Origin of the sequence: Citrobacter sp. TBCS-15, assembly GCF_005280815.1 — a bacterium.
Lineage (GTDB): Bacteria > Pseudomonadota > Gammaproteobacteria > Enterobacterales > Enterobacteriaceae > Citrobacter > Citrobacter werkmanii.
On record NZ_SZWK01000289.1, the window covers coordinates 115151 to 171899 of the forward strand.

General features: G+C 51.6%; 60 protein-coding genes, 2 tRNA genes and 3 pseudogenes (2 of these 65 cut by a window edge). 38 read left to right on the plus strand and 27 right to left on the minus strand.

Going from position 1 to position 56749, the window contains the following annotated elements; translation table 11 throughout:
• The 8 genes from tcyN to FDW96_RS16320 all read right to left on the minus strand — a co-directional run.
• Positions 1-185 carry the start of an L-cystine ABC transporter ATP-binding protein TcyN gene (gene tcyN, locus FDW96_RS16285; RefSeq protein ID WP_003030477.1) on the minus strand. The gene continues 568 nt to the left of window position 1, outside the view, so only the first 185 of its 753 coding nucleotides appear in the window; its start codon is at positions 183-185; its stop codon lies beyond the left edge, outside the window.
• Positions 182-850 (minus strand): cystine ABC transporter permease, encoded by a 669-nt coding sequence (tcyL, locus tag FDW96_RS16290; RefSeq protein WP_006684074.1) that lies wholly within the window; start codon positions 848-850, stop codon positions 182-184. Before tcyL ends, tcyN begins: the two co-directional genes overlap by 4 nt.
• A gap of 21 nt (positions 851-871) precedes the next feature.
• A complete protein-coding gene (gene dcyD / locus FDW96_RS16295; RefSeq protein ID WP_042307711.1) occupies positions 872-1858 on the minus strand; it encodes a D-cysteine desulfhydrase in 987 nt (328 codons plus the stop codon).
• 107 nt (positions 1859-1965) lie between these two features.
• A complete protein-coding gene (gene tcyJ, locus FDW96_RS16300) occupies positions 1966-2766 on the minus strand; it encodes a cystine ABC transporter substrate-binding protein (protein WP_032939603.1) in 801 nt (266 codons plus the stop codon).
• Between the two features lie 100 nt (positions 2767-2866).
• Entirely contained in the window at positions 2867-3418 is a 552-nt protein-coding gene (fliZ, locus tag FDW96_RS16305; RefSeq protein ID WP_069323574.1) for a flagella biosynthesis regulatory protein FliZ, read from the minus strand.
• 56 nt (positions 3419-3474) lie between these two features.
• Positions 3475-4194 (minus strand): RNA polymerase sigma factor FliA, encoded by a 720-nt coding sequence (fliA, locus tag FDW96_RS16310; RefSeq protein ID WP_038641545.1) that lies wholly within the window; start codon positions 4192-4194, stop codon positions 3475-3477.
• Positions 4195-4389: 195 nt separating this feature from the next.
• A complete protein-coding gene (fliB, locus tag FDW96_RS16315; RefSeq protein ID WP_137365951.1) occupies positions 4390-5586 on the minus strand; it encodes a flagellin lysine-N-methylase in 1197 nt (398 codons plus the stop codon).
• Between the two features lie 80 nt (positions 5587-5666).
• A complete protein-coding gene (locus FDW96_RS16320; protein ID WP_137365952.1) occupies positions 5667-6875 on the minus strand; it encodes a FliC/FljB family flagellin in 1209 nt (402 codons plus the stop codon).
• Between the two features lie 255 nt (positions 6876-7130).
• Here FDW96_RS16320 and fliD point away from each other — a divergent pair, with 255 nt between their 5' ends.
• From fliD to amyA, 4 genes are all read left to right on the plus strand, one after another.
• Positions 7131-8531, plus strand: coding sequence for a flagellar filament capping protein FliD (gene fliD, locus FDW96_RS16325; RefSeq protein ID WP_137365953.1), 1401 nt, complete (start codon positions 7131-7133; stop codon positions 8529-8531).
• Between the two features lie 15 nt (positions 8532-8546).
• The gene (gene fliS / locus FDW96_RS16330; protein WP_042307694.1) at positions 8547-8954 is read left to right on the plus strand and encodes a flagellar export chaperone FliS; all 408 of its coding nucleotides are present in this window, start codon (positions 8547-8549) and stop codon (positions 8952-8954) included.
• On the plus strand, positions 8954-9325 hold the full coding sequence (fliT, locus tag FDW96_RS16335) for a flagella biosynthesis regulatory protein FliT (RefSeq protein WP_042307692.1): 372 nt from the start codon (positions 8954-8956) through the stop codon (positions 9323-9325). Before fliS ends, fliT begins: the two co-directional genes overlap by 1 nt.
• Positions 9326-9393: 68 nt before the next feature.
• Positions 9394-10881 carry an alpha-amylase gene (amyA, locus tag FDW96_RS16340; protein ID WP_137365954.1) on the plus strand — a complete coding sequence of 496 codons (1488 nt, stop codon included), beginning with the start codon at positions 9394-9396 and terminating at the stop codon, positions 10879-10881.
• A gap of 40 nt (positions 10882-10921) precedes the next feature.
• Here amyA and yedD read toward each other — a convergent pair whose 3' ends face one another.
• Complete coding sequence (gene yedD / locus FDW96_RS16345) at positions 10922-11335, minus strand: lipoprotein YedD (RefSeq protein ID WP_042307689.1); 414 nt, start codon at positions 11333-11335, stop codon at positions 10922-10924.
• Between the two features lie 164 nt (positions 11336-11499).
• Here yedD and yedE point away from each other — a divergent pair, with 164 nt between their 5' ends.
• Positions 11500-12726 (plus strand): selenium metabolism membrane protein YedE/FdhT, encoded by a 1227-nt coding sequence (gene yedE, locus FDW96_RS16350; RefSeq protein ID WP_373562172.1) that lies wholly within the window; start codon positions 11500-11502, stop codon positions 12724-12726.
• Entirely contained in the window at positions 12723-12956 is a 234-nt protein-coding gene (yedF, locus tag FDW96_RS16355; RefSeq protein ID WP_137360889.1) for a sulfurtransferase-like selenium metabolism protein YedF, read from the plus strand. Before yedE ends, yedF begins: the two co-directional genes overlap by 4 nt.
• A 54-nt stretch (positions 12957-13010) precedes the next feature.
• On the opposite strand, the gene fliE is transcribed toward yedF, so the two are convergent.
• On the minus strand, positions 13011-13325 hold the full coding sequence (fliE, locus tag FDW96_RS16360; protein ID WP_016153486.1) for a flagellar hook-basal body complex protein FliE: 315 nt from the start codon (positions 13323-13325) through the stop codon (positions 13011-13013).
• A 216-nt stretch (positions 13326-13541) separates the two neighbouring features.
• On the opposite strand from fliE, the gene fliF reads away from it, so the two are divergent.
• The 14 genes from fliF to rcsA all read left to right on the plus strand — a co-directional run bounded on the left by fliF (position 13542) and on the right by rcsA (position 25041).
• Positions 13542-15215 carry a flagellar basal-body MS-ring/collar protein FliF gene (gene fliF / locus FDW96_RS16365; RefSeq protein ID WP_137349994.1) on the plus strand — a complete coding sequence of 558 codons (1674 nt, stop codon included), beginning with the start codon at positions 13542-13544 and terminating at the stop codon, positions 15213-15215.
• The gene (fliG, locus tag FDW96_RS16370; protein WP_003030443.1) at positions 15208-16206 is read left to right on the plus strand and encodes a flagellar motor switch protein FliG; all 999 of its coding nucleotides are present in this window, start codon (positions 15208-15210) and stop codon (positions 16204-16206) included. The genes fliF and fliG overlap by 8 nt, the downstream gene beginning before the upstream one ends.
• Positions 16199-16906, plus strand: coding sequence for a flagellar assembly protein FliH (gene fliH / locus FDW96_RS16375; protein WP_061382616.1), 708 nt, complete (start codon positions 16199-16201; stop codon positions 16904-16906). Before fliG ends, fliH begins: the two co-directional genes overlap by 8 nt.
• A complete protein-coding gene (gene fliI, locus FDW96_RS16380; RefSeq protein ID WP_042307679.1) occupies positions 16906-18276 on the plus strand; it encodes a flagellar protein export ATPase FliI in 1371 nt (456 codons plus the stop codon). Before fliH ends, fliI begins: the two co-directional genes overlap by 1 nt.
• 21 nt (positions 18277-18297) lie before the next feature.
• Positions 18298-18741 carry a flagellar export protein FliJ gene (fliJ, locus tag FDW96_RS16385; protein WP_038641574.1) on the plus strand — a complete coding sequence of 148 codons (444 nt, stop codon included), beginning with the start codon at positions 18298-18300 and terminating at the stop codon, positions 18739-18741.
• Positions 18738-19952 carry a flagellar hook length control protein FliK gene (gene fliK, locus FDW96_RS16390; RefSeq protein ID WP_137365956.1) on the plus strand — a complete coding sequence of 405 codons (1215 nt, stop codon included), beginning with the start codon at positions 18738-18740 and terminating at the stop codon, positions 19950-19952. Before fliJ ends, fliK begins: the two co-directional genes overlap by 4 nt.
• A 104-nt stretch (positions 19953-20056) precedes the next feature.
• Entirely contained in the window at positions 20057-20524 is a 468-nt protein-coding gene (gene fliL / locus FDW96_RS16395; protein ID WP_038641578.1) for a flagellar basal body-associated protein FliL, read from the plus strand.
• Positions 20525-20528: 4 nt separating this feature from the next.
• Positions 20529-21533, plus strand: a complete 1005-nt coding sequence (fliM, locus tag FDW96_RS16400; RefSeq protein ID WP_038641580.1) for a flagellar motor switch protein FliM — start codon at positions 20529-20531, stop codon at positions 21531-21533.
• On the plus strand, positions 21530-21943 hold the full coding sequence (fliN, locus tag FDW96_RS16405; RefSeq protein WP_005127761.1) for a flagellar motor switch protein FliN: 414 nt from the start codon (positions 21530-21532) through the stop codon (positions 21941-21943). Before fliM ends, fliN begins: the two co-directional genes overlap by 4 nt.
• On the plus strand, positions 21943-22320 hold the full coding sequence (gene fliO / locus FDW96_RS16410) for a flagellar biosynthetic protein FliO (RefSeq protein ID WP_094301050.1): 378 nt from the start codon (positions 21943-21945) through the stop codon (positions 22318-22320). Before fliN ends, fliO begins: the two co-directional genes overlap by 1 nt.
• Entirely contained in the window at positions 22320-23057 is a 738-nt protein-coding gene (gene fliP, locus FDW96_RS16415; RefSeq protein ID WP_137365957.1) for a flagellar type III secretion system pore protein FliP, read from the plus strand. The genes fliO and fliP overlap by 1 nt, the downstream gene beginning before the upstream one ends.
• 9 nt (positions 23058-23066) lie before the next feature.
• Positions 23067-23336: a flagellar biosynthesis protein FliQ gene (gene fliQ, locus FDW96_RS16420; RefSeq protein ID WP_032939600.1), complete on the plus strand. Its 270-nt coding sequence runs from the start codon at positions 23067-23069 to the stop codon at positions 23334-23336.
• Between the two features lie 8 nt (positions 23337-23344).
• Complete coding sequence (gene fliR, locus FDW96_RS16425; RefSeq protein ID WP_137365958.1) at positions 23345-24130, plus strand: flagellar biosynthetic protein FliR; 786 nt, start codon at positions 23345-23347, stop codon at positions 24128-24130.
• Between the two features lie 287 nt (positions 24131-24417).
• Positions 24418-25041, plus strand: coding sequence for a transcriptional regulator RcsA (rcsA, locus tag FDW96_RS16430; protein WP_137349992.1), 624 nt, complete (start codon positions 24418-24420; stop codon positions 25039-25041).
• Positions 25042-25095: 54 nt separating this feature from the next.
• Here rcsA and dsrB read toward each other — a convergent pair whose 3' ends face one another.
• Positions 25096-25284: a protein DsrB gene (dsrB, locus tag FDW96_RS16435; protein ID WP_038641589.1), complete on the minus strand. Its 189-nt coding sequence runs from the start codon at positions 25282-25284 to the stop codon at positions 25096-25098.
• A gap of 163 nt (positions 25285-25447) precedes the next feature.
• Between dsrB and yodD the strand changes: the two genes are divergently transcribed.
• The gene (gene yodD, locus FDW96_RS16440) at positions 25448-25675 is read left to right on the plus strand and encodes a YodD family peroxide/acid resistance protein (protein ID WP_042307665.1); all 228 of its coding nucleotides are present in this window, start codon (positions 25448-25450) and stop codon (positions 25673-25675) included.
• A 205-nt stretch (positions 25676-25880) separates the two neighbouring features.
• Here the strand turns inward: yodD and FDW96_RS16450 are convergent, their stop codons facing one another.
• Both FDW96_RS16450 and FDW96_RS16455 read right to left on the minus strand, forming a co-directional pair.
• Complete coding sequence (locus tag FDW96_RS16450) at positions 25881-26063, minus strand: YodC family protein (RefSeq protein WP_137365960.1); 183 nt, start codon at positions 26061-26063, stop codon at positions 25881-25883.
• Between the two features lie 77 nt (positions 26064-26140).
• The gene (locus FDW96_RS16455; RefSeq protein ID WP_170974727.1) at positions 26141-27055 is read right to left on the minus strand and encodes a DUF808 domain-containing protein; all 915 of its coding nucleotides are present in this window, start codon (positions 27053-27055) and stop codon (positions 26141-26143) included.
• Between the two features lie 175 nt (positions 27056-27230).
• Here FDW96_RS16455 and yedA point away from each other — a divergent pair, with 175 nt between their 5' ends.
• Positions 27231-28151, plus strand: a complete 921-nt coding sequence (gene yedA, locus FDW96_RS16460; protein ID WP_042307659.1) for a drug/metabolite exporter YedA — start codon at positions 27231-27233, stop codon at positions 28149-28151.
• On the opposite strand, the gene FDW96_RS16465 is transcribed toward yedA, so the two are convergent.
• The 3 genes from FDW96_RS16465 to FDW96_RS16475 form a co-directional block, all read right to left on the minus strand.
• Positions 28143-28610, minus strand: a complete 468-nt coding sequence (locus FDW96_RS16465; RefSeq protein ID WP_061382611.1) for a very short patch repair endonuclease — start codon at positions 28608-28610, stop codon at positions 28143-28145. The two genes, yedA and FDW96_RS16465, sit on opposite strands and share 9 nt — an antisense overlap.
• Positions 28591-30021, minus strand: a complete 1431-nt coding sequence (locus tag FDW96_RS16470; protein WP_061382610.1) for a DNA cytosine methyltransferase — start codon at positions 30019-30021, stop codon at positions 28591-28593. The genes FDW96_RS16465 and FDW96_RS16470 overlap by 20 nt, the downstream gene beginning before the upstream one ends.
• A 76-nt stretch (positions 30022-30097) precedes the next feature.
• Positions 30098-30790, minus strand: a complete 693-nt coding sequence (locus FDW96_RS16475) for a phosphohydrolase (protein WP_042307653.1) — start codon at positions 30788-30790, stop codon at positions 30098-30100.
• 439 nt (positions 30791-31229) lie between these two features.
• On the opposite strand from FDW96_RS16475, the gene ompC reads away from it, so the two are divergent.
• Complete coding sequence (ompC, locus tag FDW96_RS16480) at positions 31230-32411, plus strand: porin OmpC (protein WP_042307651.1); 1182 nt, start codon at positions 31230-31232, stop codon at positions 32409-32411.
• Between the two features lie 106 nt (positions 32412-32517).
• On the opposite strand, the gene FDW96_RS16485 is transcribed toward ompC, so the two are convergent.
• A complete protein-coding gene (locus FDW96_RS16485) occupies positions 32518-32850 on the minus strand; it encodes an EmrE family multidrug efflux SMR transporter (RefSeq protein ID WP_064507035.1) in 333 nt (110 codons plus the stop codon).
• 79 nt (positions 32851-32929) lie between these two features.
• The gene (locus FDW96_RS16490) at positions 32930-33289 is read right to left on the minus strand and encodes a hypothetical protein (RefSeq protein WP_137365962.1); all 360 of its coding nucleotides are present in this window, start codon (positions 33287-33289) and stop codon (positions 32930-32932) included.
• Between the two features lie 284 nt (positions 33290-33573).
• On the opposite strand from FDW96_RS16490, the gene FDW96_RS16495 reads away from it, so the two are divergent.
• Both FDW96_RS16495 and FDW96_RS25440 read left to right on the plus strand, forming a co-directional pair.
• Positions 33574-33960, plus strand: a complete 387-nt coding sequence (locus FDW96_RS16495; protein ID WP_042307648.1) for a VOC family protein — start codon at positions 33574-33576, stop codon at positions 33958-33960.
• A 12-nt stretch (positions 33961-33972) separates the two neighbouring features.
• A pseudogene (locus FDW96_RS25440) lies at positions 33973-34210 on the plus strand (hypothetical protein); the annotation flags it as partial.
• 27 nt (positions 34211-34237) lie between these two features.
• Here the strand turns inward: FDW96_RS25440 and FDW96_RS16505 are convergent.
• A tRNA-Ser gene (locus tag FDW96_RS16505) sits at positions 34238-34327 on the minus strand.
• 93 nt (positions 34328-34420) lie between these two features.
• On the opposite strand from FDW96_RS16505, the gene mtfA reads away from it, so the two are divergent.
• From mtfA to FDW96_RS16520, 3 genes are all read left to right on the plus strand, one after another.
• A complete protein-coding gene (gene mtfA, locus FDW96_RS16510) occupies positions 34421-35218 on the plus strand; it encodes a DgsA anti-repressor MtfA (protein WP_042307646.1) in 798 nt (265 codons plus the stop codon).
• Positions 35219-35317: 99 nt separating this feature from the next.
• Positions 35318-35393: transfer RNA gene (locus FDW96_RS16515), tRNA-Asn, on the plus strand.
• A 161-nt stretch (positions 35394-35554) separates the two neighbouring features.
• Entirely contained in the window at positions 35555-36817 is a 1263-nt protein-coding gene (locus FDW96_RS16520) for an integrase arm-type DNA-binding domain-containing protein (protein ID WP_042307644.1), read from the plus strand.
• A 541-nt stretch (positions 36818-37358) separates the two neighbouring features.
• Here the strand turns inward: FDW96_RS16520 and FDW96_RS16525 are convergent.
• A pseudogene (locus FDW96_RS16525) lies at positions 37359-38245 on the minus strand (integrase domain-containing protein).
• Positions 38246-39150: 905 nt separating this feature from the next.
• On the opposite strand from FDW96_RS16525, the gene FDW96_RS16530 reads away from it, so the two are divergent.
• The 4 genes from FDW96_RS16530 to FDW96_RS16545 all read left to right on the plus strand — a co-directional run bounded on the left by FDW96_RS16530 (position 39151) and on the right by FDW96_RS16545 (position 45823).
• Entirely contained in the window at positions 39151-40332 is a 1182-nt protein-coding gene (locus FDW96_RS16530) for a DUF2169 domain-containing protein (protein WP_079223649.1), read from the plus strand.
• On the plus strand, positions 40329-44915 hold the full coding sequence (locus tag FDW96_RS16535) for a PAAR-like domain-containing protein (protein WP_137365963.1): 4587 nt from the start codon (positions 40329-40331) through the stop codon (positions 44913-44915). Before FDW96_RS16530 ends, FDW96_RS16535 begins: the two co-directional genes overlap by 4 nt.
• Positions 44916-44917: 2 nt before the next feature.
• Entirely contained in the window at positions 44918-45238 is a 321-nt protein-coding gene (locus FDW96_RS16540) for a hypothetical protein (protein WP_137365964.1), read from the plus strand.
• A gap of 201 nt (positions 45239-45439) precedes the next feature.
• A complete protein-coding gene (locus tag FDW96_RS16545) occupies positions 45440-45823 on the plus strand; it encodes a hypothetical protein (RefSeq protein ID WP_212732922.1) in 384 nt (127 codons plus the stop codon).
• A gap of 293 nt (positions 45824-46116) precedes the next feature.
• On the opposite strand, the gene FDW96_RS16550 is transcribed toward FDW96_RS16545, so the two are convergent.
• Positions 46117-46335 (minus strand): SymE family type I addiction module toxin, encoded by a 219-nt coding sequence (locus FDW96_RS16550; protein WP_224759900.1) that lies wholly within the window; start codon positions 46333-46335, stop codon positions 46117-46119.
• A gap of 178 nt (positions 46336-46513) precedes the next feature.
• Here FDW96_RS16550 and FDW96_RS26285 point away from each other — a divergent pair.
• The 6 genes and pseudogenes from FDW96_RS26285 to FDW96_RS16580 all read left to right on the plus strand — a co-directional run.
• Positions 46514-46627: pseudogene (locus tag FDW96_RS26285) on the plus strand (RHS repeat-associated core domain-containing protein); the annotation flags it as partial.
• 391 nt (positions 46628-47018) lie between these two features.
• Positions 47019-47273 (plus strand): hypothetical protein, encoded by a 255-nt coding sequence (locus FDW96_RS16560; protein WP_042307639.1) that lies wholly within the window; start codon positions 47019-47021, stop codon positions 47271-47273.
• 216 nt (positions 47274-47489) lie between these two features.
• Positions 47490-47849 (plus strand): hypothetical protein, encoded by a 360-nt coding sequence (locus FDW96_RS16565; RefSeq protein ID WP_042307637.1) that lies wholly within the window; start codon positions 47490-47492, stop codon positions 47847-47849.
• Between the two features lie 356 nt (positions 47850-48205).
• The gene (locus tag FDW96_RS16570) at positions 48206-49243 is read left to right on the plus strand and encodes an extracellular solute-binding protein (protein ID WP_042307634.1); all 1038 of its coding nucleotides are present in this window, start codon (positions 48206-48208) and stop codon (positions 49241-49243) included.
• Entirely contained in the window at positions 49227-50915 is a 1689-nt protein-coding gene (locus FDW96_RS16575; RefSeq protein WP_137365965.1) for an iron ABC transporter permease, read from the plus strand. The genes FDW96_RS16570 and FDW96_RS16575 overlap by 17 nt, the downstream gene beginning before the upstream one ends.
• A 10-nt stretch (positions 50916-50925) precedes the next feature.
• Entirely contained in the window at positions 50926-51609 is a 684-nt protein-coding gene (locus FDW96_RS16580; protein WP_079223639.1) for an ABC transporter ATP-binding protein, read from the plus strand.
• A gap of 24 nt (positions 51610-51633) precedes the next feature.
• Here the strand turns inward: FDW96_RS16580 and ldtA are convergent, their stop codons facing one another.
• The 6 genes from ldtA to FDW96_RS16610 all read right to left on the minus strand — a co-directional run.
• Positions 51634-52563 carry a L,D-transpeptidase gene (gene ldtA / locus FDW96_RS16585; protein WP_137365966.1) on the minus strand — a complete coding sequence of 310 codons (930 nt, stop codon included), beginning with the start codon at positions 52561-52563 and terminating at the stop codon, positions 51634-51636.
• Positions 52564-52688: 125 nt separating this feature from the next.
• A complete protein-coding gene (gene cobT / locus FDW96_RS16590) occupies positions 52689-53753 on the minus strand; it encodes a nicotinate-nucleotide--dimethylbenzimidazole phosphoribosyltransferase (protein WP_061381965.1) in 1065 nt (354 codons plus the stop codon).
• 24 nt (positions 53754-53777) lie between these two features.
• Positions 53778-54521 carry an adenosylcobinamide-GDP ribazoletransferase gene (gene cobS, locus FDW96_RS16595; protein ID WP_042307624.1) on the minus strand — a complete coding sequence of 248 codons (744 nt, stop codon included), beginning with the start codon at positions 54519-54521 and terminating at the stop codon, positions 53778-53780.
• The gene (gene cobU / locus FDW96_RS16600; RefSeq protein ID WP_042307622.1) at positions 54518-55063 is read right to left on the minus strand and encodes a bifunctional adenosylcobinamide kinase/adenosylcobinamide-phosphate guanylyltransferase; all 546 of its coding nucleotides are present in this window, start codon (positions 55061-55063) and stop codon (positions 54518-54520) included. Before cobU ends, cobS begins: the two co-directional genes overlap by 4 nt.
• Positions 55060-56580, minus strand: coding sequence for a cobyric acid synthase (locus FDW96_RS16605; protein WP_137365967.1), 1521 nt, complete (start codon positions 56578-56580; stop codon positions 55060-55062). The genes cobU and FDW96_RS16605 overlap by 4 nt, the downstream gene beginning before the upstream one ends.
• On the minus strand, positions 56577-56749 hold the final stretch of the coding sequence (locus FDW96_RS16610; RefSeq protein WP_038641638.1) for an energy-coupling factor ABC transporter ATP-binding protein. The gene runs 643 nt beyond the window's last position; 173 of the gene's 816 nt are visible here — the last part of the coding sequence; the start codon falls outside the window, past its right edge; it ends in the stop codon at positions 56577-56579. Before FDW96_RS16610 ends, FDW96_RS16605 begins: the two co-directional genes overlap by 4 nt.

Genomic DNA, 56749 nt, shown 5'->3' on the forward strand with positions numbered 1-56749 from the left:
ACTTTAATGGTGCCCGCCTCCGGTTGCTCCAGCAAATTAATGCTCCGCAGCAGCGTGGTCTTGCCCGAACCGCTCGGTCCGATAATCGCCACAACTTCACCGGGTTTGACGTCGAGATCGATCCCATGCAGCACCGTTTGCCCATGGAATTTTTTGACCAGGTTTCTGACTTCAATAGCGCTCATTTCGGCTCTTTCTCCTGGCGGTTCAGTTGTTCTTCAAAATAGTTCTGCAGCGCAGAAAGCACTGTTGCCATTACCCAATAAATCAAGGAGGCCGCCAGATACATAGTGAACACTTCCAGTGTACGCGAGGTAATCAGCTGCGCCTGACGAAACAGTTCAGGAACCTGGATAGTCGCGGCCAGCGATGTATCCTTCACCAGGCTGATAAAGCTGTTGCTCAGCGGCGGTAGTGCAACGCGTGCCGCCTGCGGCAGGATCGCCCGGCGCATGGTCTGCCAGCGCGTCATGCCAATACTGGCCCCCGCTTCCCACTGACCTTTGTCGATGGAGGAGATTGCCGCCCGCAGCGTTTCCGCCGCGTAGGCCGCCGTATTCAGCGACAAGCCAATCATCGCCGCCGGGATGGGATCCAGCTCAATACCAAACTGCGGCAGACCGTAATAGATCATGAACAATTGGGCGATCAACGGCGTTCCGCGAAAGACCGAGATATAAAAGCGCGCCAGCCAACGTACAGGTAACAGCGGCGACAGGCGCATCAGCGCCAGGATAAACCCCAGCACGAGGCCAAAAAACATCCCACCGATACTCAGTTGCAGCGTAAAAACCGCGCCTTTAAGCAGATACGGCAGGGAATCGATCACCAGTTGGATACTTTCTTGCATTAGCGTTTTTCTACCTGATTGTTACACGTGAGGATGGTAGGCAAACAGTGCAGGCGCCCCACCGGTATGGATAAAGAGAATTGGCCCTTCATCTTTAAAGCGCTTCTGGCTGATACCGTCAATCAGACCCGCCATCGCTTTGCCGGTATAGACCGGATCCAACAAGATGCCTTCCAGCCGTGCCAGCAGTTTTACCGCTTCCATGCCCTCTTCGTTTGGCGTACCGTAGCCCGGCGCATAATAATCATCCCATAACAGGATATCCGCAGAGGCCGTCAGTTCCAGTTCACGGGCAATGTCCTGTTGTAGCGTAACAACTTTTGGCTTTTGATCGGCCACGCTGCGCGAGACGGTCACACCAATCAGCTCGACGTGTGGCATCAGCTGTTCCAGGCCAACGGCCAGTCCGGCATGCGTTCCCGCGCTGCCCGACGCCACAACCACGGAAGACAGCTCTACGGCCCCTTCACATTGTTGCGCAATTTCCAGCGCGCTTTCCACATAGCCCAGCGCGCCCAGAGCATTGGAACCCCCAACCGGGATCACATACGGACGGAACCCTTGCGCTTCAATCCGCGTCGCCAGTTCCTGAAGTTGCGCATTCGGATCGCTCAGCGCATCGCACATTTCAATCTGGGTATTAAACAGGTCCAGCAGCAGACGGTTGCCGTTGCTGAGATAGTTTTCCGCCGTGGTGCCAATCGGGTTTTCCAGCAGCGCCACGCAGTGCAGGCCAAGTTTAGCCGCTACCGCCGCCGTCTGGCGCACATGGTTAGACTGGATAGCACCCGCGGTTATCAACGTATCGGCCCCTTCACGCAGCGCATCCGCCGCCAGAAACTCCAGTTTACGCAGTTTATTGCCGCCCATGGCCATCGGCGTAACGTCATCGCGTTTGATGAAAATATCGCGCCCAAGGTAGTCGGAGAAGCGTGGAAGATATTCGAGCGGTGTTGGCGCGCCAATAAATTCCAGACGAGGAAAGCGCGTTAAGTTATGCAGCGGCATACAGCCTCCGGTATTCGTTGTTGTGATGTTCTTTTTATTATGCACGTTCAGGCGCAATGAAATAAAAAAAGGCGCTGTTAAAGGCGCCTTTTTTCATCGGATGACGATTATTTCGTCACATCCGCTCCAAACCATTTTTCAGACAGCGCTTTCAGCGTACCGTCTTTTTGCATTTCGGCAATGGCAGCATCAACCGCTTTCAGCAGATCTTCATTGCCTTTGCGCAGCGCCACGCCGGACTCCTGGCGGGAGAATGCTTCACCGGTGACGGCCAGCGTATCTTTGGTTTTTTTCACCAGGTCCAGCGCCGCCAGACGGTCAACCAGGATAGCGTCGATACGGCCTACGCGCAGATCCTGATATTTGGTCGGGTCATCATCATAGGTACGAATATCCACGCCCTGCACGTTCTGGCGCAGCCACTCTTCATAGTTGGTGCCCAGACCAACGCCGACTTTTTTACCTTTCAGATCGGCAGCTGTCTTGATAACACCTTCATTGCCTTTCTTCACCAGCGCCTGGATACCAGAGACTGTGTACGGGGTAGAGAAATCGTATTTTTTCTTACGTTCGTCAGAGATGGTCACCTGGTTGATAACCACGTCAATGCGTTTGGAATCAAGCGAGGCCAGCATGCCGTCCCACTTGGTCGGCTTCAACGTGGCTTTCACGCCAAGGTGCTTTGCCAGTGCTTCGGCGAACTCCACTTCGAAACCGGTCAGCTTGCCGTCATCGCCCTGAAAACTAAACGGGGGGTAGGTCCCTTCCAGGCCCACCAGCAGCGTACCGCGCTCTTTAACTTTATTTAACAGACCTTCATCTGCATAAGTCTTTACGCTCATTCCGGCGACAAGTGCAACAGCCATTACACCCATCAGAGCCTGACGTCCCAGAAGTGCTAATTTCATAGTTACCCCGAATATTGTCATTAGTGACTATCATTTATGACTACAGTGTAAAGCGTTTGCTGTGTTCCACAAACACGACTCTGTTACACCTTATTCGTTTTTAATATATATCAGAACTGGCTGTCCAGGAGGATTTCTGCATATGTCCCATATGGGTATGGGCTTTGAACTGCTCATACTTACGTAAGGCGATGCGGTAATTGTTGGTGCTGGTTTCCGGCAGCCACGGGGCAAGGTTTTCGTCCAGGAACCCTTCCTGCAGCAATTCGTGAGAGATATTTTGTTCGGTCAGATGATTGCCAAGACGGCGCAGGCGGACAACGTATTCGCGTACCGTACCGTGGCTCATTTCGGTTTGCTCAAACAAAAATTGTTTAAAACCGATAATGTCAAAAAAGTCGCTCTGCTCTTTGCAATGCAAATCACCGCAAAAACGACACAGCGCCACCCACTCTTTCTTCTCCTGTTCCCACTCAGCTTCATCCAGCAACGTGTCCAGGCGGGCGATGGCGATTTTATTAACAATTTGCCCGCGACGAACCAGCGTGATCCTGTCGAGCAACTTCAGGCAATGGGCACAATGCGTCTGGCTGTGTTTGAAATCTTTGAGGTAGCGGCTTAGAGGCCGTCTTTTTGATTGCTGCACCGTCATGAGAACTCCTGGTAGTCAATTCGTAATGCGGCATTGTTCAGGGGTAATGATTACCCCTATAGCTTACCCAGCTTGGTGCGTAGACGTTTGATGGCCTGACTGTGCAACTGGCTGACCCGTGACTCCCCGACCTCCAGTACCGCGCCGATCTCTTTCAGATTCAGCTCTTCCTGGTAGTACAGCGTTAACACCAGCTTTTCGCGCTCCGGCAACGCCTCGATCGCCTCCATCACGCGCTGGCGAAGGTTACCCTCCAGTAGCTGTTGTAACGGGTTTTCCTGCTGATGTTCTTCCGTCACCAGCTCAATACTATCGCCATGCTCTTCCCGCCACTCGTCATAGGAGAAGAGTTGGCTGTTATTGGTATCAAGCAACATCTGACGATACTCTTGCACAGGAATAGCCAGACGCTCCGCCACTTCGGTTTCCGTCGCGTTACGCCCTAACTCCTGCTCCAGTTGTCCCATCGCCTGTGCCACTTCGCGAGCATTGCGCCGAACGCTACGCGGCACCCAATCCCGGCTACGTAGTTCGTCCAGCATCGCTCCACGAATACGCTGCACTGCGTAAGTGGTAAATGCCGTTCCTTGCAAAGCGTCATATCGGTCAACTGCATTCAATAACCCGATGCCGCCCGCTTGTAGCAGGTCATCCAGTTCTACGCTCGCCGGCAAACGCACCTGAAGGCGCAATGCTTCGTGACGCACCAACGGTACATAACGCTGCCACAGCGAGTGTTTATCCATTACACCTTCAGCGGTATACAGTGAATTCACGATAAACAGCCCTGCGTTAAATGAGTTATCGGCATGATTATCCGTTTCTGCAGGGGGTTCTATCGGGGGAATAAGGCTATAAAAGAAGGGTTATTTGACTTTTGTAATGCTACAAACAGAAGAAATGAAACAAAAAACCTTTAAAATCAAAAAATTAAATCGTGAAGCATCTGTGAGATACCTCACGATAATATGCTATACCAGTAAAGAGACCAGAGACAAATCATCTCCCATTCTCACATTCTCAATGTAGCGATAAAAGTCCTCTGTCACCGACTTGTTATGTTGGCTTGAAGAGTGGAAACTGTAAATCACATTGATCAGATCATCCAGATTCGCTGTTCCCGTTTCTTTTGCATGGGCCGACATCAATAGTTTAATAAAATAATATTCCGCCACAATCATATACAGGCCACGCAGCGGTGATCCCGAGGTCATATCAGGAAAATCATTTTGCCAGAATTTGTAAAGTATATAGTTTTTAAGCGCAAACGGTGTTTTCCCTAATTTGGGAAGAAAAATATTTCTCCACACCTGTTCAATATCGGCAATTTTTTCTTCAAGCGTTAGCGTATTGTCTACCGCCAGTACTCGCAATAAAGAATCAATATATTGTGTTAATACTTTTCCCCCACGAGACAGAGACCTCATACGGAAATAATTTTGCATCAGTACGGTTATCGACGCTTTAACATGATAATCGCCAGTAATATCGCCCATTATCTCGCCGTTTTGCAGTTGTTGTATCAGTTGCGCATGAACGGATTCAATCTGCCCAATCGTTGATTCATCTACAGTTTCAATTTTTTCGAGGAACATCAGGAACTTCACCACGGCAAAAAGCGCGGGTTCAACCTCAATATCAGTCCGTTCAATTAGATCCAGACAAAACAGACTCAGTACCTTGTGCACCACCGAAAGCGGTTTCGCGGCATTGGATTTTTGTTGCAACACAATCCGCTCATTAAATTTCATCGCATCAGGTTCGCTAAGCAATAACCTGACTACTTCCGGACATGAAATATTCAGTGAATGATGTATATCATTTTTATAGGTACGATAAGAGCGAGGGTAAATAGCGCAGGTTTTACTCAGCGCTTGCCCCCCCAAACGCTTATGTACCATGCACAATTTGTCATCACCAAAATATGGACAGTTGCCTGATTCAGGTGAGAATATAATCTTCCCCCAGTTGAGTGAGTCCTTTTTAACCAGCTGGACACTTTCTTTCGCAATGGTCTGGATTAATAGATCTTTATTCGTCAGATATTTTTTTACCGTTGGCTTATCAACTGCGATTTCCCACTCTTTACAGCAATGGTCGCGACACTCGCTACCCACACAATTGAACGCCCCTACAAAGGTAGGTTCAGTAATTATAATTTCTTTCATTACGTTTGCTCCGGTAAAAAAAATCAAGGTGACTTTCGCCACCTTGATTGTACTGACTTATTTGTAAAACTATCGTCAGATTAACGTAGTAAAGAGAGCACGTTTTGCGTGGTCTGGTTAGCCTGGGCCAGAACGGAGGTACCTGCCTGTTGCAGAATTTGCGCACGAGACATGTTAGACACTTCAGTCGCGTAGTCAGAATCTTCGATACGGCTACGGGCGGCAGACAGGTTATTGACTGTATTACCCAGGTTGGTGATCGCAGATTCAAAACGGTTTTGCACCGCACCCAGTGAGCTACGCTGTTTGTCAACTTCGGCCAACGCATCATCAATTGCTTTCAGTGGATTTGCCGTACTGCCCGTCTTCATGGTTTTAGCATCAAGGTTTGCACCATCAAGGGTGAATGTTGCTTTGCCTGTAGCCGTATCAATAACTGCATCCGAAGGATTCAATGCAATGTATACCTTCTGTGCTTTACCTTCTTCAAGCGTCAATCCATTTTTCGCAGCAGCCTCAACATCAGCTTTAGTTAATGTGTTCTTGAAAGATATTTCAGCGAATAAATTACCATTTTTATCAACACGAGCTGTTGCTGTTGGAGTATCAATATTTGCAGCAGCGACGCCTGTAGCCGTTGCAATTTGCGCTGCAGTCACGCCACCAACTTCAGTAGATTTGACTGCTGTTGTTTTACCCCAAATATCAGCGTATCCAGCATAATCAGGATCGCCAATATCTGCTGTATCACCGTTCGGTCCAGAGACGTTAAAACCAGCCAGTTTCAATGTACTCGCTGTAACTTCGCTCAGTTTGATATCAATGGTTTCATTATCATTAGCACCAACCTGAATTGACAGAGTCTGGTTTTTCGACAGAACATTGGTACCGTTGAACTGGGTTTGAGCAGAAACGCGGTCGATTTCAGCCAGACGCTGTTTGATTTCATCCTGAATGGAGGACAGGTCAGAACTGGAGTTGGTGCCATTCTGAGACTGCACGGTAAGTTCACGTACACGCTGCAGGTTGTTGTTGATTTCGTTCAGAGCACCTTCAGTGGTCTGCGCGATAGAGATACCATCGTTAGCGTTACGGGAAGCCTGAGTCAGACCTTTGATGTTAGCGGTGAAACGGTTAGCAATCGCCTGACCAGCAGCATCGTCTTTCGCGCTGTTGATACGCAGACCAGAGGACAGACGCTCGATAGCGGAACCCAGTGCGGACTGGGATTTGTTCAGGTTGTTTTGGGTCAACAGCGACAGGCTGTTTGTATTGATGACTTGTGCCATGATCTTTTCCTTATCAATTACAACTTGATGTTATTGGGCTGTTGCCCACGGTTTCTCACCGTAACCCATGTATCGGCACCTTAAATTCGAACTTTAGAAAATTTTTACTTTCCGCTCTCTTTTTTCTTAGCCCGTGAAATACCCTCTATATGCACCACTATTCCGCGCATTATTTTGACAAAACTATCATTAAACTTTGCGCGCAGATTGCCGATAACCCGTTTAACAATTGTTTGCAATCACAAGGAATCGGGCATGGCTTCATTTACATCATTAGGCGTAGGCTCAGGCTTACCACTGGACACATTGCTAAACAACCTGACTATTGCTGAGAAAAAACGTTTAAATCCAATCACTCAGCAACAGAGCGATAATAACGCACGTCTGACGGCTTACGGTACGCTGAAGAGTGCGCTGGAAAAATTCCAGACGGCCAATACCGCATTAAATAAACCAGAACTGTTCAGAAGCAGTAATGTGACCAGCAGTAGCGAAGATCTGAAAGTTACCACCGAAGCCGGCGCGGCACCGGGTATTTATACCATCAGCGTCACGCAGCTGGCCCAGGCACAGTCTCTGAGCACCTCATCGGTTGCTTCCAGCAAAGAGGCGCTGGGTGATGGTTCCGCTACCCGTACAATTAAGATTGATCAGCCGGGTCGTAAAGAGCCGCTGGAGATTAAACTGTCGCAAGACAAAACCACGCTGGACGATATCAGTAAGGCGATCAACGATTCCGATAGCGGTATCTCCGCCAGTATCGTGAAGGTAAAAGAGGGCGAATTCAAACTGGTGCTGACCGCAGCAGAAGGTCTGGACAGCAAAATGACCATCTCTGTTGACGGCGACAGCAAGCTTAACGATCTGCTGGCTTACGACAGCACGACCGGCACCGGAAAAATGACTGAGTTGGTTAACGCGCAAAACGCACAGCTCACGATGAACGGGATCCCAATTGAACGTCAGAGTAACAAAGTCACCGATGCGCCGCAGGGCGTGACGCTGGAACTGACCAAAAAAGTCACTGATGTCCGCGTAACCGTGACCAAAAGCAATGACAAAGCCACTGAAGCGATTAAAGGCTGGGTTGATGCCTATAACTCACTGATCGATACCTTTAATTCGCTGACCAAATATAAAGCTGTAGACGCAGGTGCGGAAGGTCAGGACAAAGATAACGGTGCGCTGGTGGGCGACAGCGTGGTACGAACTATTCAGACCGGTATTCGCGCCCAGTTTGCCAACTCTGGTAGCGAAGGTGCCTTTAAGACGCTGAACGAAATTGGCATCAAGCAAGATGGTACAACCGGCAAGATGACCATCGATAATACCAAACTGAAAAAAGCACTGGACGAAAACACCGCTTCGGTACGTGAACTGCTGGCCGGCGATGGTAAAGAAACCGGGATCACCACCAAAATTGCCGCCGAAGTGAAAAGCTACCTGGCCGATGACGGCATTATCGACAGCGCACAAGACAGCATTAATGCCACGCTGAAAAAACTGACCAAACAGTACCTGTCCGTCAGCGCCAGTATCGACGACATGGTTGCGCGTTACACCGCCCAGTTTACCCAACTGGATAGCATGATGAGCAAGCTGAATAACACCAGTAACTATCTGGGCCAGCAATTTTCGGCGATGAATAAATCCTGATAACACGAGGTAAGCATGTATACCGCGAGCGGTACCAAAGCCTATGCGCAGGTCAGCATAGAGAGTGGCGTGATGAGCGCCAATCCGCATCAGTTGATCGAAATGTTGTTTGATGGCGCGAACAGCGCTCTGGTGCGCGCTCGCCTGTTTATGCAACAGGGTGATATCGTCGCCAAAGGCGAGGCCATTAGCAAAGCCATTAATATTATCGACAATGGTCTGAAAGCAGGTCTGGATCAGGAAAATGGCGGTGAAATCGCCACCAACCTGTCTGCGCTGTATGACTATATGATTCGCCGTTTACTGCAAGCCAACTTGCGTAATGATTGTCAGGCTATTGAAGAAGTTGAAGGGTTGCTCGGCAACATTGCGGAAGCCTGGAAACAGATCTCACCGAAAGCGTCGTCCCAGGAGTCTCGTTAATGACCTCAGCCGTGGAGTTTATCAACCGTTGGCAGCGCATCGCGCTACTCAGTCACTCGCTGCTGGAACTGGCGCAGCGGGGTGAGTGGGACCTTTTACTGGAACAGGAAGTTAGCTATCTGCAAAGTATTGAAGTGGTCATGGAAGAGCAAACTCCACCTGGCATTACGCGAAGTATTCAGGACTTAGTGGCCGGGTATATTAAACAGACGCTGGATAACGAACAGTTGCTCAAAACACTGTTGCAGCAGCGGCTGGATGAACTTAGCAATCTCATCGGTCAGTCGACGCGCCAGAAGACGCTCAATAACGCCTATGGCCGTCTTTCCGGCATGCTGTTAGTACCCGACGTCCCCACCGCCCCGCAATAATTTTCTGTTAAATCTGAATAATCTTCCATACTCCAGAGGTCGGCCAAACGACTTCTGGAGCACGGAAGATGAAAAATCCCACGTTATTGCAGTACTTCCACTGGTATTACCCTGATGGCGGTCAACTCTGGCCCGAACTTGCCGAACGCGCAGGCGGACTCAATGATATCGGCATCAATATGGTATGGCTGCCCCCCGCCTATAAAGGCGCGTCCGGCGGCTATTCCGTTGGCTACGACTCCTACGATCTGTTTGATTTGGGCGAATTCGACCAAAAGGGAACCATCGCCACCAAATACGGTGATAAAAACCAGCTGCTGGCGGCGATTGACGCACTTAAGCACAATGATATTGCCGTACTGCTGGACGTGGTGGTTAACCACAAAATGGGCGCGGATGAGAAAGAAAAGATCCGCGTCCAGCGCGTTAACGCCGAAGACCGCACGCAAATAGACGATGAGATTGTCGAGTGCGAGGGATGGACGCGCTATACCTTCCCCGCCCGCGCAGGTCAGTATTCACAATTCATTTGGGACTATAAATGCTTCAGCGGCATTGACCATATCGAGAACCCAACCGAAGACGGCATTTTCAAAATCGTTAACGATTACACCGGTGAAGGCTGGAACGATCAGGTGGACGATGAACTGGGTAATTTTGATTATCTGATGGGCGAGAACATCGATTTTCGTAATCACGCCGTGACCGAGGAGATCAAATACTGGGCGCGCTGGGTGATGGAGCAAACCCAGTGCGACGGCTTTCGTTTAGATGCGGTGAAACATATTCCGGCATGGTTTTATAAAGAGTGGATTGAACACGTACAGGAAGTCGCCCCCAAACCATTGTTTATTGTCGCGGAATACTGGTCCCACGAAGTCGACAAGCTGCAAACCTACATTAACCAGGTGGAGGGGAAAACTATGCTGTTCGACGCCCCTTTGCAGATGAAATTCCACGAAGCCTCCCGTCAGGGCCGAGATTACGACATGAGCCAGATTTTCACCGAAACGTTAGTCGAGGCCGATCCGTTTCATGCCGTCACGCTGGTTGCCAATCATGACACCCAGCCATTGCAGGCGCTGGAAGCCCCTGTCGAGGCGTGGTTTAAGCCGCTGGCCTATGCGTTGATCCTGCTGCGGGAAAACGGCGTACCGTCGGTGTTTTATCCTGACCTCTACGGAGCACATTACGAAGACACCGGCGGCGATGGCGAAACCTATCCTATCGACATGCCAATCATTGAACAGCTTGCTGAACTGATCCTCGCCCGCCAGCGTTTCGCCCACGGCGTACAGACGCTCTTTTTCGATCATCCTAACTGTATCGCTTTTAGCCGCAGCGGAACGGACGAAGATCCCGGCTGTGTGGTGGTGCTGTCTAACGGCGATGACGGGGAAAAAACCATCAATCTCGGGGCGAATTACGGTAATAAAACATGGCGCGATTATTTGGGAAATCGCGAAGAAAGCGTGGTGACCGATGAAAACGGGGAAGCGACGTTTTTCTGCAACGGCGGTAGCGTCAGCGTGTGGGTGATTGAAGACGTGTTGTAATACTCAACCCCGGTGGCTACTGGCTACCGGGGCGTGCTGCTTATGGCAGCGGTGTGGCCAGCGGCGTTTTCGTTAACGCGTCAGCGCACTCCTGCGTCGGGCGATCCACTCGTTGCAGCGTCATGCCATCATACTCCAGCGTATTGCCTTCGCGCTCAATCTCATACAGCTCACGTTTCACCGTCACGTTGGTGAGATCGCCGGAAATCATCGTCAGTTTCCCCGGCAGGGCAATGACCCGCTGCCACTGGCGACAATCCAGCGTGTCACCCTCTTTCGTCACTACCAGGCTGGCAATGGCTTCCGGGCTGACCAAGCTACGTTGCGGTCCTTTTGACTGCCAGTAACCTTCCAGACCGGCTGGCGCGGGCGTTTTCACCACGTCGTTATAATTCTCTACTTCGGCGCATCCGCTCAGCGCCAGAAATACCCCAACGATCGCTAATTTTTTCATCATTCATCCTGCATGCGAAGAAAATGGGATTGTGGCATTAAAGGCCTGATGCCGCCAGCCTTTCGGTGGCATTGAGAAAAATTGATCCAGACGGTGTTACCTCTTATTACTCATAGTCAAAAATTCTGATCGGTGTAGTATCCACACTTCTTGTTACATACCTTCTGAGTTCAGAGGCAAAACACATGTCATGGCAACACTTCAAACAGGCCTGGTTAATTAAATTTTGGGCCCCTGCCCCTGCGGTCATCGCAGCGGGTATTCTCTCTACTTACTATTTTGGCATTACGGGAACCTTCTGGGCCGTGACCGGTGAATTCACCCGTTGGGGTGGTCAAATCCTGCAATTATTTGGCGTGCACGCCGAAGAGTGGGGTTACTACAAGCTGATCCATCTTGAAGGCTCCCCCCTGACCCGCATCGACGGTATGATGATCCTCGGTATGTTCGGCGGTTGTTTTGCTGCAGCACTGTGGGCCAACAACGTCAAATTGCGCATGCCGCGCAGTCGGATACGCATCATGCAGGCGATAGTCGGCGGGATGATTGCCGGATTCGGCGCCCGTCTGGCGATGGGGTGTAACCTGGCCGCGTTCTTCACCGGTATTCCGCAGTTCTCGCTACACGCCTGGTTTTTTGCGCTGGCAACAGCTATTGGATCATGGTTTGGCGCACGTTTTACCCTGCTGCCGATATTCCGTATTCCGGTCAAAATGCAGAAAGTCTCCGCCGCTTCCCCGCTGACGCAAAAACCGGATCAGGCGCGTCGTCGTTTTCGCCTCGGCATGTTGGTGTTTATCGGCATGATCGGCTGGGCGTTACTCACTGCGATGGATAAACCCAGGCTCGGCCTGGCGATGCTGTTCGGCGTCGGGTTCGGTCTGCTGATTGAACGGGCGCAAATCTGCTTCACTTCAGCCTTCCGCGACCTGTGGATTTCCGGTCGTACCCATATGGCAAAAGCGATCATCTTCGGGATGGCGGTCAGCGCCATCGGTATTTTTAGTTATGTGCAGTTAGGCGTCGAGCCGAAGATTATGTGGGCGGGTCCAAATGCAGTGATCGGTGGCTTGTTGTTTGGCTTCGGTATTGTTTTAGCGGGCGGGTGTGAAACCGGCTGGATGTACCGCGCCGTTGAAGGTCAGGTACATTACTGGTGGGTTGGTCTGGGCAATGTAATTGGCTCGACCATTCTGGCCTACTACTGGGATGATTTTGCGCCAGCCCTCGCCACCAACTGGGACAAGGTGAATCTGCTCAACACCTTCGGCCCGCTCGGCGGCTTGCTGGTGACCTATCTGCTGTTATTTACCGCGCTGATGCTCATCATCGGCTGGGAAAAACGTTTCTTCCGCCGTGCAGGGCTGACGCCTGCCAAGGAATCTGTATGAAAAATATCGTGCCTGATTATCGCCTGGATATGGTCGGCGAACCATGTCCGTACCCGGCAGTTGCCACGCTGGAAGCGATGCCGCAATTGAAGAAAGGGGAAATTCTGGAAGTGGTGAGCGACTGCCCGCAGTCAATCAATAATATTCCACTGGATGCGCGCAATCACGGCTATAAGGTGCTGGATATTCAGCAGGATGGCCCAACGATTCGCTATTTGATTCAGAAGTAACTGTTTGCCGGATGGCGCTGCGCTCATCCGGCCGACATTATCTGCACGTTGTCCCTACACCTGCATGGACATCACTTCCTGATACGCCGATACCAGTTTATTACGTACCTGAATCCCCATCTGCATCGACACCGATGCTTTTTGCATATCGGTCATCACATCATTCAGCGCAATACCCGGTTCACCGAGGGTAAATTTCTCAGCCTGGACACGGGACGCGGTCTGCACATCGCTGATTCTGTCTAACGCCGCATGCAACTGACCGGCAAAACTCACGGTCGGTTGTGGCTGCATATCCTGCATTTTTGCTGACATCGCCGTGGTTTGTAACTGGCTGATGACCCCTTCAATCCCCTGTATTGCCGACATTCTGATCCCCTGGATGAATTTTCACGTAACTGAGATTACCAGTTAGTCAATAAGATAAAGGCGTTAAATAACGATAAAAAACCACGGTTTTTAACCCATAGAAAAATTCGAAACCGCAAATAATGAGACCGTCAATTTTTCGAGTTTGCTGACCCGGGAGTGAGTCTTGTTCCACTTTGCAAAAAACGCCGTCCACGATAAGCCACGAGGTGCGAGATGAGTGCGACAGCATCGACTGCAACCCAGCTTAAACCTCTCGAGTGGTTAAATCGCCTGCGCGCGAATCCCAGAATTCCTCTGATTGTGGCAGGAGCCGCTGCCGTCGCTATCGTCGTGGCGATGGTTCTATGGGCCAAAGCGCCCGACTACCGCACCTTGTTCAGCAATCTTTCCGATCAGGATGGTGGCGCGATTGTCACCCAACTGACGCAGATGAACGTTCCCTATCGTTTTACTGAGGGAAGCGGCGCTATTGAAGTTCCGGCCGATAAAGTCCACGAGCTGCGCTTGCGTCTGGCGCAGCAAGGCCTGCCGAAAGGTGGAGCCGTTGGCTTTGAACTGTTGGATCAGGAAAAGTTTGGTATCAGCCAGTTTAGCGAGCAGGTCAACTACCAGCGCGCGCTGGAAGGTGAATTAGCCCGCACCATTGAAACCCTGGGCCCGGTAAAACGCGCCCGCGTGCATCTGGCGATGCCTAAACCTTCGCTGTTTGTACGTGAGCAAAAAGCGCCTTCGGCCTCCGTCACCGTTAATCTGGAACCGGGTCGTGCGCTGGATGAAGGTCAAATCAGCGCGGTCACGCATTTGGTCTCCAGCGCTGTTGCAGGCTTACCGCCGGGCAACGTGACGCTGGTCGACCAGGCGGGTCATCTGTTAACCCAGTCGAACACCAGCAGCCGCGATCTCAACGACGCGCAACTGAAATACGCCAGCGACGTCGAAAGCCGCGTGCAGCGCCGGATCGAATCGATCCTGTCGCCAATTGTCGGCAACGGTAATGTCCATGCACAAGTCACCGCGCAACTGGATTTTGCCAATAAAGAGCAAACCGAAGAGCAATACCGTCCAAACGGTGATGAGTCCCAGGCCGTGCTGCGCTCACGCCAGTTAAACGTCAGTGAGCAGGTTGGTAGCGGAGCGCCTGGCGGCGTACCGGGCGCATTGTCTAATCAGCCAGCGCCGGCTAATACCGCGCCAATCGCCAATCCCCCGGCGAATCAGCAAAATGCGCAAACCACGCAGACAACGAATAACAGTAACAATGCCGGTCCGCGCAGTACGCAGCGCAATGAAACCAGCAACTATGAAGTCGACCGTACCATTCGCCACACCAAAATGAACGTTGGCGATGTGCAGCGTCTCTCTGTTGCCGTCGTGGTCAACTATAAAACGTTACCGGATGGCAAACCGCTGCCGTTAACTGCCGAACAGATGAAACAGATTGAGGATCTGACCCGCGAGGCGATGGGGTTCTCCGACAAACGAGGCGACACCCTGAACGTGGTGAACTCTCCGTTCACAGCGACCGACGATTCCATGGGTGAGCTTCCGTTCTGGAAACAGCCGTTCTTTATTGATCAGTTAATGTCCGCAGGTCGTTGGTTGCTGGTTCTGCTGGTCGCCTGGCTCCTGTGGCGCAAAGCCGTTCGCCCGCAATTGGTCCGTCGCAGCGAGGAAGCCAAAGCCGCACAAGAACAAACACGTATCCGTCAGGAAACCGAAGAAGCGGTAGAAGTTCGCCTCAGTAAAGACGAACAGACCCAGCAACGTCGCACGAATCAGCGTCTGGGCGCAGAAGTCATGAGCCAGCGTATTCGTGAAATGTCAGATAACGATCCGCGCGTCGTGGCGCTGGTCATTCGTCAGTGGATGAGTAACGATCATGAGTAATGCCCTTACCGGTACCGATAAAAGCGTCATCCTGCTGATGACCATTGGCGAAGATCGCGCGGCGGAGGTGTTTAAGCACCTTTCCACGCGCGAAGTTCAGGCGCTCAGTACGGCGATGGCCAACGTACGCCAGATCTCCAATAAACAGTTGACGGAAGTGCTGGCGGAGTTTGAACAAGAAGCCGAACAATTTGCCGCGCTCAACATTAACGCTAACGAATATCTGCGCTCGGTGCTGGTGAAAGCGCTGGGTGAAGAACGCGCGTCCAGCCTGCTGGAAGATATTCTGGAAACCCGCGATACCACCAGCGGCATTGAAACGCTCAACTTTATGGAGCCGCAAAGCGCCGCCGACCTTATCCGCGACGAGCATCCACAGATTATCGCCACCATTCTGGTGCACCTCAAACGGGGCCAGGCTGCCGATATTCTGGCGCTGTTCGACGAACGTTTACGTCACGACGTCATGCTGCGTATCGCCACTTTCGGCGGCGTACAGCCTGCCGCGCTGGCGGAATTAACCGAAGTATTGAATGGCCTGCTCGACGGCCAGAACCTCAAGCGCAGCAAAATGGGCGGCGTGAGAACAGCTGCGGAAATCATCAACCTGATGAAAACACAGCAGGAAGAAGCCGTTATTACCGCCGTGCGCGAATTCGACGGCGAACTGGCGCAGAAAATTATCGACGAGATGTTCCTGTTCGAAAACCTGGTGGACGTCGACGATCGCAGTATCCAGCGTCTGCTGCAGGAAGTGGATTCCGAATCGCTGCTGATTGCCCTGAAAGGCGCCGAACAGCCGCTACGCGAGAAGTTCCTGCGCAACATGTCGCAACGTGCTGCCGATATTCTACGCGACGACCTCGCCAACCGTGGTCCGGTGCGTTTGTCGCAGGTAGAAAACGAACAGAAAGCGATTCTGCTTATTGTGCGTCGTCTGGCGGAAACCGGCGAGATGGTGATCGGCAGCGGCGAGGATACCTATGTCTAACGAACTGCCGTGGAAAGTCTGGACCCCGGACGATCTCGCCCCACCGATGGCGGAGTTCGTGCTGGCCGACCACAGTGAAACACCGTTGTCAGAAGAGACCGCCGAGCCGGAACTCTCTGCAGAGCAACAGCTTGAGCAGCAGCTCGCGCAGTTGCAAATGCAGGCCCATGAGCAAGGTTATAACGCCGGTCTGGCGGAAGGTCGACAAAAAGGCCACGAACAAGGCTATCAGGAAGGACTGAATCAGGGCCTGGAGCAAGGCCAGAACCAAGCGCGCGCACAGCATGCGCCAATCACTGCCCGTATGCAGCAACTGGTGAGCGAATTTCAGAATACGCTGGACGCACTGGACAGCGTTATCGCCTCGCGCCTGATGCAAATGGCGCTGGAGGCGGCGCGTCAGGTGATAGGTCAGACGCCTGTCGTAGATAACGCCGCGCTGATTAAACAAATCCAACAACTGTTGCAGCAGGAACCGCTGTTTAGCGGTAAACCGCAGCTGCGCGTACATCCGGACGATCTCCAGCGGGTGGAAGAGATGCTCGGCGCCACCCTCAGTCTGCACGGCTGGCGGCTGCGCGGCGATCCCACGTTGCATCACGGCGGCTGTAAAGTCTCTGCCGACGAAGGCGATCTGGATGCCAGCGTCGCTACACGCTGGCAAGAGCTCTGCCGTCTGGCCGCGCCAGGAGTCGTGTAATGACCACTCGTCTGACTCGCTGGCTCAATACGCTGGACAACTTCGAAGAGAAAATGTCGCTGCTGCCTGCGGTGCGTCGCTACGGGCGTCTGACCCGCGCCACCGGACTGGTGCTGGAAGCCACCGGATTACAGCTGCCGCTGGGCGCCACCTGCGTCATTGAACGCCAGGACGGCAACGAAACCCAGGAAGTTGAAAGTGAAGTCGTGGGCTTTAACGGTCAGCGACTGTTTCTGATGCCGCTCGAGGAGGTCGAAGGCGTTCTACCCGGCGCGCGCGTGTACGCGAAGAATATTGCCGGAGAAGGTCTGCAAAGCGGGAAACAATTACCGCTGGGTCCTGCTCTGCTGGGCCGGGTGCTCGACGGCAGCGGCAAACCGCTCGACGGTCTGCCCGCGCCGGACACCACCGAAACCGGGGCGCTGATGACGCCGCCGTTTAACCCGCTGCAGCGCACACCTATTGAACATGTGCTGGATACCGGCGTGCGCCCCATTAACGCGTTGTTAACCGTCGGGCGCGGTCAGCGTATGGGACTTTTCGCAGGTTCGGGCGTCGGTAAAAGCGTCCTGCTTGGCATGATGGCGCGTTATACCCAGGCAGATGTCATCGTCGTCGGACTGATTGGCGAACGTGGCCGCGAAGTTAAAGATTTTATTGAAAATATTCTCGGCGCCGACGGTCGCGCACGCTCGGTGGTGATTGCCGCTCCGGCAGACGTTTCACCGCTGTTGCGTATGCAGGGCGCGGCCTACGCCACGCGCATCGCCGAAGATTTCCGCGATCGTGGACAGCACGTATTGCTGATTATGGATTCCCTCACCCGCTATGCGATGGCGCAACGTGAGATCGCGCTGGCGATCGGCGAGCCGCCAGCAACCAAAGGCTATCCACCGTCAGTATTCGCCAAATTACCGGCGCTGGTGGAACGTGCCGGAAACGGTATTCACGGCGGCGGTTCAGTTACCGCGTTTTACACCGTCCTGACCGAGGGTGACGATCAGCAGGACCCGATTGCCGATTCCGCACGCGCAATTCTGGACGGCCACATTGTGCTGTCCCGCCATCTGGCCGAGGCTGGTCATTACCCGGCCATCGATATAGAAGCCTCGATCAGCCGCGCCATGACTGCGCTCATTAGTGAACAGCACTATGCGCGGGTGCGTAATTTTAAACAGTTGCTATCCAGCTTCCAGCGTAACCGCGACCTGGTCAGCGTGGGGGCGTATGCCAAAGGCAGCGATCCGATGTTGGATAAAGCCATCGCCTTATGGCCGCAACTGGAAGCGTTCTTACAGCAAGGCATCTTTGAACGGGCTGACTGGGAAGATTCTCTGCACGCTTTAGAACTGATTTTCCCTGGTGTGTGATTGAGCAGGAGAGCATAGGTCATGGCACAACATGGTGCATTAGCAACGCTGAAAGACCTGGCTGAGAAAGAGGTAGAAGACGCCGCTGTCTTATTGGGAGAGATGCGTCGTGGCTGTCAGCAGGCGGAAGAACAGTTGAAAATGCTGATCGATTATCAGCATGAGTACCGTAACAATCTGAATAACGATATGGGTCAGGGTATTACCAGTAATCGCTGGATTAACTATCAGCAGTTTATTCAGACCCTGGAAAAAGCGATTGAGCAACATCGCCAGCAGCTCAATCAATGGACGCAGAAAGTGGACCAGGCGCTGAACAGTTGGCGCGATAAAAAACAACGGTTGCAGGCGTGGCAGACTCTGCAGGACAGACAAACCTCGGCGGCGTTACTCGCCGAAAACCGTCTGGATCAGAAAAAAATGGATGAATTTGCTCAGCGTGCAGCTATGAGGAAACCCGAATGATTACTTTACCCCAACTGATTACCACCGACACCGACGTAGCCGCAGGTCTTCAGTCAGGCAAAGCGGTAGATTCACCCGAGGATTTTTTAGCGCTGCTGGCTGGCGCATTAGGTGCGGACGACGCGCAGGGTAAAGGCGCGCCATTGACGCTTGCCGACTTGCAGGCGGCGGGCAGTAAACTGCAAAAAGGGTTGCTGCAAAAAAATGGTGATGTCACCCAGGCGGTCAAGTTAACCGATCTGCTGGCGCAAAAAGAGATGCAAACCGATGCTTCTCTTGCCGACATGACAGACGCGCAGCAACTGTTGTCAGCGCTGACGCCGTCGCTGAAAGTGAATGCCCTGACAACACTGGGCAAAGTTGCTCCGCAGGATGAAAAAAACACCACGCTCAGCGATGACGATCTCGCCAACCTGAGTGCGCTGTTCGCCATGCTGCCGGGACAACCGCTGGCTACGCCTGCCGTCGACAGCCCCCCTGCCCCCGTTGATGCCACGCTTTCGGTGTTGTCTCGAGGCACGGCACACGGCGCTATCCCCGATAACGCGGCCGAGCTGCTGCCCGGTGACGCCAAAAAAGGTAAAGCGGATATTGCCTCTCCTGGCAGCAGCCTGGATCAGACAAACAATCCGACGCGAACCCCCCTGACGGCAGCGGCGGCGACCAGAGCAGAAATTGACAGCGCCCCCTCGCCGACCAGCATTGGCGTGACGGCTGCTCCGTTAAGTGGCCCACAGACACATGCTCAGCCGTTACCCACCGCCGCGCCGGTGCTAAGCGCTCCGTTGGGTAGTCAGGAATGGCAGCAATCACTGAGTCAGCACGTCACACTATTCACGCGTCAGGGTCAGCAAAGCGCAGAGCTGCGCCTGCATCCGCAGGATCTGGGTCAGGTGCACATTTCCATTAAGCTGGATGACAACCTCGCACAGCTGCAAATGGTATCACCACACAGTCACGTGCGCGCCGCGCTGGAAGCTGCGTTACCGATGCTGCGTACGCAGTTGGCTGACAGTGGGATCCAGTTGGGACAAAGCAACATCAGCAGTGAGAGCTTTGCCGGACAACAGCAGTCTTCCGGGCAGCAACAGCAGGCGGGTCGTGCTCAGGGACAAGATATTTTTGCCGCTGAAGATGACGCCATCCTGGCAACGCCAGCCTCACTGCAAGCCGCTGCCCGCGGTGATGGCGCAGTAGACATCTTCGCCTAACGCCAGAGGTAGCATGATTATCCGCGTCTTTTCCACGCTTTGTCGTGGACAGGACACGGGATAATCAGCCCATAAGCTGTACCGAAACAGGAAGCCCGTATCTGATGACTGACTCCGCGATTAACAAAAAAAGTAAACGCGCTATTTGGATCCCTCTGCTGGTATTAATTACCCTCGCCGCCTGCGCAACTGCGGGATATAGCTACTGGCGCATGCAGCAGCAGCCGTCCGCCAGCGTCAAAGCGGAACCGGCTCCACCGCCTGCCCCGGTATTCTTTGCGCTGGATACCTTTACCGTCAATCTGGGCGATGCGGACCGTGTGCTGTATATCGGTATCACGTTGCGCATGAAAGACGAGGCGACACGTGCGCGTCTGAATGAATATTTGCCGGAAGTACGCAGCCGCTTGCTGCTGCTGTTTTCTCGTCAAAATGCGGCTACGCTCGCCACCGAGGAAGGTAAACAACAGCTGATTACCGCCATCAAAGAGACGCTCGCGACTCCGCTCGTTGTCGGGCAGCCAAAACAGGTTGTCACCGACGTTCTTTATACAGCTTTTATTCTGCGGTAAAGACATGGGCGACAGTATTCTTTCTCAGGCTGAAATCGACGCATTGCTGAATGGCGATAGCGAAACCAAAGACGAACCCATTACCGGTATCGCAAAAGAGAGCGATATTCGTCCTTATGATCCCAACACCCAACGCCGCGTGGTGCGTGAGCGTTTACAGGCGCTGGAGATCATTAACGAACGCTTCGCGCGCCAGTTCCGTATGGGATTATTTAACCTGTTGCGCCGTAGCCCGGATATTACCGTGGGGGCGATTCGTATCCAGCCGTATCACGAATTTGCGCGTAACTTACCGGTGCCGACCAACCTGAACTTAATCCACCTCAAGCCGCTGCGCGGTACGGGTCTGGTGGTGTTCTCACCAAGTCTGGTATTTATCGCTGTTGATAACCTGTTCGGCGGCGATGGACGCTTTCCGACGAAAGTGGAAGGTCGCGAATTTACGCATACTGAACAGCGCGTGATCAACCGCATGCTGAAGCTGGCGCTTGAAAGCTACAGCGACGCGTGGAAGGCCATCAATCCGCTGGAAGTGGAATACGTTCGTTCCGAGATGCAGGTGAAATTTACCAATATCACCACCTCGCCTAACGACATCGTGGTGAACACCCCGTTCCACGTTGAAATTGGCAATCTGACCGGTGAATTTAACATCTGTCTGCCATTCAGCATGATTGAACCATTGCGCGAGCTGCTGGTGAATCCACCGCTGGAAAACTCACGTAATGAAGATCAGAACTGGCGCAATAATCTGGTGCGTCAGGTTCAGCATTCTGAGCTGGAGCTGGTGGCAAACTTTGCCGACATTCCGCTGCGGCTTTCCCAGATTTTAAAGCTGAAACCCGGCGATGTACTGCCGATTGAAAAACCTGACCGCATTATTGCTCATGTGGACGGCGTGCCTGTACTGACCAGCCAGTATGGCACCGTGAACGGTCAGTATGCGTTACGCGTAGAACATCTGATAAACCCGATTTTGAATTCGCTGAATGAGGAACAGCCCAAATGAGTGATATGAATAATCCGTCCGATGAGAACACTGGCGCATTGGACGATCTGTGGGCTGACGCGTTAAACGAGCAAAAAACCACGACCACCAAAAGTGCGGCCGATGCGGTATTCCAGCAGTTAGGCGGCGGCGACGTCAGTGGTGCTTTGCAGGACATCGACCTGATCATGGACATTCCGGTCAAACTGACCGTTGAACTGGGCCGTACCCGCATGACCATCAAAGAGCTGCTGCGTCTGACGCAGGGTTCCGTTGTCGCGCTGGATGGTCTGGCGGGCGAACCGCTGGATATCCTGATCAACGGTTATCTGATCGCCCAGGGTGAAGTGGTGGTGGTCGCGGATAAATACGGCGTGCGTATCACCGACATTATCACTCCATCAGAACGTATGCGTCGTCTGAGCCGTTAATCATGAACACCCAGGCAACAGTTTCTCAGCCAGCCGCCGTCCCCGGCTCACCGCTGGTGCAGGTAAGCGGTGCGCTGCTTGGGATCATCGTGTTGATCCTGGCGGCAGCCTGGGTCATTAAACGCCTGGGCTTTGCCCCCAAAAGCAACGGTACGCGAGGGCTGAAGGTTGCGGCAAGTACCTCACTGGGCCCACGTGAGCGCGTGGTGATTGTTGAGGTTGAAGATGCGCGCCTGGTGCTGGGCGTCACGGCCTCGCAAATTAACATATTGCACACCCTGCCCCCGGCACCTGCCGATGCAGAAGAAAAACCGGCCTCCCCTGCGGATTTCCAGGCCATGATGAAGAGTTTGCTCAAGCGTCCCGGGAGATCCTGATGCGCCGTTTGTTTTCCATCACGCTGGCAGGCTTATGGCTTTTCAGTCCAGTCGCCCTCGCCCAACTGCCGGGTCTGGTCAGTCAACCGCTGCCAGGCGGCGGACAAAGCTGGTCATTGCCTGTACAGACGCTGGTGTTTATCACCTCACTGACGTTCCTGCCTGCCATTTTATTGATGATGACCAGCTTCACCCGCATCATCATCGTTTTCGGTTTGTTGCGAAATGCGTTGGGAACGCCATCTGCGCCCCCCAACCAGGTGCTACTGGGCCTGGCGCTATTTTTGACCTTTTTCATCATGTCGCCAGTAATCGATAAAATCTACGTTGACGCGTATCAGCCGTTCAGCGAAGAGAAGATGTCCATGCAGGAAGCCATGGAGAAAGGCGCCCAACCGTTACGCGAGTTTATGTTGCGCCAAACCCGTGAAGCCGATCTGGCGCTGTTCGCCCGTCTGGCAAACAGCGGTCCCTTACAGGGGCCCGAAGCCGTACCGATGCGAATTTTGCTTCCGGCTTATGTCACCAGTGAATTGAAAACCGCCTTCCAGATAGGCTTTACCATTTTTATTCCGTTTCTGATTATCGATCTGGTTATCGCCAGCGTGCTGATGGCGCTCGGGATGATGATGGTGCCGCCCGCCACGATCGCGTTACCGTTTAAGCTGATGCTGTTTGTGTTGGTGGACGGTTGGCAGTTGCTTGTCGGCTCGCTGGCACAAAGCTTTTACAGTTAGAGGCGCGAAATGACACCTGAATCGGTCATGATGATGGGGACAGAAGCGATGAAGGTCGCTCTGGCCCTTGCTGCGCCTTTGCTGTTGGTGGCCCTCGTCACAGGTCTTATCATCAGCATTTTGCAGGCGGCGACCCAGATTAACGAAATGACGCTGTCCTTCATTCCCAAAATTGTCGCGGTGTTTATTGCCATCATTGTTGCCGGCCCGTGGATGCTTAACCTGCTGCTCGACTACGTGCGTACGCTGTTCAGCAATTTACCGTATATCATCGGGTAGACAACGTTATGTTGCAGGTGACCAGCGTTGAGTGGATGCAGTGGCTGAATCTTTACTTCTGGCCGTTGCTGCGCATCCTGGCGCTCATCTCCACAGCGCCCATTCTCAGCGAACGCGCCATCCCCAAGCGGGTAAAACTGGGGCTGGGATTGATGATAACCATCGTTATCGCCCCATCGATTCCCCCTGCAGACGTCCCCATCTTTTCCATCGGCGCGTTGTGGCAGGCCATGCAACAAATTTTGATCGGCATCGCCTTAGGCTTCACCATGCAGTTTGCGTTTGCCGCCGTGCGTACCGCCGGGGAACTGATTGGCCTGCAAATGGGGCTTTCCTTTGCGACATTTTTTGACCCGGGTAGCCGCCTGAATATGCCGGTCCTGGCACGACTGATCGACATGCTCGCCATGCTGTTATTCCTCACCTTTAATGGCCATCTTTGGCTGATTTCGCTACTGGTGGATACGTTTCATACTTTGCCCATTGGCGGCAATCCGGTTAACAGCAATGCATTTCTCGCGCTGGCACGGGCGGGTAGCCTGATTTTCCTCAACGGACTCATGCTGGCCCTACCGGTTATGACGCTGCTGCTGACGCTGAACCTTACGCTTGGTTTGTTAAACCGCATGGCGCCACAACTGTCGATTTTTGTCATTGGCTTTCCTCTCACCCTGACAGTGGGTATTTCATTAATGGCGGCGCTGATGCCATTAATTGCGCCATTCTGCGAGCGCTTGTTCAGCGAAATTTTTAATTTGTTGGCCGATATCGTCAGCGAAATGCCCGGAAAATAATAACCCTTAATTTTTATCCTGTTTTACTAAGGATTGTCCTAAATTTAAAAACCGACAACATCCACCAGGATATCGCTGTCGCGGTTTATTTGTTTTTGCCTCACTCACATAACGCAACATTTACTTTACTTTAAGATGTTTCCTGGCAAATTATACGCAACTTTACGGGATAGTAAATTCGCCTGAAAACAGCGAAAGCGTCATCTTGGGTCGTTATTATTCCGTTTAGTTGTGATGCAATAATCAGGTAAGGGGAATTATCGTTACGCATTGAGTGAGGGTATGCCATGTCAACGATTATTATGGATTTATGCAGTTACACCCGGCTAGGGTTGACCGGTTATCTGGTCAGTCGGGGGGTGAAAAAAAGGGAAATCAACAATATTTCCAGCGTTGGTGAACTCAGTCTCGCCTGTGTTTCTCTGCAACCCGCTGTGGTGTTTATTAATGAGGACTGTTTTATCCACGATCCAGCTAACAGTCAGCAAATCAAGCAAATCATTAATCAGCATCCCAGCACATTATTTATTGTATTTATGGCAATTGCCAATGTGCATTTTGATGAGTATCTTTTAGTCAGAAAAAATTTATTGATCAGTTCTAAATCAATTAAGCCTGATTCACTGGATGAACTTCTTGGCGATATTCTGAAAAAGGAAGTGAATATTGCTATCGATGTTAATCTGCCGACGTTGTCATTAAGCCGTACCGAATCCAGCATGCTACGCATGTGGATGGAGGGACAGGGAACAATACAGATCTCAGACCAAATGAATATCAAGGCCAAGACCGTCTCATCCCATAAGGGAAATATAAAACGAAAGATTAAGACGCATAATAAGCAAGTTATCTATCACGTGGTTCGACTCACGGATAACGTCACCAATGGTATCTTTGTAAATACGCGCTAAGACGTTCTGACTGGTGGCGGAACCACCAGTCAGAATCAAGCAGAAGAACTCACCTCACTCTATTTTTTCCACAAAGATACCATCCTGATGACCTGATTCATTAAAGAACCAGATACCGAGCGGGTAGTCTTCCAGCGAAACCAGGTACATGGTGCCTTCACTAAACTCTTCGATTGCCAGTACCACGCCCGGCCGACGTGGGCCGCCGTCCGTTTTGACTGTAACCCGATCATTCACCTTCATCGTTTTCCTCCTGTGGCTTTGTGCCAGTGTAGAACAAATTCCTTTATGTGGCAGCGTCCGGCGCATGCGATTGCGGGTTTTCTCGACGGTCTATACTTAAGTGGTGCGCATCTGAGGTTTTGATGCGCTCCCCCGGTATCCTTAACGGTTGAGAGGTATGAGGATGAAAACCGCGAAAGAGTACAGCGATACGGCCAAACGTGAAGTGAGCGTCGATGTAGACGCTCTGCTGAAGGCAATCAACGAAATCTGCGAGAGTGAAATTCATCGCAGTCAGGACGATCCGGAACGCGTCAGCATCGACGGGCGTGATTTCCATACATGGCATGAACTGGCCGACGCGTTCGAGCTTGATATCCATGATTTTAGCGTGTCGGAAATCAATCGCTGACTGAGGGCGAAAAAAATCCCGGCCCTCATCGGGCCGGGATCAAGCTTGCTTATGCAAGAAGCACTTGAAAATTCGTTACACCAGGAAATCTGATGTGAAACAAACCTTATCTGCAATTTTTTTGCCTGACAAGTAAATAATTCTCACCAAAATGATAAATATAACTAATGGTTGAGAGCTCACCAGGTTACGATCATACCCAATGTCAGGCGTCCTGGCAGCGCGATCTTTGCTCGCCGGGCACCAGTTCATCTTCACGGAATGCTTCCCGTTTAACGCCAAAGCCGTCGTACCAGCGACACTCCACCATTCCGCTGGCATACCCGGTAACGATCATGCGTGGGCCACCCTCTTTCGAGGTGACTTCCTCACTGACAGAAAAGACCATACCTGCCTCCTGTATCAAGAGAAACCTTTACACCTTAGACGACAAAGAGGCTTTTTGCGTAATTAATCCGACGACAATTAGTGCGAAACTCCACGCAGTCTGGCAACGGCTTTTACCAGCAGAACGACTATTCCACCAATGATAAAGCCGAGCACCAGATTAAGCAGGGTTGGAAGCATTAGCGCAATCAATGAGCTTTGCTGCTGGGCAAAATGTTCTATCGCATGATGCAGCGGTGATATTCCATGTACAACAATCCCGCCCCCCACTAAAAACATCGCCAGCGTGCCAACCACCGAAAGTGTTTTCATCAGCCAGGGAGCAACAACCAGCAGTCCTTTACCCAGAGTTTGAGCAAGCATGCTGCGCTTTTCTGCCAGCCAGTAGCCGATATCATCAAGCTTAACGATAATCCCCACCAGGCCATACACGCCCACGGTCACCACTAACGCGATGCCTGATAACACCAGCACCTGATTCAACAACGGCGCATCCGCCACAATGCCGAGGGTGATCGCGACAATCTCAGCAGATAAAATGAAGTCGGTACGTATCGCTCCTTTGATTTTATCTTTCTCAAAGGTCAGTGGATCCTGCTCCGCCAGAGATGCCAGACGCTGCTGGCGTTCTTCCGGGGTCTCTTTGTGTTTACGCGCTTCCAGGGTGTGAAGAACTTTTTCCACCCCTTCAAAACAGAGAAACGCCCCGCCTACCATTAATAAGGGGGTGATCGCCCAGGAAATGAAGGCGCTAATCAATAGCGCCAACGGCACAAGAATAACTTTGTTAACAAACGACCCTTTAGCCACGCTCCAGACCACCGGGAGTTCGCGATTTGCCCGCACGCCCGACACCTGTTGCGCGTTAAGCGATAAGTCATCTCCCAAGACACCCGCGGTTTTTTTCGCGGCCAGTTTTCCCATGACCGAGATATCGTCCAATAAGGTTGCGATATCATCGAGTAAGGTCAGTAAGCTACTTCCTGCCAAAATGTTAACCCTCAATATTATTTTTTTGCAGTATTAAGTATGAAGTAAAACACGCCATGCGGAAACTGGCCTTTCTGGTCAACAAATATTTAACAATGGCATGCAATTATAAATCTCGCCAGCACGATAGTTTTGACGTTTACTATGTTGCACCTTTTTATTTCCACCGTGAGGGATTATGCGTTTCAGGCAATTGCTACCGCTTTTCAGTGCGCTTTTCGCGCTGTACATCATTTGGGGTTCCACCTACTTCGTTATTCGCATTGGCGTTGAAAGCTGGCCGCCGTTGATGATGGCTGGCGTGCGTTTTCTCTCCGCGGGCATTTTGTTAACCGCATTCTTACTAATTCGCGGGCATAAACTGCCGCCTCTGCGCCAGCTCCTGAACGCCGCGTTAATTGGTATCCTGCTGCTGGCTGTGGGTAATGGGCTGGTCACCGTCGCAGAGCATCAAAATGTGCCTTCCGGTATCGCCGCCGTGGTGGTTGCTACCGTTCCGCTGTTTACGCTGTGCTTTAGCCACTTTTTTGGTATTAAAACGCGTAAGCTGGAGTGGATGGGAATAGCCATTGGGTTGGCAGGTATCATCATGCTGAACAGCGGCGGTAATTTAAGCGGTAATCCTTGGGGTGCTGTTTTAATCCTGATAGGTTCGATGAGTTGGGCGTTTGGCTCGGTGTACGGCTCACGCATAACGTTACCCGTTGGCATGATGGCCGGAGCCATTGAAATGTTAGCCGCCGGAGTTGTGCTGATGTGCGCGTCACTGGTCTCCGGGGAAAAACTGACCACTATGCCGACATTTTCAGGATTTATGGCGGTGGCGTACCTGGCCCTGTTTGGCTCTATCATTGCCATTAACGCGTATATGTACCTGATCCGCAACGTCAGTCCGGCGCTCGCCACCAGCTATGCCTACGTTAATCCAGTTGTCGCCGTGCTGCTAGGTACCGGTCTGGGAGGAGAAAGTCTGGCGCTCATCGAATGGCTGGCGCTCGGCGTTATCGTATTTGCGGTGGTATTGGTCACCTTGGGTAAATACTTATTCCCCATGAAAGCGGATGCCGTTGCGACCCCGTCGGAAAAGACGTTACAGTAAATGAATACCGAGAGTGTCGATCTGCGCGCTGGCACCGCCGCCGCAGATCCACTCGATGACACGTTCAGATAACGCGTCATCGCCGAGTTTTTCGCGCCCACGCAGGGCGCATTCCCAGACAATCAGTATACGCCAGCCCAGCGCCTGCAACATTTCACAGTCCCGCACGTCACGCTGGACATTTTTGCCAATTTTTTCCAGCCAGAATTCCGTCCGTGTTGCGGGGACTTTAAACAAGTAGCAGTTGTGATGATGCCAGAAACAGCCATGGGTAAAGATCACACAACGGTAATCATCGACCACGAAATCGGGGCGACCAGGTAACGTCGCATCCTGCACGCGAAACGTTACGCCCTGCTCTGTCAGTACGCTGGCAAGGCGTTTTTCAATGGCAGTATCGCGGGTTGCTATCGCCCGCATATTTTTACTACGCGTTGCTTTATCGTGAACGTCTGCCATGCAGGTTCTCTTTCTCGCGAATAGCAACCGCCTGTTTGATTTTCGGCTCCAACAGTCTGGCAACCGCCGCGAATGCCGGAACGACCACCGAATTACCAAACTGGCGATAAGCCTGAGTATCTGACACCGGGATCCTGAATTGATAGCCCTGTGGTGATTCAAATCCCATCAGGCGCGCACACTCCCGTGGTGTAAGCCGGCGCGGACGGTGCTGCTGGTTCAACGGATCGTCAAAATCCTTTTCACCCAGCGCCATATCCCAGCCGCGGTCGATAAGGATCTCGGCGCCATCTTTATAATAGCGTGCCGATAATGTGCGGGTTACGCTATCGGGATTATCGGGGTATACCATGCCATAGCCAAACCCATTGCCCCGCGCCTGGTGCTTTTTCGCATAGCGATAGAGATATTTCCACAACACCGGCGTCAGCACATATTTCGCATCGACGGTCGGCTCAAGCAACTCCGCCAGCGTCGTACGCCGCTGCGGATAGCGAGTGACAATATTTCGCAGCGTGAAGTCTGATTTCAATTGCAGATCGCGTCGAAATCCGACGAGCACAATACGTTCGCGATGCTGCGGCAAAAAATGTTGTCCATCGATAATTTTCGGATCGTCAGGTCCATTATCCGCCGCATCCGCGACGTCATAACCCAGCTCATCCAGCGTCTGCATGATGATGCGAAACGTTTTACCCTGGTCGTGACTTTTCAGGTTTTTGACGTTTTCGAGCACAAATATGGCTGGTCGACGCGCGTCGATAATACGCACCACGTCAAAAAAGAGGGTGCCTTGTGTATCACAGGCAAAGCCGTGGGCCCGCCCTAACGCATTTTTCTTTGATACCCCAGCCAGGGAGAAAGGCTGACAAGGAAATCCTGCCAGCAGTACGTCATGCTCAGGAATATGTTGGCGAATATGTTCCGCAGCCTGCTGGTCGCTCACCCCATCATGATGACTCAGCGTGACATCGCGAATATCTTCATTAAAGTGATGCTGGAGTGGATCGCAATAATTGTTCGCTTTGTAGGTACGCACCGCATGCTTGTTCCATTCGCTGGTAAACACACACTGCCCACCAATCGCCTCAAAGCCTCGACGAATCCCGCCAATGCCGGCAAACAGATCGATAAATCGAAAGGCATAATGCGGATGATGCGCAGGTGGCGTCGGCAGCAAGGAATTCAGATGAGTAAGCTCATTCTCGCTGAGGCGATGCCATGTTTCGTTCGCCATCACTCGCTTAAAGATGGCCGGACTCCAGCGGTTCTCGCCAACACCATTCAGATGAGCAACCAGGGTTTTCACGTCATATATTTCAAGCAACTTAGCCAAAATCACCTGCGCGGCGGCCTTGTTATCATCTGTCATCGGGTTCATGGAGCCTGCTACTGAAAAATTATCCTGCATACATTTAACCGGCCGAAATGGATAACCGACAGATTAACATAAAATAGCGCGGTTGACGTTGCGGCTGTACTGGCGGCTAACCTGCTTTAAAGGGTTGAATCGCGTCAGGATCCAGCATTTCATACTCCCCTTTTAACTCCGCACTCAGCTTCGCCATGTACGTCAGTAAGAAGTCAGCATTATGCTGCGCTAAATGTCGGCCTTGTTCAGTTTGCATCGTCGACGGCAACGTCAATAACTTGGTCTGGAAGTGATCGAGCGCGTACTGTTTATCGTCAAGACCACGCTGACGGGCAAACGGATCTTCCGCATCAAATAGCGCCACTCCTAACGCACCAGACACGGCAAACACGCGCGCTAACCCAATGGCGCCCAACGCCTCAAGCCTGTCAGCATCCTGCACGATTTTAGCTTCAATGGTTTCCGGTGCGATCTTCGCGCTGAAACTGTGCGCCTCAATGGCATGGCACACGGCCGGTATACTGTGTTGCGGAAAATCTGGGAAGTCGCGCCTCAACATGCGACGTGTTTCCTGCGCCGCCAATACTGACGAGCGATGACGATCCGGATGGTTTTTCGGTAAGCTAACAAGATCATGGAAGTAGCACGCCGTCAGCACCACCAGCCAGTCTACGCTCGCATCTTGACTTAGCTTTTGCGAGGTCTTCCACACGCGACGAAAATGAGAAATATCATGGGCAGCATCCTGCCCGGAGTGGTTATCACGTAGCCAGGCTTCAAATTTTGACTGCCAGTCCTGTAGTTCCATAGGGTCTCTCTTTGCAGAAAGAAAACCACCTTAACAACAATTTCCATTTCAGACTAATGCCAGCGCTGCGATTTATATCTATATATTATTATTTTTACATTTACATAACCCCAAAGAATTAATTATCTCGTGGAATGAATATCTCTCGGTCATTACTCGTTATCAAATAACAAATAATCGACAGCAATAAAATAAACAATGCAAATAAAAAACAAAAAACCATAATTTATAGATAAACATTAATTTATACAATGAATGGCGTTATCGAAAACATACACATATAGTTATAAAAAGACAAACAAGAAACAATTTGAAATATTTTAAATATATTTGTTACACGTTATATTTTAAATAAAATGAACTTCATAGATAGTATCAAAATGTAGTCTTCGGATAGTACTACATATTCATATTAATTATTATCATAAGGGAATACATAATGAAAAGAAAAGTACTGGCACTTCTCCTCCCTGCTTTATTAGCTGCAGGCGCAGTAAATGCGGCTGAAATTTATAATAAGAACGGCAATAAACTGGATCTGTACGGTAAAGTTGATGGTCTGCGTTATTTCTCTGACGATGCTGGCAGTGATGGCGATCAGACCTATGCTCGTGTGGGCTTTAAAGGCGAAACCCAGATCAACGATATGCTGACTGGTTATGGTCAGTGGGAATATAACATTCAGGCCAACGGTACCGAAGGTGATAAAGGCGATTCCTGGACTCGTCTGGCTTTCGCTGGCTTAGGATTTGGTGAGAACGGCACCTTCGATTACGGTCGTAACTATGGCGTCGTCTACGACGTAGAAGCCTGGACCGATATGCTGCCGGAATTTGGCGGCGATACTTACACCCAGACCGATGTGTATATGCTAGGTCGTACCAACGGCGTGGCCACCTATCGTAATAAAGGCTTCTTTGGTCAGGTTGATGGCCTGAACTTCGCCCTGCAGTATCAGGGTAATAACGAAGGTAGCAGCTTAGGTCAGGAAGGTTCTGGTAACAGCACTAACCGTAAACTGGCGAAAGAAAACGGCGACGGCTTCGGTATGTCTACCTCCTATGACTTTGACTTCGGTTTAAGTTTGGGTGCAGCGTACTCCGCATCTGACCGTACCGACGATCAAGTTGCTCGTGGCTACCAGGACGGAATGAATCATCGTAACAACTATGCAGGCGGTGAAACCGCTGAAGCCTGGACCGTGGGCGCAAAATATGATGCCAATAACGTTTACCTGGCTGCTATGTATGCAGAAACCCGCAACATGACCTACTACGGCGGTGGCAATGGCGAAGGTAATGGCGGTATTGCCAACAAAACCCAGAACTTTGAAGTTGTTGCACAGTATCAGTTCGACTTCGGCCTGCGCCCTTCCATCGCTTATCTGCAGTCTAAAGGCAAGGATTTAGGTGGTCAGGAAGTAAGTCGTGGTAACTGGCGTTATGTCGACAAAGATCTGGTCAAATATGTTGATGTAGGTATGACTTACTACTTCAACAAAAACATGTCTACCTACGTTGATTACAAAATCAACCTGCTGGATGAAGACGATAGCTTCTATGAAAGCAATGGTATCGCGACTGACGACATCGTTGCCGTTGGTTTAGTCTACCAGTTCTAATTACCCACAAAAATACGCAAGCCCGCTTCATTTGAAGCGGGCTTTTTTAGCGCACGGGGATAAGATCTGCTAACAGCGCCAGATATACGACACGCTTTCAATAGAATTAATGTGGGGAAGATTTTGAAAAAATATTAATAACCAGAACCCCAGCGCAAATCAGGAACATGCCTGCGATCGCCGGGAAATCCAGCTTTTGCCCACTTACTAACCAGCCCAAAAGGCTGATTAATACGATTCCAGCACCTGACCAAATTGCATACGCAATGCCCGTTGGAATGGTCGATAGCGTCTGAGAGAGAAGATAAAAAGCAGTGCAGTAGCACACAATGGTTGCTACAGATGGCCATAAGCGTGTAAATCCGTCAGAAAACTTCATCAGGGTTGTACCTATTACTTCAGCTATAATGGCCCCGGCAAGGAAAATGTATGAGTTCAAAATCTGGCCCCATGTGACAATCTAAGACAATCATCGTATCACAAAGGGTTAGGTGAGTTTGAACACAGCCAAAACTACTTTAGCTTAGTACAAAAAGGCCGTCTGAAGCGCCGCGAGGTCTGCTATGCGCAGACGTTGTGGTTAATTTTAACGTCACCATAGAGCTGACATCGGTCTGCGGATTGCCTGCTTCGAATGCCCAGCTTTCCATTTCCCTGGTAATTTTTTGCTTAGTATCAGCATCAACGACTCCATCAGGAAATCTGATATTTATAACTTTTCCTTTATCATCAATATTATATACAACTTTGATTTTATTGTTTTCATCCACCAACGTTCTTACCTCGGTTTTGCTGATTGTTTCACTTGCATGAGTACTAAAAGCTAAACCAGCAGACAAAGTAGCAATAAAAGCCACATCAAAAAGCTTGTTATTCATAATGTTACCCCCCCACTCAAAGAAATAATGATAAATAGAAATAATTATCATTTCCACGGTTTATTTTACAGCTAAACAGGGTGTGGCAATACTGAAGGGGCTGAGCTGGCACTGTCACGGCACAGAGCCAAACCGAATCTGACAGTCAACTCTGTGTCGGCAGCAGACCGTTAGCAAGGTGAAGCATGATATTTCGGAGGCTCTTATGGACAAATGGAAAAGATAATCACATGTAAACTCAGCGCGATTGCAATGTTAAACGGTATTTCCCCTGGAGACCCCGGATGTTTACTCATATGCGTATTGCCAAACCCGTCAGCAATCTCGAAAGATCTTTTCTGATGTACAGCCAGGGATTGGGGCTACATAAAATTGCTGAATTTAACGATCATGAGGGGTTCAATGGAATAATGTTAGGGCGGGAAGACTTAGACTGGCACATAGAATTCACCTTTTGCCAAATCCATCCCGTTCAACCTTTGCACACTGAAGAAGATTTACTCGTTCTTTATTACCCTGATGCAAATGAATGGTCGCATGTCTGCGAAAGAATGAACGATGCTGGTTTCAGAATGACAGCGTCATTCAATCCCTACTGGGACGTGAACGGAAGGACATTTGTTGACCTCGACGGATATAGGGTAGTTATCCAAAACAAGTCGTGGGCATAACCTCAATAACTATTGCCATGTACCTTTCATGAACTCAAAGCCTGGGGGATATCAGATTACCAAGGCTCGAGAAGGACAAACAACTATTCTCAGGTCACAAAAATGAATGCAAGTTGTGGTTTATGACAGAAAAGTGAAAATTTTCCCCACACTGGATCTTCCGGTATTGAACAAATCAGAAGATGATGATGGCGAGCTTTATACTAAGCGAATATACCGACACTATACCAAGTGTGACATGAGTCGTTGAAAGGGATTGAGCTAAGTGTTTGAATAGTGGCGGAGAGAGGGGGATTTGAACCCCCGGTAGAGTTGCCCCTACTCCGGTTTTCGAGACCGGTCCATTCAGCCGCTCTGGCATCTCTCCGTTTTGGCGGTTGCCATGATGCCAGGTAATTTGGCATTTTAACAGACCCAGTTCCGTCAATTTCGTTCAAGTGACGAGTTTGCGAGCAAAACGATGATTAAGTGGCCCTGGAAAGAGCAAGAAACAGCCCGAAATGACGACTGGCCGTGGGATAACGCCCTGGCTATTCCGCTTCTGGTGAATCTCACCGAGCAAGAACAAGCCAGACTTATCGCCCTGGCCGAGCGCTTTTTACAGCAAAAAAGATTGGTAGCACTTCAGGGGTTTGAACTGGACCCGCTGAAAAGTGCGCGCATTGCTCTGCTCTTCTGTTTACCTGTTCTGGAATTAGGGATCGAGTGGCTAGATGGGTTTCATGAAGTTCTCATCTACCCTGCCCCATTTGTTGTAGACGACGAATGGGAAGACGAAATTGGTCTGGTGCACAATCAACGTGTCGTTCAGTCCGGGCAGAGCTGGCAGCAAGGTCCGATAATCCTCAACTGGCTTGATATTCAGGATTCCTTTGATGCCTCAGGCTTTAATCTGATCATTCATGAAGTCGCGCACAAGCTGGATATGCGTAATGGCGATCGCGCCAGCGGTATTCCGGCGATTCCTCTGCGAGATATTGCCGGCTGGGAGCACGACCTGCATGCCGCAATGAACAACATTCAGGATGAAATCGATCTGGTAGGGGAAACCGCATGCAGTATAGATGCTTACGCTGCAACCGATCCGGCCGAATGCTTTGCCGTATTATCCGAGTATTTTTTCAGTGCTCCTGAATTATTTGCTCCACGTTTCCCGGCTTTATGGCAGCGTTTCATCCTGTTTTATCGCCAAAATCCAATGCAACGGTTACGAGATAACCCCGAAGATGGCCATTATCGCTCATCAAGTGTGCATTAACACCGAATTTGAAGATTAATTAACCAATTGAAATGACGCGCTAATTTTACTGTTGACACCTCAGGGTGAGGTCAGTAATATGCGCCTCGTTCACACGATTCCTCTGTAGTTCAGTCGGTAGAACGGCGGACTGTTAATCCGTATGTCACTGGTTCGAGTCCAGTCAGAGGAGCCAAATTCCTGTTTTCAGGCGTGCTTATAAGTCCCTATTCAGTTAGGTTTCAATAAGTTAGCGTGAAAATATTTCCCAATGCGTGTCTGGTTTTCCCTGCGCATCCGGCGAAATTGGTGGTCTGATCTGGGGTCATTTCAGTTCGATAATGGAGTGACCACCATATGTCCCTGTCCGACGCGAAAATCCGCAGTATCAAGCCTTCTGATAAACCCTTTAAACTGACCGATTCTCAGGGTCTGTATCTGCTCGTCAATCCGGGCGGTTCACGCCTCTGGTATCTCAAGTATCGCTTCAACCGAAAAGAATCCCGCATCGCGTTAGGCGCATACCCGCAGGTCTCGCTTTCTGACGCCCGCCAGCAGCGCGACGGTATCCGTAAACTGCTGGCGCAGAATATTAATCCCGCACAACAACGCATGACTGAAAAAGCCGCCGCATCACCGGAAAAATGCTTTGAGGCCGTTGCGGTGGCATGGCACAAAACCAACAAGAAATGGTCGGCTGACTATGCAGAACGCATTCTTGCCAGTATGAAAAATCATATCTTTCCGGCAATTGGTCATCTGCCCGTCACGATGCTCAAAACGCAGCATTTCACGGCGTTACTGAAAGTTATCGAGGACAAAGGCTTTCTGGAAGTCGCGTCCCGTACCCGGCAGCAACTCTGCAACATCATGCGTTACGCCGTTCAGCAGGGACTGACTGAAAACAATCCGGCGCTGCATCTGGAAGGCGTCACCGCGCCGCCGATTAAAAATCACTATCCCGCCCTGCCGCTGGAGCGGTTGCCCGAATTGTTTGAGCGCATTGGCGGCTATCAGCAGGGACGGCAGCTTACGAGGCTGGCGGTAGCGCTGACTCTGCATCTGTTTATCCGTTCCAGTGAACTGCGCTTCGCCCGCTGGAGCGAGATAGATTTCAGACACAAAATCTGGACCATCCCCGCCACCCGAGAGGCGATAGATAAAGTTCGTTTTTCAGGTCGTGGCGCAAAAATGCGCACTCCGCATATTGTGCCATTGTCCCGGCAGGCTATAGCTATTCTGAAGCAAATACAGGAAATCTCAGATCATCTGGAGCTGGTCTTCCCCGGCGACCATAACCCCTATAAACCGATGAGTGAAAATACCATCAACCGGGCGTTACGTCTGATGGGCTATGATACCAAAACCGACGTCTGCGGACATGGCTTCCGGGCAATGGCCTGTAGCGCACTGGTGGAATCTGAGCTCTGGTCGCGGGATGCAGTGGAAAGGCAGATGAGTCACCAGGAACGCAACAGCGTGCGGGCAGCATATATCCATCGTGCTGAACATCTCGATGCACGCAAGGACATGATGCAGTGGTGGTCAGACTATCTTGACGTAAGCCGCGAGGGGTACGTTGCACCCTATATTTATGCCCGGCGGCATAAAGCGGCCTGAGCCAGTAGCAGTATAATTTGTTAAAAATGAAAAAGCAGATCCGGATTTAATCCGGATCTGCTTTTTACGTTGCGCAACCACTGTCAGACAATCAGCACCAGCAACCGACTTGCTGGAACGCAATAGCTGCACCAGTTCAATATCATCGTTTACCTGCACCAGAAACTACCCGGTAAACATCGAACTGCACCAGTACTAAGACCTTTTCAGCCCTTTAGCCTTTTCCGGGCTGGCGCTGTTACCCTTACCAGCCCTTTACCCTTATGGCCTTCGCCTTTTCTGGCGCAACCCTTTTATTTTCGTCAGGCAGTAACCGGGATCTCTGCCACAGCCATTGATAGAAAATCGTACAGAATTATTTGGCCCCAAATAATTTTGCACGAAAACCGATTAATAATGATTTTTACGAAGGTAATACCTTTTAAAAAGCTATTTCCAATTAAAACTGAACAATTAAACAGTCATCACCGCATCATATTTGAGGTCAAATATGATGCGGCAGACAGCAATCGATCGTGGGGATAACGAAAGGTAATGGCTGTCAGTCAGTATCACCCCGCCGCCCGTACACCTGCGCCACATACCGTCCGCGCCCGTCGCCGTGCCCCAGATCCATCGCCGTCATCGCCAGTGCTTCTTTTTCACTGAATCCCTGCGTCAGATAATGATGGATCGCATCCTGCGCCCACGCATAGCGTAACGAATGGGGGAATACACGCCCGTTAAACCAATACGTGACGCCTGGCTGTGCCAGTATTTCATTGCACTTCTGAGATCCGGTTTATCGAGCAGCCTGTCATGACGGTTTTCTGCAACAGATAGCGCATTATCGAGTGCCTTTCTGACCGCCACAACATCCAGAATAACGGTTTCCCGCAGACGTCCGCCTTTGGTGCCAAACACCACCGTTAACCGGGATTCTTCACGCTCCAGAGCCTGCCGCCATGTCTTCAGAGACTGCGCACTCTGTACCGCTTCCTGCGAACGCAGCCCCATCAGACGGGAGAGTTCCAGTGCTGCCGCCAGACCCGGATCTTTTGCGCGGGCCGTCTCCAGCACGTCACGATAGTGCTCCGGCGTGATCGCCAGCTTTGTACCGTTGCGGGATGCGCCAGACAGACCAAGAGAACGGTTATTCAGCCGCTCACTCTGCGCCAGTTTGTCGCGCCCGGCCTGTTTCAGAATGCAGTGCACCGCCGCCATCTCATTTTGCAGGGAACGCTTTGTAATGCCCTGCGCCAGCCGTTCACGGACATAGCTTTCAACATGCCGCGCTTTCAGGTGTTCCACCCGGCGGATCTGCACATTCTGCGCCATCACCAGACGTTCACAAAAACGCTGCGCCAGCTTAATGCGGTCGTGAACGGTCTTATGGCTGCCTCCCGCCTGTTTCGCCAGCCTCATCATCTCCTGCGCCAGAATTCCTATATTTTCCCCTTTTAATGATTGCCTCAACTCCATAACCCAAAACTGATACAGCTTTCCCCGGCGCACAGGCCGATAGCCCCTGTTTTTTTGTCGGGGCTGCGAACGATACCTGAGCGCCGGGGCGGCAGCCGTTGAGGTGTTGCGGGGTGTCGGTTGTGCTCTCAGAGCAGCCGCCCGCCTGAGCGGGTCATCCCCCGGATCATCCTGATCCGCCTCGGTATCGGTTTGTGTTCTCCTTAATGCGTGAAATGGCCTGAAAAAGTGGTTTCAGAATCCAGCCATGAGCTGGCGCAGTTGAGTTGTCTGGTGCAGAGTTAAAGGGCTGCGTGCGTCACGGAATAAATTCCGACAGATGGCGAGAACCAGCGAAATCAACTGGTGCAATAGAACAGCAGAAAATAATGACCTCTGCCACAGTTTCTGTGGCCCGGCGTGTTACGAGGTTTGCGCCGGTAAAGGGAATGACCATCCTGAATAATTCAGGTGCTTCTTTCAGGCCATGAAGCAAAGGGCGTCGTCCGCAGACAACAGAATGCACGAAGGAGATTATCCCCGGACAGTGGTGAAATAAATGGAAAACTGAATTTCAGTATGTCAGTTTAAGCATTGCTTCAGACAATAACTCCGTACACAGAAACATATTCACCCAGAGAATTACTTAAAAATAATGCCACCCAGTTAAAAATACAATTAACAATATCAATCACATCATTGAATAATAATTTCGCATGCAACACCCAAATAATACATAAAATAATTCAATAATACAGACTTACCTCACATAACCCGCTTTCAAAAGACTTTCTAATTAATGCCACTCTGCAAGCGCATTATTTATATTCATCTACCAAATTAATAAAGCATAAGCAAACTCGGTTTTATATTATTAATCGGAAACATGATACATGGAATTTCGGAATCTGACGCCATTCGCAGTGATGGAATATGCGATGGACGATAAGCATGGCAAACGGTATCACGTCATTGCCATGAAAACCGGCTTTCGCCTTATGCCGAACCCTGAAGGGCAGTGGCAGACAATACTGATGGAATATCCGGCGCTGCCGTTATGCCTGGAGGATAAATTTTTCGGGGAATTAAATACCTCTCCGGTGAGGCAGGAAAGTGACCTTGCCCCCTTCAAACCCGTCTGCGACATCATCGTCAATGGAACGGCTTACACCCAGAATGGCGTCGCTGCGCCAGAAACGATCGCCGGTGTATTAATACACGCCCCGTCGGGTGAAATGATACTGGACAAAAGACTGCTTATCACCGGCCAGCATTTTTACCGGCAACAGCCATTAACCGGACAATGGCATGAAACAGCACCGGGGCCATTTACCTCCCTGCCGCTGAATTATCGCCACGCCTTTGGCGGTGAATGCCGCACCGAACCTGACAGCGAATATGCTGACCGCATCCCGGCAGAATACCGTCTGACCGACGAACAGCGGCGCGAACCCCCTGATCCGTTTAATTCCCCGCTGGCACACACGGTCTGCCCGGTAAACCCTCTGGGGCTGGGCTTTATGCAGTCATGGTATCAGCAGGCCGGTAAAATCCGGCAGGCCGAAGCGCCCCGAATCATCTCAGCTGAATATCCATTCACCCTTCATCATTTTATTGCCTGTCTGGACGGGAAAGCAGACGGGTCTGCACCTGAATTTCAGCCTGCGGGTTTTGGCTGTATCAGCCGTACCTGGCTACCCCGGCTGCCGCTGGCCGGGACTTACAACCAGGCATGGCTGGAAAACCGCCATCCTGACCTGCCGGAGGATTTTAATTTCCGCTACTGGAACTGCGCTCCGCATGACCAGCAAATTCCTTTCCCGGTCCCCGGTACAAGGTTCGTCCTGAGTGGCCTGCATCCTGAGGGTGATATCAGTTTTACATTACCCGCCAGTCGGGCCGGCATTCTGCTGCGGATGGACTCTGGCGAATGTATTCCGCAGATGATGTGGACCGACACGCTGCTTATTGACACGGATGCCCTGACCGTCGAACAGACCTGGCGATATCTGTTACCCGTTAATTCGTCAGTACGGGTGATGGAAGCCCGTTATCACGTGACAGGAGAAGAATGATGGCGAAGAATTATATCGCCCGCCAGGACGGGCTGTGGACGGTCGTCAGCCTGACACCGGATGTCTGTAAAACCCCGATGGGCCCGGCCACGCCGCCCGTCCCTTATCCTGTTACCGCCAGTCTGGGTGATGCGGTGCGGGTTGTCCCGTCAGTCAAAGCGAACGGACATCCGGTGCTGGTACTGGATCAAAGTTTCGTTCCCGCGACAAAAGGCGATGAACCGGGTGTGGCTAAGGGAGTGAAAAGCGGTACGGTGGGTGATATCTGCGAGCCGCTGGAGCACAGCACCACCTTCAGAGTCAGCGGCAGGCCCGTTCTGCGTCACTTTGATACGTTCTGGATGAACGCCAGAAACACCACCGGCATCATTATCGGCCAGCCACCTGCCGCCAGTGTCATGGCAAAAGAGGCAGACCCACAGCCTGCTCCCGAAACGGAGAAAGAGCAAAGCTTCTGGGACATGATGCTGATGGTACAACTTGACCAGAGCCGTGCACAAATCGGGGCTGCTCCCGTCCAGCTGGATTTGGCCATTGGAGGCCTCAAGGCATTCTGGAACCAGTTCCCGGATATGGTGACGATGATGGGCCAAGGTGCCGTGATGCAGCATGCCGGGGAAATGCAGATGAACGCTGCCATACTCTCAGCCACGGGTCAGGAGGCGCTGGGCAGGGATATGTACAACCTGGGGGCGGAGGTTCGGGAGCATGCCGGTGATTTTAACCTGGATGAATACCGTCTGGAGATGGATAACGACACGCAGGCGCTCGGCGGAAAAATTTATAACTATGGCTCTCTGGCACTGGGGGGATATGGCCTGCTTAAAGGGGGATTTACGCTGGTGAAAACCCTGCGGGCCGCCAGGAAGCTTGCGAATGAAGGAAAGCATGCCGGTGAGTTCACCGCTGACTTGCTGAAAATAAAAAATGGCGAAAACGCTGTCGGTGATATGTCCCGCACCGAGAAACTGGCTGATGATGCCCTTCCCGACAGTGACAATGGAGCAATAGTTAAAGGCGAAGGCACGGATAATAGCGGTCAGGGTAATAACGCCAGTCAGGGCAATATGACGTGTACAGGTGACCCGGTGGATGTAGCCAGCGGCAGCCTCATTCAGGCTCTCAGCGTCCTCACCCTTCCCGGCACGCTGCCTTTGACTCTCTCCCGCCTCTATCGCTCACAGGCACAAAGCGGTGGCATCTTTGGCCCGAAATGGACCGATGAGTGGTCAGTCTCTCTGACGGTACATGGTCGCAGTCTGCACTTTACCGACCACGAAGGCGTGGTGCTGTATTACCGCCTTCCACAGGACGGTGTTTTTCGCGATGCCGTTAACTCCCGCCAGGCATATTACCGGCTGTCGGGGAGCCTGCAAGAGGGTGTGCGCATATTTGACCGTCGCACGCAGCAGACGCAGATATTTTCCCCGGCAGGCCACGACATTTACCTGCTGTCTGCCATTCACGACCACCACGGCAACCGGATTGATTTTCTCCGCGCGGATAACCTGCTGACGGAAATTCGCCACAGCGATGGTTACGCGCTTTCGCTTGACTGGCAGCAGCGGCAACTGGTGAGCATCGACCTGGTCACGCCGCAGCGTCAGCGCCTGGTGACGTGCCGGTATGACAGTCACGGTTTTCTGTCAGAGTGCGATACCTTTCAGTTCTCACACCTGTGGCATGACTATTCTCCCGAAGGGTTTATGACCCGCTGGCGGGACACGGACAAAACCTGCGTGGATATCCGCTATGACACTCAGGGTCGCGTTATCAGCACCCTGTCAACGGAAGGCTATTACGACGACCGCTTTGTCTATAACGATGAAGAACACTGCACCACCTACATTGACGCCGAAGGCGGTGAAACCCGCTACTGGTATAACGAAGATGGTCTGGTCACCCGCAGCCTTGACCCGCTGGGCCGGGAAGAAACCACCGTCTGGGACAATGCCCGGCTTCAGTCGCGCACCGATGCGCCGGGGCGCACCACGGCGTACCGTTATAACCGGGAAGGTGACATCAGCCAGGTCGCTCTGCCGGGCGGCTACAGTCTGTACTACGACTACAACGAACACGGGCAACTTACCCGGCTGACCGCACCGGGTAATCAGGTCTGGCAATGGGCTTACGACGATAAAGGCAGCATGGCCAGCCTGACTGACCCGCAGGGGCGGAAGCAGCAGTTCAGCTACAGTGAACAGGGCGATTTACTCCGGCAGATTATGCCGGGCGGTGCCACCTGGCAGTGGGACTACAATCCCCTGCATCAGGTCCGTGAAACCACCGCGCCGGATGGCGGCGTGACGCAGACCGAACAGGATATCCTGGGCAGACTGCTGAGCGTGAAAGACCCGCTGGGCTTCACCACCCTGTTCCGCCACAGTCAGAGCCATGCCGGGCCTCAGGGCAGCGTGGAAGAAATCAACCGCCCGGACGGCGTGCGCGAACTGATGCGCCAGAACAGCGAAAAACTGCCGGAAAGTGTCACCGATGGCGAAGGTAAGACCACCCGCTACGAATATGGCGCGTTTGACCTGCTGACCGCTGTCGTGCGTCCGGATGGAGAACGGCTGGAATGCCGCTACGATAAACTCACCCGCCTGACTGAAATCGCCAACGCCGAAGGTGAATGCTACCGGCTGGAATATGACAAAGCAGGGCAGCTTACTGCAGAAACTGATTTTACCGGGCGCACGCTGACCTACGCTTACGATGCTGGTGGGCGCTGCATCCGCACCACCTTCCCCGACAGCACTCACCTGAACCGCCAGTACAGCGTCACAAACCAGGTGACCCACGAGGAAGTGACGCAGGGCGACAGTGAACGGGTGCTCAGTCGCACGACGTTTACCTACGACGCTTTCAGCCGCCTGGTCGAGGCTCGCAATAATGATGCCACCGTCACGTATGAATACGATGATGCCAGCCGGGTCACCGCCGAAACCATTAACGGCAGGCGCACGGAATATCGTTACGACCCCGACCAGGATACGGTCTCGCAGCGCACCACCGCCGGTATTACTGAGCACTTTACCCGCAGTCTTATGGGTGACCTGACCTCGTGGCAGATAGCGAACCATGCTCCCCTGATTTTTGAGCACGACCTGTGCGGCCAGGAAATATCCCGGCAGAGTGATGCCGGGTTCAGCCTCCGCCAGAGTTACACCCCGACGGGAATGCTGACTGACCAACAGACCGGTGACCTGAACGAACAGAATCCGCACTACCGGCGCAACAACACCCTGCACCGCCAGTGGCTGTATGACAAAGCGTACAACCTGACGATGATTGCCGATTCTCACCGGGGAACGATGGTCAACAGTCTCACGGCAAACGACCAGATAAGCCACGCCACCTGGACCGGCAGCAGCAGCGTACCAATGTGCGAGGAGCGTTTCACTTACGACAGAAACCTCAATATCTCCCGCCGCCAGACCTGGGTAAATGATGTACTGGAAAGCGAAGCTCACCAGCATCAGCAGCATGGACGTATGGTATCACGGGAATGCAAAGAATGGCGGCACTCAACACATCGCATTAACCCGGACAGCGGGATGCCGGAAGAAGGTAAATTTATCAGAGTCATCCGGGATGAGCAGACCACCTGGAAATACGATGCTAATGGTCGCCTGGTGGAAAAGCTGCTGGATAAAGGCGGCTACCGCCCGCTCACCTGGCGCTACCGCTGGGATGCGCGGAGCCAGCTAACAGGACTGGAAACCCCGGAAGGCGAACGCTGGGAATATAAATACGACCCGTTCGGCAGACGCATCAGCAAGCGCTGCACCAACAAGAACAAACCCGGAACAGATTTTCACTGGAACGGCGACCAGCTAACCGAAGAAATCCCGGTCAGCCCGGAAGGTACACCGGAATACGAAAACGCCATTCGCTGGATATACGAGCCGGGCAGCTTCACACCGCTGGCACGTTATGAGAAAGGACAACTGCACTATGCGGTGACCGATACCGTTGGACGTATTCAGGAATTACTGACCGAAGACGGCACCATTGTCTGGCGCGGTAAACAGCGACTGTGGGGCCAGGAAGAAGGCAGGAACAAAGAAGACGCCCCCACCTGTCGCCTGCGCTTTCCGGGACAGTATGAAGATGAAGAATCGGGGTTGTATTATAACCGGTTCCGGTACTATGATTGCGGGACAGGGCAGTATCTGTGCGCGGACCCCATAGGGCTAAGAGGTGGGTTAAATCCGTATGGATATGTCAAAAATCCGCTGAAATACATAGATCCGTTGGGTTTATGTAAAACAGAGATAAATAATGATGGTCCATTATTACCTGATTCAGCATGGCACAAGAATGCACCCCATCAAGTAACACCAGGTACAAGAGAATTGGAACATTATAAATTTAATCCTGATACAGGTGAACTTGAATATTCCACTGTTAAGTATGATCAATATGGCAGGCAGATCCAACGTACTGATTATAGTAATCATGGGTATGGTAATCCGTCGGCTCCAGATTATCATTCTAATCCTCATGTGCATGAGTATGAATATGGTCCTGGATATAGTCCAAAAGGGAAACAAACCAGAACTAATACAGGGGGGAATTGACCATGAATATCAATAAGCTAAATCACGCACTAATAAACAGCAATATATTAAAGATGGTGCATATAGATATTGATCCTATCACCATGAAATATAATGTATTATTTTCATTAAGTGATAATGAAGATGTCGTCGATGAAGTATCTTTTTATTTTTATGATGTCAGTAATATGAGAATGGAAGATATAGGTGGTGGATTAACTCAATTCATGCATCTTAAAATATCAGTGATTGATGTTTCAAATGATCGTAATAAATATAAGCTAGAAGATATTGAAGATTCTAAAATATCATTTGAATTTAATTCTGTTGATCTCCTGAAATAAATACTTTCAGTTAAGAGCCGGGAAAGATCCTCTTGTCTTCCCGGTTTTTGATTGCACTATAACCAGTTCTGGTACTACGATTGTGACACGGGATAATACCGGTGTGCTGATCCGATAGGGCTACGTGGGGGGATAAACAGTTACGCGTATGTACCTAATCCGCTTGGCTATATTGATCCGTTGGGATTATGTAAAACGGATGTGGGTAATTCTTATCCCGGCCCTAAATTACCAGATAATATTGAATCAGCTTTCGAGAATGGGATATATACAAATAGAAAGTTGACTCAGGATGAATTTTCCTATAAATATCATGGTGTAGATAATAGAACCGGTAGAAAATATTCATGGTTAACGAATAAATTATATACATCAGAAGATACACTGAGGCAGGATCTTGCTATTCGCCATAATTGGGGTGTCAATATTACTGATGTGTCAAAATTTAGAGTTCCTCAAGGTACATGGGTTAGCGAGGGAACCGCAGCCGCTCAGGGCGCAGGATATCCTGATGGTGGATATCAAGCTGTGATATCGAATATTCCAGATGTTTGGGTAACAAATACAACAGGGGTTCCGTGGTAATGAAAACAGAAAATTTACTTAATGTTTTAAATGAAATAATTATTGAATAAAAAAACAGTCTGCTGATTTTTTTCATTAAGGTATAATAATATAAAGAACTTAAATAATCACTTAGAGTCCATTGAGGAATTATCTACATGCAGAGCAATGGCTCAGTATGCTAATTTTTCTATTACAGAGGAAAGAAAACTCGATAAAATAGTAGACTATGCAACAGCTATCTTAGCAGGAGATAAAGCATAATAATTCAATAAAAACCGGGGAAGATCCTCAATCTTCCCCGCCTTTATTATTTAATCCCCGTTCACCACATTATTTACCCCCGCCTTAACATGATTCATCGACTTTTTCATCAGATAAAGCTCCTTCCGTAGCTCCCTCACTTCGTCCACTTCCGAAATCTTCACCGTGACGCCTTTCCCTGTCTCAAATCCCGCTTCTCTTAACCAGTCACCCTTGAGGGTCAGGCTGGGATGCTGTGAGTAATATGTGGTCATGCCGGTTTTACGCATGCTCTGACATAGCCGGCTTTAAGAGTGTGCTGGGTTTTGGGTATGATATTTTTTGTGTTTAACATGCTGATTAAATAGTAAAATAAGCATTGTGCAGATAGTTTAATTTATCAGGGTATGGCGGTAGCGTATGAACTACGACGCGATGAGCTTGGTAATTTACATACAAAGCTGACGGTACGATTCACACTCCGGTGAGATTCTCTGTCCTGACCCCATAGGGCTAAGAGGTGGGTTAAATCCGTATGGATATGTCAAAAATCCGCTGAAATACATAGATCCGTTGGGTTTATGTAAACAAACAGGTGGTCGGCAGGTTTTAAACCCTGAATCTATATCCGGATGGGAGAAAGCAGAATCAATGTATGATCTCATTCGTTTTGATCCGAATGATATTTCTTTAATAGAAAAAAATACAGGTTGGAAAGAATCCATTATAGCCAGAGTTAAAAATCATTTATTCTTCAAAGATCATATGCTATGACAGGGGATTATCTCGATTTGATGCAGATCCAGCAATTGTTAATGCTTGGGATCGCTTAAAAACTGGCGATTACACGGCTAGTGATATTAACCTTCTACGACATGAGCAATTTGAGTCACGATTTGAAGGAATATTTGGTACAGACTACAGGGTAGCACACGATGCCGCAGAACGAAGTGGCAGAGTATGGGAGTAAATTATGGCATATCATATTGAAATACTGAAGTTTGAAGAAACAGATGAAATGGCGAAATATAAGTTTCGTCCAACGTCATCAAAATATTCCATAACTGACTATGGAGTTTTTGAAATAAATAAAAAAAATGGTGAAGTTGCTTTGTTAAAGCAAGTCACGAACGATACTAAAAATGTTTTTTATATGAGAGCTATGTTTAAAATTTTAACCTGTTGGCGGAAAGGATATTTACCTGAAAAGGAAGAGTGGGCATCATAATCTAAGGCAGGGAGAGTAAAATAGAATAATTATTTGCTGCTATGACCTAAAAATAAAGCCGGGAAAGATCCTCTTATATTCCCGGCTTTTATTGTTTAATCCCCGTCAAATCCCGCCTTCGAGCCTGCTTCGCTCTTCATCCGGCAGTGCGTCGGCCTGCTGCCAGAGTTCGTGTAGCCATCCTTGCTGGCATCGCCCCCCCGACCAGTTCATCAAGTGAAACTGCAACACACCAGCCAGCTTAAGCAGCGTCTCCAGTTGCGGCAAAATATGCCCCCTGTATATCCGTGGGGATTTTGGTTTTACGGTTGGAGCGGGAACTTTAAGACGGCGCAGGGAAACGAAGAAGTGACCCAAGGCAGCAGTGACCGGGTTCTCAGTCGTACGACGTTCATCTATGACACGCTGTGCCGCCTGGTGGAAGCGAAAAATGACGACGCCACCGTCACGTATGAATATGATGACGCCAGTCGGGTCGCAGCCGGTATTACAGCGCACTTTATCCGTGGGCTGATGGGAGAAATCGCTCAGTGGCAGATAGCCGACCATGCCCCGCTGACCCTGGAGCATGAATAGGTGGTCATTCTGGTGGTCTTGACAATCCCGATTTTTATGTTTAGCTTACCAATCAGCCAGTTAATAGCTAAGGCGATCCCAGTCAGAGGAGCCAAATTTAAGAAGCCTGCTTAAGGAAGCTTAAGCGGGCTTTTTGCTTTTCAGGCTTTCATAAAAGCATCTTGCATAAGCGTTCTGCCTGTTATACCGCCCCTATTCCATGTCTCATCACACCATTGATTAAAGTTATGTAAATGTAAATCGTTTAAACTTTGCAATTATTGTAACTGCTAGTGATTATCATTTATTGTACGCGAGCCAAAAGAACGAGCCCTGCTCGGTTCACTGTACGTTCCAATTACTCTGGGATATAAACGATGAATGCTCTGCCTCGCACCGGACTGCGCCGTATCACGCTTGCCTCTGCCCTGGTCTTCGCTGTTAGCCTGCCGGCTTTCGCCCAGGAAACATTAACGCTTTACACAACCCGCGAACCTGGCCTAATCCAGCCTTTACTTGATAGCTGGACAAAAACCAGCGGTATCAAAGTAAGTACGGTCTATATCAAGGATGGCATGCTTGAGCGTGTCAAAGCAGAAGGGAAAAATTCACCTGCCGACCTGCTGATGACCGTAGATGCAGGCAATCTCCTCGATTTAGTTGAAGCGGGTGTGACCCAACCGGTAGAGTCAGAAGCGCTGAAAGCCGCCATTCCTGCTAACCTGCGCGGTGCAGATAATCAGTGGTTTGCGCTTTCTATGCGTGCCCGCGTACTGTATGCCGAAAAATCAATGCCCATTGATAACTGGCATTACGAACAACTCGCCAGCCCGGAGTATAAAGGAAAAGTCTGTATCCGCTCTGGACAACATCCGTATAACACGGCGCTGATTGCCGCGATGATTGCCCATCACGGCGAAGCTAAAACCGAAGACTGGTTGCGCGGCGTGAAAGCTAACCTGGCCCGTAAAGCTACCGGCGGTGACCGCGATGTTGCCCGCGATATCCTTGGTGGAATTTGTGATATCGGTCTGGCTAACTCCTATTACGTCGGCCATATGAAAAATGCCAAAGAAGGCAGCGATGCTCGTCAATGGGGCGATGCCATCAAAGTCGTAAAACCAACCTTTGAGAATGGTGGTACACACGTCAATATCAGCGGCGCTGCCGTTGCCCGCTATGCGCCAAATAAAGCCGATGCCGTTAAGCTGATGGAGTATCTGGTTTCCGCACCTGCCCAGCAGCAGTATGCGAAAGCGAACTTCGAATATCCGGTACTGAAAGGCGTAACGCTTGATCCGGTTATCAGCGCCACCATCGGTGAAATTGATGTCGATAAGACACCGTTAACCGAAATCGTGAAGTATCGTAAACAAGCTAGCCTGCTGGTAGATAAAGTTGGATTCGATCAATAAACCTTTGCAGTTTCCAGCGTTACGCGGCCTGGTTTCCGGGCCGCAGTCATTATTAACGCCGTTGCATCTTGGCGCGCTGTGCGTGGCGCTTGGCGTCCTGACACCCATCATTGCGCTGATCTGGCAGGCTACCCAGGCCGATTTATCTCACTGGGATAATCTCCTGACGTGGGTGTTGCCTGCCGCGTTAAAAAACACCGTACTGTTGTTAGCGGGGGTCGCCGTGATGGTCGGCGTCATTGGTGTAGGTAGCGCATGGGCGGTGACGGCATGGGATTTTCCTGGCCGCAAAATTCTCAGTTGGGCGCTACTATTGCCGCTGGCGATGCCGACCTACATCGTCGCCTTTGCCTGGCTCGATCTGCTGCATCCGATTGGTCCCCTGCAAACCTTTATTCGTTTCTTACTGGGCTTTGACAGCCCACGACAGTTCCGCCTGCCAGATTTACGCTCTCTTTCTGGTGCAATAATTCTGCTCGGCTTAGTACTTTATCCTTACGTGTACCTGACCACACGCGCCATGTTTATCAGCCAGCCGGCTCATTTGCTGGAAGCCGCACGTACGCTGGGATGCAGCGCGACCGGAACTTTTTTTCGTGTTGCCCTCCCCATGGCACGTCCGGCCCTGGCCGTTGGCATCAGTCTGGCATTGCTGGAAACGCTTAACGACATCGGCGCGTCGGAATTCCTTGGGGTACAGACGTTAACTGTTACCGTGTACACCACGTGGATCTCGCGCTCCGATTTATCTTCAGCTGCGCAAATCGCCAGCATGATGCTGATGTTTATCTTCTTTATTCTGACGCTGGAATTTTATGGCCGCAGAAAACAGGGGTTCAGCAGCCGCAGTCTGCGGGAAATTCAACCCACGCGCGTGCAGGGTTGGCGCGGCTGGCTGCTTGGTGCCGTTATTTCGCTGCCGGTTGTGCTGGGTTTTCTGGCCCCGGTGCTGTTTTTAATGTGGGAAAGCGCCAAACGTATCGGCGATGACAACTTCCTTTCACCCTCGTTACTGTCAGCATTACAAAATACGCTCTTGCTCGCGGCGGGAACCACGCTGGTGGTGGTTTGTGTCAGTCTGTTGGTGGCCTGGAGCGCTCGCCATAGCGCTGCAGACAACGCGATGCCGGGGTTTCGCCGTGGCGTGATGCGTCTGGCCTCTTTAGGCTACGCGGTTCCCGGCACAATCCTGGCGATTGGTTTTTTAACGCCCGCCATGGCGGTTGACCGTTGGCTGGCTGACTTGCTGGATGTGCGTGGCCTACCGCTGATGTCAGCCGGGATCCTGCTGGTTATTTGCTGTGCTATGCGTTTCCAGGCGATTGCCATCGGCGCGCTGGATTCCGGTCTGGGACGCATTCCACCTTCGCTGGAGCAGGCTTCCCGGCTGTTGGGCGAGAATGGTGCGGGCACGTTTGCACGGGTTCATTTCCCTTTACTCCGCCCGGCCCTGGTGAGCAGCGCTCTGCTGGTTTTTGCCGACGCGATGAAAGAGCTACCCACAACATTACTTTTGCGTCCGGTTAACTTCGAAACGCTGGCAACATTGCTGTATGCGGAAGCCGCTCGTGGAACTTATGAAGAAGGTGCAATCGCTGCGCTAATGATTGTTTTAGCTGGCACGCTACCGGTTATTTTATTGGTGCGTCACCAAATGACTCGCCGGGGTTAAGAGAGTAACAATGTCAGAAATTGCATTACGCCTCCAGGATGTGCACGTTGCCTATGGCAACAGCCAGCAATCGGTACTGAATGGATTTTCAATGTCGGTACGCAAAGGGGAAATCGCCTGTCTGTTGGGTGCTTCAGGCTGCGGGAAAACCACGGTTCTACGCGCAGTTGCGGGGTTTGAACGACTGCGAAGCGGAGAGATCTATGTGTCCCAGCATCGTGTTGCCGCTCCCGGTGTTCATCTCCCGCCTGAAAAACGCCATGTCGGCATGGTTTTTCAGGAATATGCGCTATTTCCACATCTGACCGCGCACCAAAATGTCGCCTTTGGATTACGCCGCATGCCGCGTGAAGAGCAGCAGACCAGGGTGGCGGAACTGTTAAAAATGGTGGAGTTACATAGCCATGCCAGCCGCTATCCCCATGAACTTTCCGGCGGTCAACAGCAGCGCATCGCCCTTGCACGTGCGCTGGCACCACATCCGGAAATCCTGTTACTGGATGAACCCTTTTCCAGCCTTGATAAGCGCACACGTGAGCGCCTTGGCAACGAGGTACGGGATATTTTGCGCGCTGCCGGGCAAACGGCACTGCTGGTTACCCACAGCGAGCATGAAGCGCAGCTAATGGCAGACCATATCGGCGTGGTAAAAATGGGCCAGTATCAAATTAAAAAAGCGCCCCATCTTACCTGACGATAAACCTGGGCCGCTTTGATATTAAAAATGCTGCTGAACCTGGCTGATGTTTACTGGCATGCCCGAGCGTCTTTCCAGCGCCTGATTCCCGCGGCTCACGTCCACGCCACTCCCGCTGATAAATGTGCGCAAAGCGGGAGTGATCGGCAAGGGAACCTTTCTGTCAGACTCGTACTCCGAACGATTTCGTGACAGCGGCTCATGCACTTCTACCCAGCGACTGCCGTCTGGCTCCACGCTGTATTTCACCGGTCGGTCAATCAGTTGCACACGCGTTCCAACCGGCACCGTGTCAAACAGGTACTTAATATCGTCATTACGCAAACGGATGCAGCCCTGGCTCACCCGCAGACCAATACCAAAGTTAGCATTGGTACCGTGAATGGCATAAAGCCTGCCGATATAAATTGCATACAGACCCATCGGATTATCTGGTCCGGCAGGGACAAACGCCGGTAAGGTTTCCCCACGTGCGGCGTATTCACGGCGGGTATTCGGCGTCGGGGTCCAGCTCGGCGCTTCCTGCTTACGCTCAACCGCGGTCACCCAATTACGCGGGGTTTCTCTCCCTGCCTGACCAATACCAATGGGTAAAACCTCTACCGTATTGCTGCCCGCGGGATAATAGTAAAGACGCATTTCGGCGACATTGATAACAATGCCTTCACGCACGGTATCCGGCAATATCAGTTGCTGCGGCACCACCAGCGTTGAGCCAGACTTAGGCAGAAAAACATCTACGCCGGGATTGGCCTCGAGCATATTGCTCAATCCCTGCCCGTACTGCGCGGCAAATGCCTCCAGCGGCTGGGTGTTTCCGGGCGGGACCGTTATCGTCAGCGGGGTACCTACCAGACGACTACCTTCTGGCGGCAGCGGATAACTCACCGCGTGTGCTACCTGACTTGCAAGCAGCATGATGAGTGAACAAAGCAGTTTTACACGACGCATCTTTTACCTTTCCGTTGCCGCAGCCGATATCCAGTAATTATAGCTTTTATTATCACTTTTAGTGGGTTACAACTTCAATGCGCATAAAAAACCTCGCCAAGCGGCGAGGTTCATGGCTCACGTAACTATGCTTCTTTACCATCCGGTAGCACAATGTTGCTGGCGGCTAACTGCCCCATGTTGTGGTACATCGCGCAGGCTGCCTCAATAATCGGCATCGCCAGCGCGGCCCCGCTGCCTTCACCTAAACGCATCCCCATATTGAGGTACGGATCCAGCCCCAGATGCGCCAACGCAGTGCGAGCCCCCTTCTCAGCAGAGAAATGTGACGGTATCAGATAGGGTTTAATCTGCGGTGCGATCTGGCAGGCCGCCAACGCAGCAGAGTATGAAAGAAAACCATCCAGCACGACCGGCAGCCCACAGGAGGCCGCGCCAAGCATCACCCCCGCCATGCCCACCAGATCAAACCCGCCCACTTTAGCCAGTACATCGATACCGTCATTACGATCCGGTTGATTGACGGCAATGGCTCGCCGCACAATCTCAACTTTATTGCCTACTCTTGAAAGCGGCAGGTTAGCGCCAATGCCTACCACATCCTCGGCATCGCTGCCGGTCAGCACGCTGACGATAGCCGCCGCAGGCGTGGTATTTGCCATACCGAGTTCACCCACGCCAAACAGCGTTACGCCCTCTTTCGCCAGTTCATGGGTATAGCGGATAACTTCCAGCAGCAGTTCCTCGGCCTGCGAACGGCTCATTGCCGGGCCCTGGGCAATATTGCCGCAGCCGCGCGCGACGCGCATATTCACCACGCCGGGGATAAGCTCCGCATCAATCCCGACGTCAATGACATGCACCTTTGCTCCAGCCTGAGCGGCCAGAACGCAAACGCCGGTCGTGCCACGCGTCATATTGGCGGCCTGAATAGCCGTAACCACTTTAGGCGAAACGGCAACCCCTTCATCCCAGACGCCGTGATCGGCGCACATCACCAACATCGCTTTGCCGTTCACATGCGGTGCGCCTTTCAGGCCAGGCATACCAGCCAGTTGCACGGCGAGCGATTCGAGGCGACCCAGACTGCCCGGCGGCTTTAGTAAGCCATCAATATGCTGCTGAGCACGCAGCATCGCGGCACTGTCAGGTGAAGGAATCGCGTGGAGTAAAGAGGTTAAAGTCTGCATAAGGGTTCCAGTATGTTGGCTGACTCAAAGCAGAGCCAGCAAGAATATTAACTCGCCAAGTTCAATGGCTGCGCCCAGCGTATCGCCGGTTTGTCCACCCAACGTACGTTTTAATAACTGCCCAAGAATGAAAATCGCCACCATCGTGACAACCAGCGCCGCCACGCCCCGCATACCCGGAAGCAGCACGGCGGCCAGGATCGCCGCCAACCCCAGCGTGACGGCGGTTTGACGCCCGGTAATTTTGCCGATGAAGACATTACCCAGCCCTTCTTCGCGGGCGTAGCGATGTCGATACATCAGCAAAACAGCGGTACCCCGCCCGGCGACACATGCCGCAGCCAGCGCCGCCAGCATTGGCGTGCCACGTAAAGCCAGTTCGCTCACGACCAGCACTTTGGCCAGCAAAACGAAAATTAACGCCAGCCCGCCATGGGTTCCCAGACGGCTGTCGCGCATGATTTCCAGCATCCGTTCGCGTCGACGGGCAGAAAAAATACCATCACAGGTATCCGCCAGACCGTCCAGATGAAAACCTCCGGTCAACAACGCCAGCGTCAATACGGCGAACAAGGCTGCCAGTGGAATACCACACCAGGGCTGCAGCGCCATAAAGACCAACCCCGTTAGCCCGCCCAGCACCACGCCTATCAGGGGGAACATCACGATACCGCGCGAATAGTGCTCGAAATCCAGTCCTTGCGACCAGCGAGCAGGAACGGGCAAGCGGCTGATGAAAGACAGCATTGCCCAGAACAACTTACTCATTTAATTTTGACTCCAATTCCTGATACCACCAGCCACACCTCATCAGCTGCCGTCGCCAGTCGCTGGTTCACGCGTCCTGCAATATCGCGAAAATGACGGGCTAGACGGTTTTCCGGAACAATCCCCATTCCGACTTCGTTAGTCACCAGTACGACCGTTGCCGGACAGCGCTGACAGGCAGCAATTAGCGAACGGATCTCATCCTCGATGGACTGCTCCATCGCTGCGTAATCCCAGCTATCCGGGTCGCTGTCACCACCCAGCGCAAACAGCAGATTGGTTACCATGGTGGTGATACACTCCAGCAAAATGGCTTCCTGAGGATCGTTTGCTGCCGTTATCAGTTCATCAAGATGTTGCCAGCGCTCGGCAGTACGCCAGTGCGCGGGGCGTCCATCACGATGGTGCTGAATTCGCGCCGCCATCTCCTCATCAAAAATCTGCGAAGTCGCGATATACAGAACGTTTGGGGAATCAGCGATCAGCGCTTCCGCATGCCGACTCTTGCCGCTTCGTGCGCCGCCCGTAACCAGAATCATCATACGGGCTCCTGATGTTGCTGCATGATGGTATAAATTTTCTCAATATCGATGTGTTGTCGCATCGCATCCGCCAGCAGATCAAACTGCTGCGATTTATATTGCGCGTAATGGAAAGTGGAATCCAGCGGTGCTAACCCTTTGCGTACACGCAAGCCATTCACCAACGCACGGGTAAATGCATCGCTGTCGAACAGTCCGTGAAGATAGGTACCGAAGGCCAGGCCATCCGGCGTTACCGCGCCGTCGGACACATTGCCGTCTTCTTTGCGCAGTGTCATTACCGACTGGCATGCTTCGGATAATGCCGTTTCGCCCATATGGATTTCATAACCGCGAACGGATAACCCCGCCGCGCCCGCCAGCCAGTCAGGCAGCGCAGAAGACATTTGCCCCTCAACCAGGGTCGTGGTTTTATGCTGGGCAAAATGGGTCACCGTATTAAGCAAGCCCAGACCCGGCAGCGTACCGAGCCCTGATTCCACCTCATCAATGATGGTGTCGCCGAGCATTTGGTAGCCACCGCAAATCCCCACCACCGGAACGTTATTACGATGCAATTGCACGACGCCATGCGCCATTCCGCTTTCACGCAGCCAGACCAGATCGCCCAGCGTGTTTTTGCTGCCTGGCAGAATCACCAGATCGGCCCCCGCCAGCTCTTCAGGCTGGCGAACATAGCGCACGCGCACGTCCGGCTGAGCAGCAAGCGCATTGAAATCAGTAAAGTTAGAAATGTGCGGTATTTGAACAACGGCGATATCGATATCGCGTTTGTCAGTGCGCAAATACTTGCCCTTTTGCAGCGCAACGCCATCTTCGTCTTCCAGATCAACATCCAGCCATGGCATGACGCCCAGCACCGGAACACCGGTCAGCGCTTCAATTTGCTCGATACCGGAATACAGCAGCGCCACATCACCGCGAAATTTATTGATGATAACCCCTTTTACCCTGGCGCGTTCATGGTCATGCAGTAGCGCCAGCGTGCCGTAAATAGAGGCAAACACGCCGCCACGATCGATATCCGCCACCAAAACGACAGGGCACTGCGCCATCTCAGCCATGCCCATATTGACGATATCGCGATCGCGCAGATTAATCTCAGCGGGGCTTCCCGCGCCTTCCAGCACCAGCACATCGAACTCCTGCGCCAGGCTATTATAAACTGACAAGATCTGTTCCCGCAGACGTGGCTTGTACTCGTGGTAACTCACCGCGTCCATATCGGTTGCCACTTTACCCATCAGCACTACCTGCGCTTTACGATCGCTGGTTGGCTTAAGCAGCACCGGATTCATACGCACATCCGGCGTAATACCGGCGGCTTCCGCCTGAAAAATTTGCGCGCGGCCCATCTCTTTACCCTCTGGCGTAATGCCCGAGTTCAGCGCCATATTCTGCGATTTGAACGGCGCGGTACGCAGTCCGTCCTGGTAAAAAATTCGACACAGCCCGGCGACCAACACGCTTTTACCCACATCAGATGCCGTTCCCTGCAACATTATTGCCTGCGTCATGACGCCTCCTTCAGTGCGTTCTCTCGCATACGACTAAAAAATTCAGCCTCTGTTTTACACAGCGGGAAACCCAGCTCAGTATGCAGCTTTACCAGCCAGGGCTGAGTTAATCCCGCTTGTTCAATAAGATCCGTCCGGGCGAAAACCTCCCCCGGCGTGCCATGCGTCA

What these genes read in the sequence shown, in the direction of transcription:
- tcyL (WP_006684074.1), bottom strand. Translation starts at nt 850, where the DNA reads ATGCAAGAAAGTATCCAACTGGTGATCGATTCCCTGCCGTATCTGCTT.
- dcyD (WP_042307711.1), bottom strand. Translation starts at nt 1,858, where the DNA reads ATGCCGCTGCATAACTTAACGCGCTTTCCTCGTCTGGAATTTATTGGC.
- tcyJ (WP_032939603.1), bottom strand. Translation starts at nt 2,766, where the DNA reads ATGAAATTAGCACTTCTGGGACGTCAGGCTCTGATGGGTGTAATGGCT.
- fliZ (WP_069323574.1), bottom strand. Translation starts at nt 3,418, where the DNA reads ATGACGGTGCAGCAATCAAAAAGACGGCCTCTAAGCCGCTACCTCAAA.
- fliB (WP_137365951.1), bottom strand. Translation starts at nt 5,586, where the DNA reads ATGAAAGAAATTATAATTACTGAACCTACCTTTGTAGGGGCGTTCAAT.
- FDW96_RS16320 (WP_137365952.1), bottom strand. Translation starts at nt 6,875, where the DNA reads ATGGCACAAGTCATCAATACAAACAGCCTGTCGCTGTTGACCCAAAAC.
- fliD (WP_137365953.1), top strand. Translation starts at nt 7,131, where the DNA reads ATGGCTTCATTTACATCATTAGGCGTAGGCTCAGGCTTACCACTGGAC.
- fliS (WP_042307694.1), top strand. Translation starts at nt 8,547, where the DNA reads ATGTATACCGCGAGCGGTACCAAAGCCTATGCGCAGGTCAGCATAGAG.
- fliT (WP_042307692.1), top strand. Translation starts at nt 8,954, where the DNA reads ATGACCTCAGCCGTGGAGTTTATCAACCGTTGGCAGCGCATCGCGCTA.
- amyA (WP_137365954.1), top strand. Translation starts at nt 9,394, where the DNA reads ATGAAAAATCCCACGTTATTGCAGTACTTCCACTGGTATTACCCTGAT.
- yedD (WP_042307689.1), bottom strand. Translation starts at nt 11,335, where the DNA reads ATGAAAAAATTAGCGATCGTTGGGGTATTTCTGGCGCTGAGCGGATGC.
- yedF (WP_137360889.1), top strand. Translation starts at nt 12,723, where the DNA reads ATGAAAAATATCGTGCCTGATTATCGCCTGGATATGGTCGGCGAACCA.
- fliE (WP_016153486.1), bottom strand. Translation starts at nt 13,325, where the DNA reads ATGTCGGCAATACAGGGGATTGAAGGGGTCATCAGCCAGTTACAAACC.
- fliF (WP_137349994.1), top strand. Translation starts at nt 13,542, where the DNA reads ATGAGTGCGACAGCATCGACTGCAACCCAGCTTAAACCTCTCGAGTGG.
- fliG (WP_003030443.1), top strand. Translation starts at nt 15,208, where the DNA reads ATGAGTAATGCCCTTACCGGTACCGATAAAAGCGTCATCCTGCTGATG.
- fliH (WP_061382616.1), top strand. Translation starts at nt 16,199, where the DNA reads ATGTCTAACGAACTGCCGTGGAAAGTCTGGACCCCGGACGATCTCGCC.
- fliI (WP_042307679.1), top strand. Translation starts at nt 16,906, where the DNA reads ATGACCACTCGTCTGACTCGCTGGCTCAATACGCTGGACAACTTCGAA.
- fliJ (WP_038641574.1), top strand. Translation starts at nt 18,298, where the DNA reads ATGGCACAACATGGTGCATTAGCAACGCTGAAAGACCTGGCTGAGAAA.
- fliK (WP_137365956.1), top strand. Translation starts at nt 18,738, where the DNA reads ATGATTACTTTACCCCAACTGATTACCACCGACACCGACGTAGCCGCA.
- fliL (WP_038641578.1), top strand. Translation starts at nt 20,057, where the DNA reads ATGACTGACTCCGCGATTAACAAAAAAAGTAAACGCGCTATTTGGATC.
- fliM (WP_038641580.1), top strand. Translation starts at nt 20,529, where the DNA reads ATGGGCGACAGTATTCTTTCTCAGGCTGAAATCGACGCATTGCTGAAT.
- fliN (WP_005127761.1), top strand. Translation starts at nt 21,530, where the DNA reads ATGAGTGATATGAATAATCCGTCCGATGAGAACACTGGCGCATTGGAC.
- fliP (WP_137365957.1), top strand. Translation starts at nt 22,320, where the DNA reads ATGCGCCGTTTGTTTTCCATCACGCTGGCAGGCTTATGGCTTTTCAGT.
- fliQ (WP_032939600.1), top strand. Translation starts at nt 23,067, where the DNA reads ATGACACCTGAATCGGTCATGATGATGGGGACAGAAGCGATGAAGGTC.
- fliR (WP_137365958.1), top strand. Translation starts at nt 23,345, where the DNA reads ATGTTGCAGGTGACCAGCGTTGAGTGGATGCAGTGGCTGAATCTTTAC.
- rcsA (WP_137349992.1), top strand. Translation starts at nt 24,418, where the DNA reads ATGTCAACGATTATTATGGATTTATGCAGTTACACCCGGCTAGGGTTG.
- dsrB (WP_038641589.1), bottom strand. Translation starts at nt 25,284, where the DNA reads ATGAAGGTGAATGATCGGGTTACAGTCAAAACGGACGGCGGCCCACGT.
- yodD (WP_042307665.1), top strand. Translation starts at nt 25,448, where the DNA reads ATGAAAACCGCGAAAGAGTACAGCGATACGGCCAAACGTGAAGTGAGC.
- FDW96_RS16450 (WP_137365960.1), bottom strand. Translation starts at nt 26,063, where the DNA reads ATGGTCTTTTCTGTCAGTGAGGAAGTCACCTCGAAAGAGGGTGGCCCA.
- yedA (WP_042307659.1), top strand. Translation starts at nt 27,231, where the DNA reads ATGCGTTTCAGGCAATTGCTACCGCTTTTCAGTGCGCTTTTCGCGCTG.
- FDW96_RS16465 (WP_061382611.1), bottom strand. Translation starts at nt 28,610, where the DNA reads ATGGCAGACGTTCACGATAAAGCAACGCGTAGTAAAAATATGCGGGCG.
- FDW96_RS16470 (WP_061382610.1), bottom strand. Translation starts at nt 30,021, where the DNA reads ATGCAGGATAATTTTTCAGTAGCAGGCTCCATGAACCCGATGACAGAT.
- FDW96_RS16475 (WP_042307653.1), bottom strand. Translation starts at nt 30,790, where the DNA reads ATGGAACTACAGGACTGGCAGTCAAAATTTGAAGCCTGGCTACGTGAT.
- ompC (WP_042307651.1), top strand. Translation starts at nt 31,230, where the DNA reads ATGAAAAGAAAAGTACTGGCACTTCTCCTCCCTGCTTTATTAGCTGCA.
- FDW96_RS16490 (WP_137365962.1), bottom strand. Translation starts at nt 33,289, where the DNA reads ATGAATAACAAGCTTTTTGATGTGGCTTTTATTGCTACTTTGTCTGCT.
- FDW96_RS16495 (WP_042307648.1), top strand. Translation starts at nt 33,574, where the DNA reads ATGTTTACTCATATGCGTATTGCCAAACCCGTCAGCAATCTCGAAAGA.
- mtfA (WP_042307646.1), top strand. Translation starts at nt 34,421, where the DNA reads ATGATTAAGTGGCCCTGGAAAGAGCAAGAAACAGCCCGAAATGACGAC.
- FDW96_RS16520 (WP_042307644.1), top strand. Translation starts at nt 35,555, where the DNA reads ATGTCCCTGTCCGACGCGAAAATCCGCAGTATCAAGCCTTCTGATAAA.
- FDW96_RS16530 (WP_079223649.1), top strand. Translation starts at nt 39,151, where the DNA reads ATGGAATTTCGGAATCTGACGCCATTCGCAGTGATGGAATATGCGATG.
- FDW96_RS16535 (WP_137365963.1), top strand. Translation starts at nt 40,329, where the DNA reads ATGATGGCGAAGAATTATATCGCCCGCCAGGACGGGCTGTGGACGGTC.
- FDW96_RS16540 (WP_137365964.1), top strand. Translation starts at nt 44,918, where the DNA reads ATGAATATCAATAAGCTAAATCACGCACTAATAAACAGCAATATATTA.
- FDW96_RS16550 (WP_224759900.1), bottom strand. Translation starts at nt 46,335, where the DNA reads ATGCGTAAAACCGGCATGACCACATATTACTCACAGCATCCCAGCCTG.
- FDW96_RS16560 (WP_042307639.1), top strand. Translation starts at nt 47,019, where the DNA reads ATGGCATATCATATTGAAATACTGAAGTTTGAAGAAACAGATGAAATG.
- FDW96_RS16570 (WP_042307634.1), top strand. Translation starts at nt 48,206, where the DNA reads ATGAATGCTCTGCCTCGCACCGGACTGCGCCGTATCACGCTTGCCTCT.
- FDW96_RS16580 (WP_079223639.1), top strand. Translation starts at nt 50,926, where the DNA reads ATGTCAGAAATTGCATTACGCCTCCAGGATGTGCACGTTGCCTATGGC.
- ldtA (WP_137365966.1), bottom strand. Translation starts at nt 52,563, where the DNA reads ATGCGTCGTGTAAAACTGCTTTGTTCACTCATCATGCTGCTTGCAAGT.
- cobT (WP_061381965.1), bottom strand. Translation starts at nt 53,753, where the DNA reads ATGCAGACTTTAACCTCTTTACTCCACGCGATTCCTTCACCTGACAGT.
- cobS (WP_042307624.1), bottom strand. Translation starts at nt 54,521, where the DNA reads ATGAGTAAGTTGTTCTGGGCAATGCTGTCTTTCATCAGCCGCTTGCCC.
- cobU (WP_042307622.1), bottom strand. Translation starts at nt 55,063, where the DNA reads ATGATGATTCTGGTTACGGGCGGCGCACGAAGCGGCAAGAGTCGGCAT.
- FDW96_RS16605 (WP_137365967.1), bottom strand. Translation starts at nt 56,580, where the DNA reads ATGACGCAGGCAATAATGTTGCAGGGAACGGCATCTGATGTGGGTAAA.